We start from the raw sequence: 57,671 nt of genomic DNA, 5'->3' as shown, positions 1-57,671 counted from the left end.
GATGCACCACCAGCGCAGGCTGCCTGCTGCCCCTGGCCGGGCGCGTGGCAGGCGCACGCAGGGCATCGAGGCCGCGCAGCACCTGCTTGAGCGCATCGGCGAAATCGGCGGCAATGGTCAGGCGGGTGATGGTGCCGACCCTGTCGTCGCCCTGGTCGGTCGAGGCATCGGGCATTTGCCGGGCCTTGGCCGAGATGGTGTCGAGCCGCGCCACCCAAGGCGTGGTGTCGTCCAGCGCGCCGGGCTTCGCGGCCATTTCACCGACAAGGGCCTGCAGCTCCGAACGCACCGGAATGAGCGCCGCATTCTTCGGAGCGGCATGCGAATGCAACGCACGTGCCGCCGACAACGCCGAGAGCAGTTGTCCGATGGTGCGCCGGACCGGATGCGCGCGCGGCGCGAAGCTCGGCGCCTCGAGCCTGGCATAGGCGCGCATCTCGCCGAGCGTCTGGGTATCCGTGACCAGCTTTCGGTGCAGCGCGGACAGCGTTGCCGGGTCGCCGCCGGAGAACGCACCGCCGGCATAGGTGGCAAGATCGAGGATGCAGCGTTTCAGGCGCGAGACGATGGCGTCGCTGGCCAGTTTTGGCAGGATCAGCCGGCTGGTCAGGCCGGCGCAGACGATGCCGAGCACGATCTCGGCACAGCGCGCGACAGCGAGGTCGACGACGAGATGCGGCTGTCCGAAAGCGGGCAGGCCGATGATCATTGCGGTGTAGCCGGCCAGGGCGGCGCCATAGGCTTCCGGATTGCGCAGCAGCGACGAGACGAAGGTGCAGATGCCGATCCAGACGGCAAGCACAGTCACCAGCACCCAGGGGTTGGTGCCGAAAACGGTGGTGATGCCGATCGCGGCGATGCCGCCGACCAGCGTGCCGAGCAGCCGGTAGAAGCCCTTCGCCAGCACCATGCCGGCAACCGGCTGGGCGACGATGAACACCGTCATCATGGCCCATTGCGGATGGTCGAGCTTCAGCGCATAGGCTGCCAGCAGCGCGATCAAGCCGGCTGAAACGGTGCGCAAGGCAAAGATCCAGTCGGAGCGCGTCGGCTGCGTCAACCCGGCTAAACTCGTCTCGAAATAGCCTTTCAGCCGCGTCCTGGTCACATGCTCGTCTCCGCAACTGGAGCCTTGTTATGGACCGGCTGGCGGCTAGATATCCAGCACTTCCGTCTCGGCGAATTCGGCGCGTTCCTGGATGAACCGGAAGCGGGCCTCCGGCTTCGTGCCCATCAACGCATCGACGGCGTCCTTGGTCGCCGTCTCGGCGTCGATTACATCGATCCTGAGCAGCGTTCGCTTCCTCGGATCCATGGTGGTTTCCTTGAGCTGGGCGGCCATCATCTCGCCCAGACCCTTGAAGCGGCCCAGTTCCACCTTGCCGCGCCCGGTGAATTCGGTGCGCAGGAGCTCGTCCTTGTGGGCGTCGTCTCGGGCATAGGCGACCTTGCCGCCTTGCCTGATCGAGTAAAGCGGCGGCACGGCGAGATAGAGATGGCCGCCACGCACCAGCGCCGGCATCTCCTGGTAGAAGAAGGTGATCAGCAGCGAGGCGATATGGGCGCCGTCGACATCGGCGTCGGTCATGATGATCACGCGGTCGTAGCGCAGATCCTCATCGCGGTACTTCGAACGCGTACCGCAGCCGAGCGCCTGGATCAGGTCTGAAATCTGTTGGTTGGCCGCCAGCTTATCGTTGCCGGCGCTGGCGACGTTGAGGATTTTGCCGCGCAATGGCAGCACGGCCTGGCTGGCGCGGTCGCGCGCCTGCTTGGCCGAGCCGCCGGCCGAGTCGCCTTCGACGATGAACAGTTCTGCACCGGCCGCGGCATTCTGCGTGCAGTCGGCGAGCTTGCCCGGCAGCCGCAGCTTGCGCACCGCGCTCTTGCGCGACACTTCCTTTTCCTGGCGCCGGCGCACCCGCTCGTCGGCGCGTGCGATCACCCATTCGAGCAGCTTCGAGGCTTCCTGCGGATTGTCGGCCAGCCAATGGTCGAACGGATCGCGGATCGCGGTCTCGACAATTCGAATTGCCTCGATCGTCGCCAGCCTGTCCTTGGTCTGTCCGACGAATTCCGGCTCGCGGATGAACACCGACAGCATGCCCGCTGCCGAGATCATGACGTCTTCCGAGGTGACGATCGAGGCGCGCTTGTTGCCGACGAGGTCGGCATAGGCGCGCAGGCCTCGCGTCAGAACGTTGCGGAAGCCGGCCTCGTGGGTGCCGCCTTCGCCGGTCGGGATGGTGTTGCAGTAGGAATTGATGAAGCCGTCGCCGCCGAACCAGGTCACCGCCCATTCGAGCGAGCCGTGGCCGCCTTGTTTCTCGCTCTTGCCGGCGAAAATCTCGCGCGTCACCTGGAAGTCGTCGCCGAGCGATGCCTTGAGATAGTCCTTCAGGCCGCCGGGAAAATGGAATTCCGCCTTGGCCGGCGTCTGGTCTTTTTCCTTGATCAGCGACGGATCGCAGGTCCAGCGGATTTCGACGCCGCCGAACAGATAGGCTTTCGAGCGCGTCATACGGTAGAGCCGCGCCGGTTCGAACGCCGCGCCCTTGCCGAAAATCTGCTCGTCGGGGTGGAAGCGGATCTTTGTGCCGCGCCGGTTGTGGACCTCGCCCAACTGTTCCAGGCCGGTCACGGGAACGCCGCGCGAGAATTTTTGCCGATAGAGTTGCCGTCCCCGCGCGACCTCGACCTCGAGATGGTCCGACAGCGCATTGACCACGGACACGCCGACGCCATGCAGGCCGCCTGATGTCTCGTAAACCTTGGAGTCGAACTTGCCGCCCGAATGCAGCGTCGTCATGATCACTTCAAGCGCCGGCTTCTTGAACTTCGGGTGCGGATCGATCGGGATGCCGCGGCCATTGTCCGTCACGGCGAGATAGCCGTCGGCCGAAAGCTCGACATCGATGAAGGTGGCGTGGCCGGCAACCGCTTCGTCCATCGAATTGTCGATGACCTCGGCGAACAGATGGTGCATCGCCTTGTCGTCGGTACCGCCGATATACATGCCTGGCCGGCGGCGCACCGGCTCCAGCCCTTCCAGCACCTCGATGTCGGCGGCGCTATAGCCCTCGCTGCCGTCCTTGGTCGAGGCAGGACGCTTGGTGGCTTGCACCACCAGTGGATCCGCCGGGCGCGCAGCGGTACGCACCGGCTGCGGCTGCTTGTCCATATTGCCGAAGAGATCGTTGCTGTCGTCCATGCCTGCCATAGGTTCCGGTGCTGCGAATCACCTCGCGATACTGCCACGCTTTTCAGCGCCAAGCGACCGAGGTTCCTGTTCCGTTCGGGGATCTGGGCCCTCTTACCCCAAAACCATTCGATAACCAAGCCGGCGGAAATAGATCCGATACCAACGCCCGGGATTCCTGATTCTTTAACAATGCCGCCTAACGTGAGCCCAACTAAATAAGAAACTGCTGATATCAGGGGTTTAGGCGTGAGGGGCAAGGCCATATCGATGATCGGCATCGCCGCCGTTTTCGGCGCGATCTCGATCTTTGCCGCGGATTTCTGGGTCAAAAGCCAGGCCAAGGCCGATTCCGAAGAGAAGACGTCGTCGATTCCGGCACCTGTCGTGCCGAAGGTCGAATTCAAGACCATTGTGGTGGCGAATGCCCCGTTGCGCTACGGCATGGAGCTCGACCGCGCGCAGCTCAGCGAAATCCCGTGGTCGCAAGAGTCCGTGCCGCAGGGCGCCTTCACCACCATCAATGCGTTGCTCGCCGACGGCAGCCGCGTGGTGCTGTCGCCGATCGAGGTCAACGAACCGGTGCTGCTGACCAAGCTGTCCGGGCCAAATGGCCGCGCGACGCTCTCCAACATGATGACGCCCGGAATGCGGGCGGTGACCATCCGTACCGACGAGATCGCCGGGGTTGGCGGCTTCGTCACGCCGGGCGACCGGGTTGATGTGGTGCTGACACGCGATGCCGGCGAAATCCAGGAAGTGGCCAAGAATGCGCAAGGCGCTGCCGGTTCCACCATCACCTCCGAGATCGTTGTCGCCGATGCCAAGGTGCTGAGCGTCGGGCAGGGCGCCGACGAGCGCCAGACGACGCCGCAGATTTCCAATTCGGTGACAATCGAGGTGACGACGGACGGCGCGCAGAAAGTAGCGCTGGCCCGCACCGTCGGCACGCTCTCGCTGTCGCTTCGGTCCGCCAGCGAAGGCGCTGACGGCAAGAGCGGCGTCACCACCATCTCCTCTTTCGGCGGATCGGTCGCCTCGAATGTGCAGGCCGCCGCCGGCTCGGTGTTCGACGCCGTCACCAAGGAGCCGGAGAAACCGAAGTTCAAGACGGTCATCGTAACGCGCGGCACGAAGGCCGAGGAATACCAGGTTCCTTCGCGGGACCAGAAATAAACCAGTGGGGACTGGGTGAGGGACGGGACAATGTTCGGGCTGTTCATATATCGGGTCATGACGCGGTTGCGCGTTTTGCGTGCCGTGGCTGTCGCGTCTTCGCTGGCCGCTGCGGCGATGCTGGCCTTGGGCGCCTCGGCGGCGAGAGCTGACAACGACGTCGTCTACGTGTCGTCGACCAAGAATGCCTCGATCAAGGTTGCCAAGGGCAAGCCGAAGACGATCATCACCAGTGCTGCCTTCTACCAGATCGTCATCGGCGATCCGGAGATCGCCAACGTCAATCCGCTGACCGACAAATCCTTCTATGTGCTCGGCAACAATCTCGGCACCACCGGGATTGCGCTGTTCGATGAGAAAAAGCAGCTTGTCGGCACTGTCGACATCGAGGTGACGCTCGACACCGACCAACTGGCCAGCACCATTCGCGCCAGCGTGCCGGATGCCAGGATCAAGGTCGGATCGGCCAATGGCCGTGTCGTGCTGTCGGGCGAGGCCGACGATGCCGTCGCCGCCGAAAAGGCAAACAAGATCGCGACGCGCTTTTCCGGTGCCGAGGAGGTGATCAACTCGGTCAACATCTCATCTTCGCAGCAGGTCCAGCTCAACGTCCGCTTTGTCGAGATCAACCGCCAGGCGGGCCAGGATCTGGGTGCCAAATACGCCGCCAATTTCGCCTATGGCCTTGGCGGCCGCGACGTCTCGATCGATCCGGGCACAGTGCCGGCGGCCGGTACTGGCGAGATCATCGGTCGTCTCCTATCGAACGGCGTATCGATCGATATCGCCATCAAGGCGCTGGAAGAGCGCGGCTTGGCGCGGCGACTGGCCGAGCCGAACCTGATCGCCCGGTCCGGCCAGACGGCGAGCTTCCTCGCCGGCGGCGAGTTCCCGATCCCGGTCTCGGAGGACAACGGCAAGATCTCGGTCAGCTACAAGAAATACGGCGTCAGCCTGGATTTCACGCCGACGGTTCTGAAAGACGGGCTGGTCAGCCTTGATATCGCGCCGGAAGTCTCCTCGATCGATGCGTCGGCCTCCTACAATATCGGGACGATCTCGGTTCCTGGCTTCATCGTGCGGCGTGCCAGGACGTCAGTCGACCTGAAGAACGGCCAGAGCTTCATGATCGCTGGACTGCTGCAGTCGCAAAACGACATCACCACGTCGCGCATTCCGGGCCTCGGCAAGATGCCGGTGCTTGGGGCGCTGTTCTCGTCGAAATCCTATCAGCGGCGCGAGACCGACCTCGTCATCATCGTAACGCCCTATCTGGTCAAGCCGGTCGATCCGTCGAAGAAGCTCGTCGAGCCGACAGATGGCACGCAGCCGGCCAGCAATGCCGACTATTTTCTCAACAACACCGAGGAAGTGAAGGATTCCGATGCCGGTCGCACCGTGGCGCTGGCAGACGGCCGCGTCACTCAACCTGCAGCGGCCGCTTCGGCTGGGCATTTCCTCGACCTGCCGAAGGATTGAAGCCATGCGTCTGGTCTTTGGATCGAGCGTCGCCTTGCTGCTGGCCGGCTTTGCCGCTGGCTGCACCAGCGACGACTATGTGCGCAGCGAAGGGCCAACGGCCGGCGCCGGCAATGCGCAGGCCGCCAACACCGTCATGCAGATGGTCGATCCCTGGAAATACGGGGTCCAGAACACCAGGCTCCTGGTGCCGGCCCAACGAGGCAGTGCCGCGGCTGTCACACCCGATCAGGCGGCCGGTGCCAAGGCGTCGCAGTCGACCACAGGCAACTGATTCAACGGGCAACTGGTCAACGGGCGACCTGACAGGCTGACAGAATGGCAAACGGCATCAAGACCAGGAAGATCCTGCTCGTATCGACCGACAGGACGTTTGCGCAGGACACGCGCACCGCATTTTCCGCCTCCGAGATCATACAGCTCTCGACGGTGGAGAAGAACGTTACCGAGTTGCGCGGTGAGATCCAGGAAGCCGACTTCGGCGCCATCATCGTCGACATGGATGCGGCAAGGCTGGAGGAGGTCGAGTCGCTGCAGCGCATCATGCGCCGGCTGGAGGACAAGGTTCCGGTCGTCGTCGTCACCCAGGAGTTCAACGCGGCCGCGGTGCGTATTCTCGTGCAGCTCAAGGTCGCGGATTTCCTGGTCAAGCCGATCACCACGGCCGATCTGGTGCGCTCCGTGGTACGGGCGCTGCAAGGGCCCGGGCGCGAGGAAAACACCGAGTCGCAAATCTATACCTTCATGCCTGCGGCGGGCGGCGTCGGCACCACGACGCTGGCGCTGCAGACCGCCTTCCAGCTGCATCACTCGGTGACGCGCGGAGCCTCGACCTGCGTCGTCGATCTCAACTTCCAGCAGGGCGCCTGTGCCGAATATCTCGACCTCGAACCGCGTTTCGACATCACCGAGATCGAGAACCAGCCCGAGCGTCTCGACCGCCAACTGCTCGACGTGATGCTGTCCAAGCATGCCAGCGGGCTTTGCGTGCTGGCGGCGCCGGCGCATCCAGCCGAGATGCGCTCGTTCAAGACCGATGTCGTGGTGCGCATGCTGGATCTCGTTTCGGCCTATTTCGACAATGTCGTCATCGACATGCCCCGCACTTGGTTTCCATGGACGGAGACCGTGTTGCTCGGTTCCAACAAGCTCTACATCGTCGCGGAAATGACGGTGCCGTGCCTGCGCCACACCCAGCGGCTGATCCAGGCGGTCTACGAGACGGCCGGCAAGGAAGTGAAGCCGAACGTCATCGTCAACCGTTTCGAACAGAAGATGTTCGATAACGGCATCAAGCAGGCGGACGTCCAGGAAATCCTTGGCGAGCATTTCGTCGGCGGCATCGCCAACAACTACCGGCTGGTGCGCGAAGCAGTCGATCGCGGCGTACCGCTGCACGAGATCGATCCGAACGCCAATGTCGTCAACGATCTGAAGAAGATCATCCTGCCGGAAGAAGCGGTCCCGACCCGGGCGAAATCGCGCTCGCTGTTTGGCATGGGCCGTGGATTGCTGAAGAGGAAAGCCGGATGACCAGCCGCTTCTCCACCCTGCAGAACCGCGATGCGCGTCCGCAGCGCGCGCATGAGACGACGCCGGTCGCCCATCATGCCGTCGTCATACCAACCAACCGAAAGGCTTTGCCGGCAAAGCCGGAAGCAGCGCTGGCAAAGAATGCCAACAAGGTGCTCGATGCGCGCGTGCGTATCCACCGGCTGCTGCTCGAAGAGATCAATCTTGTCGCGCTGGAGCGTTTGCCGAAGGATGAGATGCGCCGGCAAGTGCATGACTTCGTTTCGGAAAAGACCAAGCAGGAGCGGATGGCGATCAACACCGTCGAGCTTGATGCGCTGGTCGACGACATCGTCGACGAGATGGTCGGCCTCGGTCCGCTCGAGCCGCTGCTCAAGGATCCCGACATCAACGATATCCTGATCAACGGCCATATGAACTGCTTTGTCGAAAAGAAGGGCAAGCTGCAGCCGGTCCACATTCCGTTCAAGGACGAGGCGCATCTCCTGCGCATCGTCAACAAGATCGTCGCCGCGGTCGGTCGCCGCGTCGACGAATCGCAGCCGATGGTCGATGCCCGCATGCTGGACGGCTCGCGCTTCAACGCGGCCATCCGCCCGGTTGCGGTCGACGGCCCGCTGGTGTCGATCCGCAAATTCTCCAAGAACAAGCTCGGCCTGCATAAACTGGTCGAATTCGGCGCCATCACCCAGAACATGGCCGAAGTGCTGGCGGCGGCCGTGCATGCCCGCAAGACGACGATCATTTCGGGCGGCACCGGCACCGGCAAGACGACCATGCTCAATGCACTGTCGGCCTTCATTCCGGAAGACGAGCGGCTGATCACCATCGAGGACGCGGCCGAGCTCCAGCTGCAGCAGCCGCATGTCGCGCGCATGGAAACACGTCCGGCCAACATCGAAGGCCATGGCGAGCTGAAGCAGCGCGACCTGGTCAAGAACGCACTGCGCATGCGCCCCGACCGCGTCATCCTCGGCGAGTGCCGCGGCGAGGAGGCTTTCGACATGCTGCAGGCAATGAACACCGGCCACGAAGGGTCGATGGCGACCATCCATGCCAACACGCCGCGCGACGCCATTTCGCGGCTCGAGCAGATGCTTGGCATGACCGGCATGCCGATGACGGTGCAGTCGATCCGCAGCCAGATCGCCAGCGCGCTCGACCTGATCGTCCAACTGACGCGCCTGTCCGACGGCAAGCGCAAGGTGACCAGTGTCGCCGAAGTGACCGGCATGGAAGGCGATGTCATCCAGATGCAGGAGATCTTCCGCTTCGTGCGCACCGGCATGGAGGCCGACGGCAAGATTCTGGGCCACTACGAGGCGACCGGCATCCGGCCGCGCTTCCTCGAGGACCTGCGCGCCATGGGCATCGAGTTTCCCGGACGATATTTCGAACCCGGCCGGCCGCAGGAGTAGCCAAGTGTTCGATGGAATGAGCGCGATCTATGTCGTCTATGCCGCGGCCGCGCTGACCGGCATCCTGATCGCCGAGGCCTGTTACCTGCTTTATGCCGGCCGCAGCGACAAGCGCACCGCCATCAACCGGCGCATGAAGCTGCAGGAAAACAAGATCAGCCAGGAGCAGGTGCTCGTCCAACTGCGCAAGGAGCGCGGCCTTGACGCGGGCACGCCGCTGTTTTCGGCGGACCGGTTTCGCGCGCTGCGAACCCAGTCGGGCATGATCATGCCGCTGTCGAAATTCCTCATGATCACCTGCGGCGTGGCGATGGCGATGGCCTTGGTCGCCATCTGGTACGGCTTGCCGCCGCTGATGGGGTTCGTCCTGTTCGTGGTGCTCATGCCGCTGTTGCCGGTGCTGACGCTGCGTTTCAAGCGCAAGCGCCGGCTGAAGCGGTTCGGCATGCAGTTGCCGGAGGCGCTGGAACTGATCACGCGTGGCCTGAAGGCCGGCCATCCGGTGCCGGTGGCGATCGCCATGGTGGCGCGCGAGATGCCCGACCCGATCGGCAGCGAGTTCGGCGTCATCGCCGACGAAGTGACCTACGGATCCGATCTGGTTTCGGCGTTGAACTCGCTGTTCGACCGGGTCGGCCAGGAGGATCTGCCGTTGTTCGTCACCGCCGTCTCGATCCAGACCAGTTCGGGCGGCAATCTGCGCGAGATCCTCGACGGCCTGGCGACGACGATTCGCGAGCGTGGCAAGCTGCGCCGCAAGGTGCGCGCCATTGCGACAGAAGGCCGGATGTCGGCCTACATTCTGACGGCCGTGCCGGCGTTGCTGTTTGCCGCCATCATGGCACTGATGCCGGGCTTCTACAGCGACGTCTGGGGCGAGCCGAAGACCTGGTATCTGCTTGGCGCGTCGATCACCTGGCTGATGCTGGGCAATCTGATGATGTTCAAGATGTCGAATTTCAAGTTCTGACATGCAGGGTTTCATCGAATTCCTCGCCTCGCTTGCGCCGACCTCATTGATGCCGGTGGCCATACTGCTGCTGGCGGTGGGTGCTGCCGCTGTTGCCTGGCCTGTTGTCATGGCGAAGGGCGATCGCAACGAGGTCATGCGCCGGCTCAGGGTCGACAACGGTCCCGTGGCCGCCAAACCGGAGCCGGTGCAAAAGAAGAATACCGGCATCGTGCGCGAGAAGGCGGTGAAGCGGGCGCAGGAATTCTACGCCAGGAGCGATCCGGAAAATGTCGCGCGGCTGCGCATGAAGCTTATCCAGGCGGGCTACATGGAGCCGCGCGCTGTCGGTACGTTCTTCCTGATCCGGTTCACCGCGATGATCGGCACGGCAATCGGTGTGTTTGTGCTCAACCGCTGGATGGCCAGTCCGGACGCAACGATGGCCAGCCGCTGGACATTCGTCATCCTGTCGGGCGCGGCCGGTTATTTCCTGCCCGGCCTGGTGCTGAGCCAGAAAGTGCGGGAACGCAGGCGTGAGTACCGCAACGGCTTTCCCGATTTCATGGACCTGATGATTGTCTGCTCGGATGCCGGCATGAGCATGGAGGCAGGCATAGAGCGCGTCTCCAAGGAACTCGCCAAGACTTATCCCGCGCTCAGCCAGAACCTGCAGCTGGTGTCGCTGGAGCTGAGGGCCGGGCGCAGTCTCGACGATGCGCTGAAGGCGCTCGCCGATCGCCTCAGCCTGGACGAGGTGCGTTCGTTCGCCACGCTGCTGCAGCAGTCCAAGGAACTCGGCACCAGCCTGTCGGGGGCGCTGCGCGTCTTCTCCGACGACATGCGCCATAAGCGTATGTCGTTGGCCGAGGAAAAGGCGCACGCTCTGCCTGCCAAGATGTCGGTGCCCGTGGTTGTGTGCATCCTGCCGGTGGTGCTGATGATCGCGGCCATTCCAGTCATCGTCAAAATGACGGCGCACTAGCGAGCGCTCCACAAAAGCCCTAGCAAGGGGCTGACAAACCATTGTCCTGACCGAACCCGGCTTTGCAGGTGAGAAAGTCCATGCTGCTGCGCACCCTCTTCCTTGGCCTTGCCGCGGCCAGCCTGTCGCCCGCCTGGGCCGTGGCCGGCGATTGCGGCGATGCCGCCGCCTTGGTGCAGCAGGCCTATCCCAAAGCTCGAAAGAGCGCCGACGGCACCTCGTTCACGCTCGAACCCCACACCAGCATTGCCCTGACATTCGCGTATGGCGATCCGCCAGGGCTGGTTTGCAAGATCTGGCCCGCCCATGACGACCTGCTGTTGGTCGCAGTGCCGCTGATGGACGGGTCCCAACCCAGCGACTACGCGCATGCCGGCGATATCGAGCTTTTGATTGTCGACAGGAAGAGCCGGCAGGTGCGCCAGCGCCTGCTCCAGCCCGGGCTGATGAATGATGATGCCATCGCCATCCGCCAGGTGGAACTTGATACCGGCCGCTATGCGCTGGCGCCCGATGTTACTGCCTTTGGCCTGCGCATCGAAATGGCAAACAATTCGCTGCCTAATCCGTTCAGTGAAACCGACCTGCGGCTCTATGCCGTCGATGGCGATTCCCTGAGGATGGTGCTCGATGGCCTGGTCGTGGCCGGCAATGGCGGCGAGGGTGATACCAATTGCGCCGGATCCTTCCATACCAGTCGGGTTAGTCTGGCGATGAGCCCGGCCAAACATCATGGCTACCACGACATAACGGTGGTCGAGCGAATGGATACCGACAATCCGTTGCCCGACCAGGATGGCGAGTGCCAGTCCCATCCCGGCAAGTCCGTGAGCCAAACCTACCGGCTGCGCTATGACGGCAGCCGGTATACGGCTCCTGCGGGGCTCAAAGCCCTGGAGCCGTGAGGACGCCGCTGGCTGCGACTGAAGCACCGCGGCCTGGTGGTTAATGGCTGGTGTGCCCGAAGCCGAATTTTGGCGGCGTTTCGGCACCGAAGTTTAATCGCCGCTGATATATTGTGTTTCCTGAAGAACGACCCGGCAAATCGGGCGATGAGGCAGGGGCATGCGTCACAATAATTTCCCGGCAATGGCCACGATGGCGGCCGTCTTGATGATGTCTGGCTGTTCGACGAGTGGCGTCGACACCACCAAGACCACCGCCATCCAACCGGCGGCTAAAGACACCGAAACCTCCGATCTGGCGCAAGGCAAGGCGCAGTTTCGCGACGCCAATTACGGCCTCGCCGAAAAGCACTTCCGCAAGGCCGTCGAGTTGAAGGCCGACAATGCGGAGGCCTGGATGGGGCTCGCGGCTTCCTATGATGAACTCGGCCGCTTCGACTTCGCCGATCGTGCCTACGGCCAGCTTCTGAAAGTCGCCGGTCGCAGGCCGCAGATCGTCAACAATATGGGTTATTCGCAACTGCTGCGCGGCAATCGCAAGAAGGCCAAGGCGCTGCTGCTCGAAGCGAAGGCCGGCATGGCCGATCCCACCGTCGTCAACGCCAACCTCGCTCTCCTGAACAAGGGTTGATCTCGCGTCCAATGGTCCGGTTTCGGGACACGTGCCATCGACGCTTTGTAAACCCTATCTGCAGGTTGCATCGATGGATCGCCTGAAAATCCGTATCTGGGGGCAGCCGCTGACCTAGAATGCAGCGCAACCGCCGACGCTCGAGAGGCCCTTGCCCGATATGCTGGACTTCAGTTCGCTCCTGCTCGCAGCCGCGCTGTCGGGCATATGCCTCAGCGTCACCATGTTTGCGATCTGGTTCACCGCGCCCAAGGCAGGTTTCGTGCTGACGGTGGCGTGCGGAATTCTGGTGCTCGTCGCGCATGTGATCCTGTTCTGGCGGTACACCAAGGACCCCGATCCGCTGCTTTGCCAGATCGTGCTTGCGCTGCTCAGCCTGGGGTTCCTGATCCTCTGCTTGTCGGCCATGCAATATCTCGGCGTGCCCGGCTACAGGCGCGCCGTTGCACCGGCGCTTGCCGCCATGACTATCTGTGCCGCTGTCACTTTGCTTGGCTTTGACGGCGTTGGCTTCATCATCACCTACACCACGGTGACGGCGCTGCTGTCGGCGATCGGCGCCATGTTCTGGATCAACGGCAGTCACGATCGCCGCATCCTGCTGGTGGTTTCGTTTCTGAGCGGCACCTGCGCGATGTCGTTTGCGCTTTGCGGCGTGGTTCTGCTGACCAAGGGGCAATGGACGCTCGCGGTTGCGCCCGACAATTGGGCCGAACGATTGAATTCCGTCGTGGCGGTGGCCTGCATGACCGGGCTCGGAGCATTGACGCTCTCCCTCCATCATCTGCAGGCGCAGATCGAGCTCAAGGCCGAGACCATGACCGACCCGCTGACAGGGTTGCTGAACCGCCGGGCATTGACGTCGCTTTACGGCGAGCGGAGTTTCGGTCCATTCATGTCCATCGTCATGTTCGACCTAGACCACTTCAAGCGGACGAACGATGTCTACGGTCACCCGGTTGGAGATCAGGTCTTGTGCCGTTTTGCCGCCGTCATCAAGAAATATGCCCGGCCCGGCGTCGACGCTTTTCGCCTTGGCGGCGAGGAGTTCGCAGTCGTCATGTCGCGGATGACGGACGAAAAGGCCTACGATCTCGCCAGCAAGATCGGCGTGGCTTTCGGCGCCGAAATCGTCCCCACCCAGCTCGGCAAATTGCGCAGCACGGTCAGCGGCGGCATCGGCTTTGGCGAGGCAAGCGGCAGCAGCCTCGACAACGTGCTCACCGAGGCAGACGCAGCGCTCTATGCCGCCAAACGCGCCGGACGAAATTGCGTCATCAGCCGCAAGAGGATGGGCAAGGCCGAGCCGATCAAGCCGGCCTTGCGCTCAGCGTAAATTACTCCGCGGCCCCCAGATAGTCGGACAGCGGCGGGCACGAGCAGACCAGGTTGCGGTCGCCGGCGACATTGTCGATGCGTGACACCGGAGGCCAGTACTTGGCTGCCGTGTCGGCGTCGCCGGCCGGATAGGCCGCTTCCAGGCGCGAGTAGGGATGGTTCCACTGGCCGGCCAGCGCCTCGGCGGCGGTGTGCGGCGCGTTGACCAGCGGATTGTCGGCCAAAGGCCATTCGCCCCTGGCGACTTTTGCTGCCTCTGCCGATATCGCGATCATGGCCTCGCAGAAGCGGTCGATTTCCCGCTTGGGCTCGGACTCGGTCGGCTCCACCATCAGCGTGCCGGCGACCGGGAACGACATGGTCGGCGCGTGAAAACCATAATCGATCAGCCGCTTGGCGACATCGTCGACACTGATGCCTGCACTCTCCTTGAGCACGCGGGTGTCGAGAATGCATTCATGCGCGACGCGTCCCTGCCTGCCCTTGTAGAGCACCGGGAAATGCGCACCGAGCCGTGTTGCGATGTAGTTGGCGGACAGGATCGCCGTTTCGGTCGCCTGCTTCAGGCCCGAGGCACCCATCATGCGGATATACATCCAGGTGATCGGCAGGATCGAGGCGCTGCCGAAGGGGGCGGCGGAGACGGCGTGCGCCGAGCCTTCGGTGACATGGCCGGGCAAATACGGCTTCAAATGCGCCTTGACGCCGATCGGCCCGATGCCGGGTCCGCCGCCGCCATGCGGAATGCAGAAGGTCTTGTGCAGGTTCATGTGGCAGACATCGGCGCCGATGTCGCCGGGACGGGCAAGCCCGACCAGCGCGTTGAGGTTGGCACCGTCGAAATAGACCTGGCCGCCATGCTCATGGATCAGCGCGCAGAGATCGCGTGCGCCTTCCTCGAACACGCCATGCGTCGAGGGATAGGTGAACATCAGCGCTGCGAGATTTTGCGCATGCTCAGTCGCCTTGGCCTTCATGTCGTCCATGTCGATGTTGCCGTCTTCGGTGCAGCGCACGACGACGACGTTCATGCCGGCCATCGCCGCGCTCGCGGGATTGGTGCCATGCGCCGAGGAGGGGATCAGGCAGACGGTGCGGTGGTTGTCGCCGCGCGAGCGGTGATAGCCGCGGATGGCGAGCAGTCCGGCATATTCGCCCTGGCTGCCGGCATTGGGCTGCAAGGTGACGGCGTCGAAGCCGGTGATCTCCGACAGCCAGCCCTCCAGCTCGCCGATCATGGCACGGTAGCCTGCCGAGTGCGCGGCCGGGGCGAAAGGGTGCAGATTGGCAATGCTCGGCCAGCTCACCGGCATCATCTCGGCGGCGGCGTTGAGCTTCATGGTGCAGGATCCCAGCGGGATCATGGCGCGGTCGAGCGCCAGGTCCTTGTCGGCCAGCCGGCGCAGGAAGCGCATCATCTCGGTTTCCGACTTGTTTTCGTGGAAAACAGGCTGGGTCAGGAACTCCTTGCCGCGCGGCTTGCCGGGCACCGTGCTGTCGGCGGAGGCACCAGCCTTGGCGCCGAACAGGGCCGCGATTGCGTCGAGATCGGCCTCGGTGGAGGTTTCGTCGAAGGCGATGCCGATGTGGTCGGCATCGACGGCACGCAGCAATCTGCCGCCCTTTTCAGCGGCGGCGGCGATCGAAGCTGCCTTGCCCTTCACCTCGGCCGTCACCGTGTCGAAGCGGCTTGACCCGAGCACGGAGATGTTTGCTGCTTTGAGCCCGGCGGCAAGACGATTGGCCAGCGTGTGGATGCGCCCGGCAATCGCCTGCAGCCCGGCGGGGCCGTGCCAGATGGCATAGGCGGTCGCCATATTGGCGAGCAGCGCCTGCGCGGTGCAGATGTTGGAGGTCGCCTTGTCGCGGCGGATATGCTGTTCACGCGTCTGCAAGGCAAGCCGGTATCCGGGCCGGCCCTTGCTGTCGGTGGACTGGCCGACCAGGCGGCCAGGCATCAGCCGCGTCAGCCTGTCGGAGACGGCGCAATAGGCCGCGTGCGGGCCGCCAAAGCCCATCGGCACGCCAAAGCGCTGCATCGGGCCGACGGCGATGTCGGCGCCAAGCTTGGCCGGCGCGTCGGTCAGCGTCAGGCCGAGCGGGTCGGCGATGAAGACGACGAGGGCGCCGGTCGCGTGTGCCTTGTCGATCGCTGCCTTGTGGTCGCCATAGACGCCAAATGTATCCGGCCAGGAGACAAGCAGGGCGGCGGTGTTGTCGTCGATCGTCTCGCCATCGATCTCGATGCCGAGCGGCTCGGCGCGGGTGCGCACCACGTCCAGCGTCTGCGGGTGCGGCGTGCCGGCAAGTGCTACCTTGGTGCGCTTGTCGCGGTGATGGCGCAGCGCAATGCCGACCGCCTCGGCCACGGCGGTTGCTTCATCCAGCAGCGACGCCGATGCCACCGGCAGGCCGGTCAGTTCGGTGACCAGGGTCTGGAAGTTGAACAGCATTTCCAACCGGCCCTGGCTGATCTCGGCCTGATAGGGCGTGTAGGCCGTATACCAGGCCGGGTTCTCGAACAGATTGCGCTGGATAACCGGCGGCACATGGACGCCGTGATAACCGGCGCCGATGAAGCTCTTCAGCACCGTATTCCCGGCCATGACAGCCGAAAGCTCAGCCAGCGCTTCCGCCTCGCTCGCTGGTGCCGGCAGGGCAAGCGGCCGATCGAGCCGGATCGACTTCGGGACGGACTGGCTGATCAGCGTCTCGATCGAGGGCACGCCGATGGCGGCCAGCATGGCTCTGGTATCGTTGAGGCCGGGACCGATATGGCGGGCCGAGAAGGGGTAGGGTGCTGCGGTCATCTCAATAAGTCCTGATATCAACCGATATGGGCTTTGTAGGCGGCCTCATCCATGAGACCGGCGAGCTGGCTTTCGTCGGCAAGCTTCATCTTCCACAGCCAGCCGGCCCCTGTTGCGGCCGAATTGACCAGTGACGGATCCGACGACAGCGTGCCGTTGGCCTCGGTGATCTCGCCGTCGACTGGTGCATAGACATCGGACGCCGCCTTGACGGATTCGACCAAGACGGCGGTGTCGCCCTTGGTCAATTTCTTTCCCGTCTCCGGCAGTTCGACGAAGACGAGGTCGCCGAGCTGCTCCTGCGCGTAATCAGTGATGCCGACCGTGGCGATGCCGCCCTCGACGCGGAGCCACTCGTGATCTGATGTGAAATAGGTTGTTGCCATTGAGATCATCCTTTTCGGTAGCGATGCGGTGTGAAGGGCAGGGAGCTGATATCGACTGGGATTTTCGTGCCGCGCACATCGGCGAAAACCCGAATTCCGGGCTTTGCCAGAGGTGTCGAGACATAGCCCATGGCGACCGGATGGCCGGCCGAGGGGCCGAAGCCGCCCGATGTGACATGGCCGGCCGGATTGCCGTCGGCGTCGAAGAGCGCGGCACCGCCACGCACCGGCTGGCGGCCTTCCGGCTTCAAACCGACGCGCTTTTGCGCGGGTCCTCGTTCCACCGCGGCGCGGAGCGCATCGGCGCCGATGAAAGTGCCGGAAGCGCGGATGTCCTTTGGAATTGCCCACATCAAGGCGGCGCTGGCCGGGTCGGTTTCCGGTGTGATGTCCTGGCCATGCAGGCAGAGACCGGCCTCCAGGCGCAGACTGTCGCGCGCAGCCAGGCCGATCCACAGCACGCGCTCGTCTCCGAGCAGCTTCGCGACGAGGTCGCGTGCATCGGCCTCCGGCAAGCCGATCTCGAACCCGTCCTCGCCGGTATAGCCCGACCGGCTCATGAACCAGTTCTTGCGCGGTTCGACCCCATGCATGAACAGCAGCGAGCCGGTCTCGATGCCGGCGCGGGAAAGGGCGGCCCAGGCTTCAGGACCCTGGATGGCCAGGAAGACGCGGTCGAGCGGCTCGATCCTGGCGTCGAAATCCGCGGCATGTGCACGCAAATGCTTTTCGTCGGCTACGGCGTTGCCGGCATTGGCGACCACCATGAACCTGGCATCGCCAAGCCTGGTGACGATCAGGTCGTCCAGGATGCCGCCTGCTTCGTTGAGGAAAAAGGACAGTTTGGATTGCGAGATTTCGAGCGCGCCGGCATCCAGTGGGCAAGCACGGTTGAGCAGTGCCGCCGCTTCCGGTCCGCTGACCTCGAACAGCTTCATGTGCGAGATGTCGAACAGGCCGGCCTGCTCGCGGGTGTGAAGGTGTTCCTTCATGACGCCGGCCGGATAGGTCAGCGGCATCGACCAGCCGGCAAAGGCGCCGAAGCGCGCACCGGCGGCCATATGGATATCTTCAAGGGGAAGGTGTTTTGTGTCGTCGCCCGTCATGTCGTCTCCAGAGTCGCACGCAATCGGTCGCGAATGGCGACCAGTCCGTGCCCCTCTGTCTGAAGCCTGAGAGACTCGCGCAGCCGGAACTCTGTCAGCGGCGCTTACACCTTCGGCGCGGGGGCAAGCCCCGACTTTCCAGAGTGTCTTTCCCGTCTACGGTTCTTTTGCCTGAGAGATTTCGGGCGATTTCCCCTTCGGCGACAGCTCTCGCTGTTCTCTCCCGCAAACAGGTAGGACTCAAGACCCTGAGTCCTCGACGCGCCATCCATAGCTTGCGCGCGACGGCTTGTCACCTGTCAGCAACATCTAAAGCGCGTGCATGTCGTTCTTCAAACCGCGGCACGCTGTCAGGCGACATGCGTTGGCGACAAGTCTTCACTAACCACGCCGTTTGCCGGTTTTTCAAGACACTGCTGATATGTTGGCTTGTATGACGCTATGGGGCCGGCGCTTGGCGACGGCGGACGGGGACGACAAATGGGCGAATTGATCATGAGCGCGCCGGTGGCCGGGCTGACCTCGAAAAGCCGCATCGCCGCGGAGGACGTGGCGATGTTGCGCCATGAAGTGTTCGGCGACGGCGTCGTGACGCGTGGCGAGGCCGAGGCGCTGTTCGCGCTCGATGCCACGGCGAAGGACAAATGCCAGGAATGGCCGCCCTTCTTCATTGAGGCGGTCACCGACTATATCGTCCACCAGGAAAAGCCGTCGGGCTATATCTCGCAGGACAATGCCGACTGGCTGATCCGCACGATCTCGCGCGACGGCATGGTCGACAGCCGGACCGAACTCGAATTGCTGGTGCATGTGCTGGAACAGGCGAAATCGTCGCCGGCCCAGCTTTGTGTGTACGCGCTGGAGCAGGTGGCGCATGCCGTCATTGACGGCAAGGGGCCGCTGATGCTCGGCGGCGCGCTGGCTCCGGGCCTCGTCGCGCAGGCGGAGGTCGAGCTTTTGCGCCGGATCCTCTATGCCCATGGCGGCGACGGCAACATCGCCATCACGCGCGCCGAGGCCGAGGTGCTGCTCAAGATCAACGAGCGGACTGCTCAAGGACAAAACGATCCGTCCTGGAACGAGCTGTTCGTCAAGGCGATCGCCAATTTCGTCATGTGCTCGGCCGGCTACGAAGCACCGACGCGCGACGTGGCGCTGCGCCATGACGCCTTCCTCGAACATGCCGATCCGGAAATCGGCGGCTTCTTCAGCCGCATGATCTCCGGCGGGCTTGCCGGCATCATGGAGGCCTACCGATCTCCTGGCGACATCGAAGCCGAATGGGAAGCCAAGAACAGGGCGGCCGAGGCCCTGGCCCGCCGTGCCGAGACGATCGATGCCGGCGAAGCCGGCTGGCTGATCGAACATATCGGCGTCGACAGGCCTCTTTACGAGAACGAACGCGCGCTGCTGACCCTGATCAAGCACGCCTCGCCGGAAATTCACCCGGCGCTCAGGCCGCTGCTCGACAAGGTTGCCTGACCGGCCAGGGATTGCTTAATCGGATCCGGGATGCTGGTCAGATCTGATCGACGTCGACGTAAATCCGGGCCAGGCCTTCCCGGACGGTCGACATGGCATCGGCGACACTGATGTCGATGTGGTCATGCATGAGCCTTGCGGCCGTGTCGGCATCGCGGGTTACCATGGCTCGGGCGATTTCGCTGTGTTCGGTGTAGGTCGTCGACAGTCGCCGGTGCTTCTCCACTTCGATCTTGCGAACGAAATGGATGCGCGTGTTGATGCCTTCGAGCATGCGCGCCAGTTCGGGATTGCCTGACAGCCTGGCGATGCGGATGTGAAACTCCTCGTCCCTGGCGGTCAGCTCGGCGCTGGAAAACGAGTCGGCGCGCGCCATGGTGAGCGTCCACCAGTCGACGAGCGCGGCGAGCTCTTCGTTGGTCGCGCGCTGGATCGCCAGCCTGACGGAGCGCTCCTCAAGCACCGCCCGCACGTCGGAAAGATTGACGACCTCGTCGACATCGAAGCCGCGGCAAAAGAAGCCGCGATTGGTCTGGAAGGTGATGAGTTCCTCCGTGACCAGCCGCTGGAGGGCCTCCCGGATCGGGCTGCGGCTGACATTCAGCCTCGCGGCAAGCGCCACTTCGTTGATGCGCTCGTTCGGCTTGAAGCGATAGTCCATCGCCATGCGACGGATCTCTTCATAGACGCGCGGGCCGGTCTTGATCGGCTTGGATGCCAACGCCGCATTGTCGTCCTGGTTGCTGTGCCTGGTGGGTCGGAGCATGGCGTCGGTCAAGCCTTTGCGGCGCTTGGTTCGGCGAACCGCGCCTGTGTGGGAAGGATACCGTCGAGGGCGATCGGCGCAGCCCGGCCGGCGATCAGTTCGGCGACGATGCGGGCCGATCCATGCGCCATCGTCCAGCCGATATGGCCGTGGCCGGTGTTCAGCCAGAGGTTCTTGATGTTGCGCAGGCCGAGGATCGGCAGATTGTCGGGCGTCATGGGTCTCAGGCAGGCCCGCATTTCGGCGCGATCATAGGCGATACCGCGCGGGAACAGGTCCTGCGTGACGCGCTTCATGAAGGCGAAATCCGAAGGCTTGTGGCTGCGATCATAGCCCGCGAATTCCGCGGTGGCGGTGACGCGGATGCGATCACCCATCGGCGTGATGGCAACGAGATTGTGCTCATCGATGACGGGGAGTTTTGGAGCCAGCGCCGGGTCGACGATGGGAACGGTCAGGGAATATCCCTTGACCGGATAGATCGGCAGACCAAGGCCGATCTTGCGGGCGAGGATCGGGCTTTCGGCGCCGAGACACAGAACGTAGGCGTCGGCCAGAAATTCTCCCTTGTCGGTGACGACCTGGATGATCGCGTCATTCCTGCGTTCGATCCCGACGATCCTCGTGCTTGTCAGGATCTTGCCGCCCCTCGTTTCGACGATGGCCGCCAGCGCGCGCGTGAACTTGGCGGCGTCGCCGGTTTCATCGGTTGGACACATTATGCCGCCGGCAATGCTGCCGCGCGACGAAGCCAGCGCCGGCTCGCGGTCAATGATTTCCTGTGCGTCGACAATGCGGATCTCCTGGCCGTCGGCCTCCAGCAGGCGCATGTTGGCGACGCCCTTGTCGAGCGCCTGACGGCTGCGGTGGAAGTAAAGGATGCCGGCCGAGGTCCTGTCGTACTGGATCGCTTCCTCCCTGACGACCGCCTGCAGGACCGATTGGGAATGGACCGCAAGCCGATGTTTGAGGAGGGTATTGCGACGCGCTTTGGCGGCCGTGCATTCCCTGAGGAAGCGCAGCGACCAGCTGTAGAGATGCGGGTCGGCGGAAAGTTTGAAGCGAAGCGCCTGGTCTTTCAGGAACAGCGACTTCAGCAGGATTTTTGGCGCGGCTGGCGATGACCAGACGAAGGAGTGACCGGGCGCGATCATGCCGGCATTTGCCCAGCTCGCGCCCTCGGCCACCTGCGGTGCCTGCTCAAGAACAGTGACCGCGTGGCCGTCCTTTTGCAACTGATAGGCGGTGGTGATCCCGACCACGCCGCCGCCCAAGATCAATACGCGCATTGCTGTCCCGAAGGGCTGTGTTCCTATTGTCGACAATTCAATAGGAAGACGCCGATCCCTGTCAACGGTGGATGGGTCGGCGACGGACAAGCGATCCGCGCAAGCGCAAAATTGAGGCGTTTACCGGCTCCCAGGATCTGCACAGAGCCCTTGACAGTTTCGGCAATATCGCCGTTTCTATTGTCGACAATTCTGATTGGCATCAGGAAGGGGACTGCGCCATGGACGCCCCGGTTACGCGCGCCGACGACACGCTTGTCCTCGATAAGGAACACATTCCCTTCACGACCGATGACGGTATCGGCACGCGCGCCAATCTCGGCCTGCTCGTGCTGCGGACCGACCAGACCATCGAGGATGAATTCCGCTATGCGCTGCCCGCGCGCGACATCGCGCTGTACGAGGCGCGGCTCTACAGCGATGTCGAGATCACACCGGAAAACCTGATGAAAATGTCGGCGGTAATCCCCCCGACGGTCGGGCTTTTGCCCGACGTCAAGTTCGATGTGATCGGCTTTGCCTGCACGTCGGGAGCGCTGGTCATCGGCGAGGATAAGGTTGCCGAGCGCGTTCACGAGGTGCTGCCTGGTGTGCAGGTGACCAATCCGGTGACCGCCGCACGCGCCGCGCTGAAGGCCCTGGGGGTCTCGAGGATCGCGCTGCTCACCCCTTACTTGGCGAAAATCAATCATTCGCTGCGGGCATCGCTGATGGCGCGGGGGATGGATATTCCGGTCATGGGCTCCTTCAACGAGGCGGACGACAATGTCGTCGCACGCATCACGCCGGCATCGGTCAAGCAGGCCATCTTGGAAATCGGTGCGTCGAGCGACTGTGAGGCGGTGTTCGTTTCCTGCACCAGCATGCGCGTTGCCCGCATCGTCGAGGAGGTCGAGAAGGAGTTGGGGAAACCGGTCACCTCCAGCAACCATGCACTTGCCTGGCATATGCTGCGGCTTGGCGGCATTGGCGAGCAGATTGCCGGAAAAGGCGAACTGTTCCGCCGCTCGCTAGGCTAGCATCTTCAGCGCCGGATTGCGGTGTGCAGCTCAGATCCCGCCGTACCAGTCATAGCCATTGTCTTCCCAATAGCCGCCCCTGCCACCGCCGACATCGGCAAAGCCGTCGACCAGTTCGATCTTGTAGAGATATTTCGGCATCTTGTAGCCAAGCTGGCGCTCGACGCGAACCCGCAGCGGCGCGCCGTTCTCGACCGGCAGCGGCTTGCCGTTCAGGCCGTAGGCGAGGATCGTCTGCGGGTGACGGGCATCGATGAGGTCGATGGTGCCGTAATATTTGATGTCGCCCGACAGGCTGCGGTCGATCGTGTCGAGGCAATGGAACATGACATAGCGCGCCTGCGGTTTGACCACCGCCTGGTCCAGCACCAGCGACAGCGGAGTACCGGTCCATTTGGCTATGCAGCTCCAGCCTTCGACGCAGTCATGGCGCGTTATCTGGGTGCGGCTCGGCATGTTCTGGAGCTGCTCGCGGCTGAGCGACAGCGGCTTTTCGACGAGACCCGTCACTTCCAGACGCCAGTCGGCGAAATTGTTGGCGAGCAGGCCCTTGTAGACGTCGTCATCGGGAGCGGTGACACCATTCGGCCGCTGCGGCTGGCGGATATCGGCCTCGGTGAATTCCGGCGCCAGCGCGTCGCGTCCGGCCAGCAGGCGCTGTGCGCGGTAGGTCAGGCCATTGGCGTTTTCGAGGAAACTGCGCAGGCCGCTGCCGACGCTTAGCTGGCTGTCGAAGGCGTCGCAGCCCGACAGCATGATACCGGAAGCGCCAAGGCCGGCAGCGGTCAGGAATTTGCGGCGGCTGATCTCAAACTTCGCCATATCAGGCACTCCTCTCGGCTGTATTGTCGTCCTGTGCGGGAGGATCGGTGCGGTACCAGCCGGTGATGATCGAGCGCAGCTCGTTGATCGGGCCGGCGGCCAGGATCATCAGGATATGGACGACGAAGAAGGCGACCAGCAGCACCATGACGGTGAAATGGATGGTGCGTGCCGTCTGCCGGCCACCGAGCAGATCGTTGAGGAAAGGCAGCACCGAGTTCATGCTTGGCGACATCGCCAGGCCGGTGATGATCATCAGCGGCAGCAGCACGAACAGAACCCCGCCATAGGCCATCTTCTGCAGCGTGTTGTATTCGCGCGTGTGATGGAATTTGAGCTTGGCGTGGTCGACGATGTCTTGCGGCAACCGCTTCAAATCGTCGAGGCGTGGCGCGAGATCGCGCCGCAAATGGCCGTTCACGGTGCTGGCGACAAACCAGACGATCAACGTCGTGGTCAGTATCCAGGCAAAGAAGAAATGGATGACGCGCGCAGTGCCGAGATCATAGTAGGACGGGATGGTCGCCCAGGACGGGAAGGCGCGGGACGTCTCCTGGCCGGCCGGGCCCGACCAGCCGAGCACCCCAGTGGTGTTGAAGCGTTTGCCGAAGATCTCCGTGTAGCCGCGCGGACCCGCATCGGAGTTCTCGGCGCCGATGGCGAAGATGGTGTTGTTGTAATCGAAGCCCGATTGCTTGCCGATATAGAGCTGCGGACGGGCATTGAAGATCTGCAGGCCTGAGAGCAGCATGAAGAACAGCGAGATGGCCCACAGCCAATGCGTCAGCCGCGTCCAGCGCGACTGCCGGTAAATCAGCGTTTTGTCGTTCGACGCCGAAGCGCCTGGATCGGCGGCGGATTGGCTTCTGGCAACGGATTCCATCGTGTTTCGTCTCCCGGCCTCGCGGCATGGCCTGCGCGCTCATTGTCCTCCTGATACGTCGCGATCCAAACCGATGTTTCATCCGATCACGGATTTATTACGGACCGCCCAGGCTGACGGCGAGATTGACGGCAGCGGCGACGATGACCGTGTTGAAGAAAAACGACAGGATCGAGTGGACAAGCACGACACGACGCATATGCGTCGTCGAGATGTTGGTGTCGGCGGTCTGCGCCGTCATGCCGATCACCGTCGAGAAATAGAGGAAGTCCCAACCCTCCGGCCGTTTGTCGCCCGGAAACAGCAGTCCGCCGACCGGGATTTTCTTCCTGGTCTCGGCATCCATCGCATCGCCATCCATCCAGTAGACATGAGCATAATGGAGCGCTGCCATGGCATGGATGGTGAACCAGCCGAGCGGGATCGACAGCAGCGCGAAGAAGAGCTCGATGGGATGGCTTCTGTCCTTCTGATTGATCAGCAGGAACAATGCGACAACGGCAACGCCGACGACGACAAGCGTCACGGCGAAGATGACCAGCACCGGCTGGTCGGTGGCGCGCGCATTCTTGCTCAGATACCTGCCGGTGAACTTCGGCATCTGGGCGACGACGAGAATGACATAGGCGGCAAAGAACGCGTTGGCGCCGATCGAATAGGCAAGCGGAGCGTGCAGCAGCAACGCCACCAGAAGCGCAAAGACGCCGAAGCAGGCAGACACAGCAAACAGCATGTGGCGCTGCATGGGTTTGTCTATCGGAGCTTCGGCGGCCATGGTGGTTTCAGCCCTGGATAGCGCTAATCCGGTGTGGCCGATTTCATGGCGCGCCGCAAGATGCGGTCGAGTTCGCCGAGAAACCGCGACCGGTCCTGCGGCGCGAAGCTGGCATTGTAGCCCTTGCTTTCGCCGGTCTCGCGCAGATGCTGCTTCAGGTCGCGCATCGCCACCGCCATGCCGATCGTTTCCGGCGTGAAGGGACGTCCGGTTGGCCCAAGCACATGGGCGCCGAGTGCAACCGCGCGGGCGGCCAGCGGAATGTCGGCGGTGATCACAATGTCGTTGGTGCGTGCATTGTCGACGATCCAGTCGTCGGCGGCATCAGCGCCCTTGGAGACCACGACATTGCGGACCATCGGATCGCGCGACGGCCGCAGGCCGCCATTGGAGACGTAGGTGACAAGGACGCCATGCCGGTCGGCCACTTTTTCGACCTCGGCCTTGACCGGGCAGGCATCTGCATCGACGAGAATGGCGGGGAGTTCGCTCATGTTTCTTTTCTCCTCCCATTGTGAACCACGGAGGCCGCGCGCCGGTTGGACCGCGGCCTGTGATCTTCCTCAGTAAACCACGACGCTGCGAATGCTCTCCCCGGCATGCATGAGATCGAAACCCTTGTTGATGTCCTCGAGCTTGAGCGTGTGGGTGATCATCGGGTCGATTTGGATCTTGCCGTCCATGTACCAGTCGACGATCTTCGGCACATCGGTGCGGCCGCGCGCGCCGCCGAAGGCGGTGCCCATCCAGGTGCGGCCGGTGACCAGCTGGAACGGCCTGGTCGAGATCTCCTGGCCGGCGCCGGCCACGCCGATGACCACCGACTTGCCCCAGCCGCGATGCGAGGCTTCGAGCGCCTGACGCATCACCTTGGTGCTGCCCGTGCAGTCGAATGTGTAGTCGGCGCCGCCGATCTGGTCGGCGCCACGCTTGGTCATGTTGACGAGGTAGGGCACGACATCGCCGTCGATCTCCTTCGGATTGACGAAATGCGTCATGCCGAAGCGCTCGCCCCACTCCTTCTTGTCGTTGTTCAAATCGACGCCGATGATCATGTCGGCGCCGGCAAGTTTCAGGCCCTGGATGACATTGAGGCCGATGCCGCCGAGGCCGAAGACGACCGCGGTGGCGCCGATCTCGACCTTGGCGGTGTTGATCACGGCACCGATGCCGGTGGTGACGCCGCAGCCGATGTAGCAGATCTTGTCAAAGGGCGCGTCCGGATTGACCTTGGCCAGTGCGATCTCGGGCAGCACGGTGAAGTTCGAGAAGGTCGAGCAGCCCATATAGTGAAAGATCTTGTCCTTGCCGATCGAGAAGCGCGATGAACCATCGGGCATCAGGCCCTGGCCCTGCGTGGCGCGGATCGCCGTGCAGAGGTTCGTCTTTCTCGACAGGCAGGACGGGCACTGGCGGCATTCGGGCGTATAGAGCGGGATGACGTGGTCGCCCTTCTTGAGCGAGGTGACACCCTTGCCGACATCGACGACGACGCCGGCGCCCTCATGGCCGAGGATGGCCGGAAACAGACCTTCCGGATCGGCGCCCGACAGTGTGAATTCGTCGGTGTGGCAAATGCCTGTCGCCTTGATCTCGACCAGCACTTCGCCCTCGCGCGGGCCCTCGAGGTCGACCTCCATGATCTCCAGCGGCTTTCCGGCGGCAACAGCGACAGCGGCGCGGGTTTTCATCAGGCGTCCTCCAATGCGAATTTTTTTCCAAGGTTTCAGGTTTTGCCGACACGATCAACTGGCAGCTGGCTCCCCGACTGGGCCACAGCGATGAATTGGAATCGCAAGTCGATTGAAAGGCAGTGAATTGCATGGTCGGCTTGACCCTGCAAGCACAGGCCATAAAAGGAACGGCCGACCCGAGGGATGACATTTCGCATGTTCACCAAGATCCTGATCGCCAACCGCGGCGAAATTGCCTGCCGCGTCATCAAGACGGCACGCAAGATGGGCATTGCCACGGTCGCGGTCTATTCCGATGCCGATCGCGACGCCGTGCATGTCGAGATGGCCGACGAGGCGGTGCATATCGGGCCTTCGCCAGCCGCGCTGAGCTATCTCGTCCCTGAAAAGATCATCGCCGCGTGCAAGGAGACGGGAGCCCAGGCCGTGCACCCCGGCTACGGGTTCCTGTCCGAGCGGGCGGCCTTCTGTGAGGCGCTGGAAGCGGAAGGCATCATTTTCATCGGCCCGAAGCCCAAGGCGATCAAGGCGATGGGCGACAAGATCGAATCGAAGAAGTTCGCCAACGCCGCCAAGGTTTCCACCGTGCCCGGCTGGCTCGGCGTCATCGAGAATGCCGATCATGCCGAAAAGATCGCCGGCGAAATCGGTTATCCCGTGATGATCAAGGCTTCGGCCGGCGGCGGCGGCAAGGGCATGCGCATCGCCTGGAGCGAAGCCGAAGTGCGCGATGGCTTCGACCGCGCGCGCTCGGAAGCCAAGAGTTCGTTCGGCGACGATCGTCTCTTCATCGAGAAATTCGTCGTCGATCCGCGCCACATCGAAATCCAGGTGCTGGCCGACGCGCATGGCAACGCGCTCTATCTCGGCGAGCGCGAATGCTCGATCCAGCGACGCAACCAGAAGGTCGCCGAAGAGGCGCCGTCGCCATTCCTGGACGCAGCAACACGCAAGGCCATGGGCGAGCAGTCTGTGGCGCTGGCCAAGGCCGTCGACTACCAGAGCGCCGGCACGGTCGAATTCATCGTCGACAATGACAAGAACTTCTATTTCCTTGAAATGAATACACGATTGCAGGTCGAGCACCCGGTGACGGAGCTCATCACCGGCATCGATCTGGTCGAGCAGATGATCCGCGTCGCCGCCGGCGAAAAGCTTGGCCTAAAGCAAAGCGACATCGAGCTGAACGGCTGGGCGGTGGAAAGCCGGCTCTATGCCGAAGACCCTTACCGCAATTTCCTGCCTTCGATCGGCCGGCTGACGCGCTACCGGCCGCCGGAGGAAGGACAATTCGGCGATGTCGTCATCCGCAACGACACCGGCGTCACCGAAGGCTCCGAAATCTCGATGTTCTACGATCCGATGCTCGCCAAGCTGTGCACCTGGGCGCCGACGCGTCTGGAAGCCATCGATGCCATGTCGGAAGCGCTCGACAGCTTCGTCGTCGACGGAATCGAGCACAACATTCCGTTCCTGGCTGCCTTGATGCAGCATCAGCGTTGGCGGGAAGGGCGGATATCGACCGCTTTCATATCGGAGGAATATCCCGACGGTTTCGCGCCGGTCGTGCCGAACGACGACGAGAAAGCGGTGCTGGCGTCGATCGCGACCGCAGTGGAACTGCTGCGACGTGATCGGCTTGACCGGCTGGGCGGGCGCCTGGCGCCGCATTCGGGAGCGCTGAAGCGCGACTGGGTCGTGAAGATCGATGATGACTATTTGTCGGCGTCCATCATCGAGGGCATGATTTCCATTCCGATGGAAGTCGATCTGTCGATCGCGGGCGGCAAGGCGCTGACCGTTGCATCCGACTGGCGGCCGGGCGATCTGGTCTGGCGCGGTACGGTCGGCAAGCGCAAGGTTACGGCTCAGGTCAGGCCGGTCGCCAATGGCTTTCGCATCGCCTGGAAAGGCATGTCGGTGACCGCGCGCGCCATGCTGCCGCGCACCGCCGAACTGGAAAGGCTGATGCCCGAAAAGGTGGCGCCGGACACGTCGAAGCTGCTGCTTTGCCCGATGCCCGGCCTTGTCGTGTCGATTGCCGTTGCCGAAGGCCAGGAGGTCAAGGCAGGCGAGACATTGGCGGTGGTCGAAGCGATGAAGATGGAAAACGTGCTGCGTGCCGAACGCGACCTTGTCGTCTCCAAACTCAACGCCAAGCCGGGCGACAGCCTGGCTGTCGACGCCGTGATCATGGAGTTTGCTTAGGGCTAGCCGGGCAGGCAGCCTGTGATCAGCAGTGGTTTGTGCTGGACTGGCATCGCGCGGTCCCGGACAATACATCTCCATCGACTCAAGGACCTTCACGCAGCACCATGGCCGACGAAAAACTCCCCCGCGATCCCTTGAAGCGAGAAGCGGCGATTGCTGCGGCGCGGCCGGAGGCCCCGGCGCGGCCCTTCGTCCATTTGCGCGTGCATTCGGCCTATTCGCTGCTGGAAGGCGCCTTGCAGATCGGCAAGGTGGTGGCTCATGCGGTCAAGGACGAAGCCCCGGCCATCGCCGTTACCGACACCAACAACCTGTTTGGCGCGCTCGAATTCGCGCAGAAGGCGGTGAAGGACGGCATCCAGCCGATCATCGGCTGCCAGACGGCGCTCGCCTTTTCCGGCGAAAACAGCGATGGCCAGCGCGACCGCCGACGGCAAGGTCCCGATATGCGGCCGGTCGTTCTGCTTGCCGCGACCGAGGCGGGCTATTCCAATCTGGTCAGGCTGGTCAGCCGCGTCTACCTCGAAACGCCGCCGGGCGAAGCCGTGCACCTGACCACCGAAATGATGGAAGGCTATTGTGACGGGTTGATCTGCCTCAGCGGTGGGCCGCGCGGACCGATCGGCACCGCGCTCAAGGAAGATCGCCGCGATCTGGCCGAAGCCCGGCTTTTGACTCTCAAGGATATGTTCGGCGACCGGCTCTATGTCGAGCTTGACCGGGTTTCCGGTTATGATCGCGTGATCGAAAAATCCTCGATCGATCTGGCCTATGCCCATGAACTGCCGCTGGTCGCCACCAACGAGGCGTTCTTTTCCTCTCGCGACGACTATGACGCACATGACGCGCTGATTGCCATCGCCGAGGGATCGGTCGTCGCCGCCGACAACCGCCGCCGGCTGTCGCCCGACAATTTCCTGCGCAGCCAGGCCGATATGGCAAGGCTCTTTGCCGACCTGCCGGAGGCGATCGACAACACTGTCGAGATCGCGCTGCGCTGCTCCTATTACCCGAAGAACCGCAATCCGATCCTGCCGCGCTTCACCGGCGGCGATGTCGCCGACAATGACGCTGCCGTGCAGGCGGAAGCCGACGAACTGGCCCGCCAGGCGCATGAGGGGCTCGACGCGCGCCTTGCCATGCATGGCCCGACCGCGGGCTATACGGTCGAGCAATACCGCGAGCGGTTGAACTTCGAGCTTGGCATTATCACCAAGATGAAGTTTCCCGGCTACTTCCTGATCGTTGCCGACTTCATCAAATGGGCCAAGGCGCAAGGCATTCCGGTCGGGCCTGGCCGCGGTTCGGGCGCAGGCTCGCTGGTTGCCTATTCGACCACCATCACCGACATTGATCCGCTGCGCTTCTCGCTGCTGTTCGAGCGCTTCCTCAATCCCGACCGCGTGTCGATGCCCGACTTCGACATCGACTTCTGCCAGGATCGGCGCGAGGAGGTCATCCGCTACGTCCAGCAGAAATACGGCCGCGACCAGGTCGGCCAGATCATCACCTTCGGTACGCTGCAGGCGCGCGCCGTGCTGCGCGACGTCGGCCGCGTCCTGCAAATGCCCTATGGCCAGGTCGACAAGCTCTCCAAGATGGTGCCGCAGAATCCGGCCAATCCGGTCAAGCTCGCCGACGCCATCGCCAACGAGCCGCGCTTTGCCGAAGAGGCCGAGAGGGAGCCGATCGTCCAGACGCTGCTCGACATGGCGCAGAAGCTGGAAGGCCTCTACCGCCATGCCTCGACGCATGCCGCCGGCATCGTCATCGGCGACCGGCCGCTCTCGGAGCTGGTGCCGATGTACCGCGATCCGCGCTCGGACATGCCCGTCACCCAGTTCAACATGAAATATGTCGAGCAGGCCGGACTGGTGAAGTTCGACTTCCTCGGCCTGAAGACGCTGACCGTGCTGGAGACGGCGGTGAAGCTGATCCGCCGGCGCGGCATCGAGATCGACCTGGCGACTATTCCGCTCGACGATCCCGAGACCTACGCCATGCTGTCGCGCGGCGAAGTGGTCGGCGTGTTCCAGGTGGAAAGTGCCGGCATGCGCAAGGCGCTGATCGGCATGCGGCCCGACTGCATCGAGGACATCATCGCGCTGGTCGCACTGTATCGACCCGGCCCGATGGAAAACATCCCGACTTATAACGCCCGCAAGCATGGCGAGGAGGAGATGGCCTCGATCCATCCCAAGATCGACCATCTGGTGAAGGAGACGCAAGGCGTCATCGTCTACCAGGAACAGGTGATGCAGATCGCGCAGGAGCTGTCGGGCTACTCGCTCGGCGAAGCCGATCTGCTGCGCCGCGCCATGGGCAAGAAGATTCGCGCCGAGATGGACAAGCAGCGCGAGCGCTTCGTCTCCGGCGCGGTCGAGCGTGGCGTCGGCAAGCCGCAAGCCGACTTCATTTTCGACCTGCTGGCCAAGTTCGCCGACTATGGTTTCAACAAATCGCACGCCGCCGCCTATGCGGTGGTTTCATACCAGACCGCCTATCTCAAGGCGCATTATCCGGTCGAGTTCCTGGCGGCGTCGATGACGCTCGACATGGGCAACACCGACAAGCTCGCCGATTTCCGCCAGGACGCGCTGCGCCTCGGCATCGAGGTGCTGGCGCCGTCCGTGACATCGAGCTTTCGCCCCTTCGAGGTCGGTGAGAACCGCATCTATTATTCGCTGGCAGCGCTCAAGGGCGTCGGCGACGCGGCGGTCGAGCACATCGTTGCCCAGCGTGGCGAAAAGCCGTTCAAGAGCCTCGCCGATTTCTGCGAGCGGGTCGATCCCAAGATCGTCGGCAAGCGCGTCTTCGAAAGCCTGATCATGGCCGGCGCGCTCGACTGCTTCGGCCACGACCGCGCGTCGATGATGGCGGGCGTGGAACGCATGATGGGGCTGGCGTCGCTGGCGCAGCAGAACGCGGTTTCCGGACAGCACGACATCTTCGGCGCCTCGCTCGGCGCCCAGTCGCAGGCACTCAATCTGCCGGCGACAGAGCCGTGGCTCGCCGCCGACCGGCTGCATCGTGAATTCCAGGTGGTCGGCTTCTACCTCTCGGCCCACCCGCTCGACGAGTACAAGGCGGCCCTGCAGAAGATGCGGGTGCAGACGTGGGCCGAGTTCTCGGCGGCCGTCAAACGCGGTGCCGCCGCCGGCCGTCTGGCCGGCACGGTGACATCCAAGCAGGAACGCAAGACGCGCACCGGCAACAAGATGGGCGTCATCGCCTTTTCGGATACGTCAGGCCAGTACGAAGCCGTGCTGTTTTCGGAAGGACTGGCACAGTATCGCGACCTGCTCGAGGCCGGCCGCTCCGTCGTCATCACCGTTGCGGCCGAGGACAGGCCGGAAGGCGTCAATCTGCGCATCAACTCGGTGCAGTCGCTGGAGGATGAGGCAAGTCGCATCCAGAAGGCGCTGCGTATCTTCGTGCGCAACGCCACGCCGATCAACACGCTGGCCGGCCAACTGACCGTCAGGGGCGAAGGCCAGGTCAGTTTCGTGCTGATCAAGGAAGAAGGCGAGGGTGAAATCGAGATAGAGCTGCCGAACCGCTACCGTATCTCGCCGCAGATCGCCTCGGCGATGCGCGCGGTGCCGGGCGTGGTCGAAGTGGAATTGGTGTGACCCCCGCTCTTTTCGGCGCGCGGCAATCAGCCGGGCGGTCGCTGCCGCCAACGCCGGCGCAGTCAGCATGAAGCCGGCGCAGAGGAATGGGTCGCAGGCGGTTTCAGCCTTGGCGCGGCTGCGTGACCGGCTGCGCAGGCTTTATCATGGGCGCACGCCGGCCGCTTTCCGGTTCCAACTGGTGGCCGTCGTCATCGACCTCGCCATCATCGCCTTCTTCATCGCGACGCCGGTTCTCCAGGACAAGCCGTCATTCCTCTGGCTCGACTATTCGGCGGCCGCGCTGGTTGCCGCGGACCTCGCTGCCCGCCTGCTTGCCTCCAAGAACATGCTGCGGCTGATGAAGCAGCCGACCTCGTGGGTCGATGTCTTCATCCTCTTGACGCTGCTGATGCCAACGGCGTTCGCCAATCTCGCCTTCCTGCGCATCCTGCGGCTGTGGTCGCTGTCACGCAGCGGTTCGCTCTGGCGGCATTTCGAGATGCGAGGACTGCGGCCGTGGCGAGAGGCTAGCCACGCGGTCATCAACCTTTTGACCTTCCTGTTCGTCATCACCGGCTTCGTCTACACGTTCTTCTTTCGCACTGGCGCCGGTCTGGAAAACTATATCGACGCGCTTTATTTCACTGTCGCCACGGTGACGACGACCGGCTTCGGCGACATCGTGCTGCCGGGCATGGCCGGCAAGCTGACGGCAATCGTCACCATGATCATCGGCATATCGCTGTTTGTCAGACTGGCTCAGGCGATCTTCCGGCCAGCCAAGGTGTTGTTTCCCTGTCCGCAGTGCGGCTTGCGGCGGCACGAGCCGGACGCCGTGCATTGCAAGGCCTGCGGCCATCTTCTCAACATACCCGACGAAGGGAACTGACGGCCCGCGGGACTACGACGCCGCCACTTCGGCCGGCTTTATCTGCCTGCGCTGCAGATTGAGCAGATTGCCCATCAGGATCAGCAGCGCGCCGCCGGCGGTGAAGGCGTCGATCTGCTCGCTATAGAGCAGCCAGCCGATCAGTGCCGATAGCGGCACGCGTAGAAAATCCATCGGCGAGACGATGGTCGCGTCGGCATAGCCAAGCGCTCGGGCCATACAGAAATGCGACGACATGCCGGTGAAGGCGATCAGCACGATCCATGGCCATAGCTCCAGTGGCGGGTTGCGCCACGTATAGAGCGCCGGGATGAGACCGACCACCGACTGGACAATCAGCATCCAGCAGATGATGCGTACGACGCTGTCCGTCCGGGTCAGCGACTTGACGGTGACCACCGAGATGCCGAAGCAGGCCGCGGCGCCCAGCACGACGAGATGTCCAGGATCGACCGAGCCGACACCGGGGCGCACGATGATCACCACGCCTATCAGCCCCAGCGCGATCGCTGCCAACTTGGGCCGGTTCAGCCTTTCGCCCAGAAAGATCACCGCCAGGATAGCTGTCCAGATCGGAGTGGTGAATTCGATCGAGATCAACACGGCCAGCGGAATCAAGGTGAGGGCGTAGAGCCATGCCGCCTGGCCCGTGTAATGGATGACGTTGCGGGCGATATGGGCAACCGGGCGCTGCGTGCGCATGGCTTGAAAGCCGCCACTCATCATCACCAGCGGCAGCAGGATGAAGAAACCGATCACGGAGCGCAACTCCAGCACTTGGAAGACGTTGAGCTCCGCTGTCGTGGCCCGGCCGGCGACCGTCATGCCAAGGAACGAGGCGATAGACAGCGCCATCCAGAACGCGGCCTTGGGGATCGAGGGGGTGGGTGCCATTCGCGCTATGTCGCAGGCCAGCACCTCTGCCGCAACCGCTAGCCAAGGCATTCTTCTGGGCCAGTCGCGACTGGCCCGATGTTGTAAAACAGTCATGTGGCGGGCGGAACCTGAAACGGTAGGTGGCGTTGAGTCCCGATGGTCAGCCGTGCTCGTGGACCGCCCCGCCTTTTTTCGAAAACGACAAGGAGAGCTTCGATGAGATCCTTCGCGCAATTCGCGCTTACCGGCGGTCTATTGGTTGCGGCAGGTGCAGCACATGCCGACGAGACCCAATTTCTCCAGTCGTTCAAGGGCAATTTCGCCGGCAAGGGCACTGTCCAGGTAACCACGGATGCTCCGAACGTCACCGTATCGTGCAGCTTCAAGTCGAATGCGACCTCAACCTCGCTATCGCTGGATGGAAATTGCCGCGGTCTCATTGTGGTGTCGCGGGCCATCAGCGCCAATCTGAAAGTTACAGGTGCCAAATACAGCGGCACCTATGTCGGCTCTCGCACGGGACCGGCGCAACTCAACGGCAGCCGTTCGGGCAATGCGATCAACCTGGGCATTCGCTGGGCCAAGGAGGTCAATGGCGACCGAAGGGCGCAGATGAAGGTCGAGAAACGCGGCGAGAACGGCATGCGGCTGACCGTCATCGACACCGACCCGAAAACCGGCAAGAGCGTGGTGACGAGCAGGATAGACTTGCAGCGCACCTAATCCTCGAGCGGCTCCGGCGGATGGGCATCGCGGCCCTTGCCGAATGTGTAGCCGGTTTCCACCGCCTTGCGGCCGAACTTGTCGCGCAAGGCATCGATGGCGCCTTCGGCCATGGCGCGCTTGCGCGACTGGATGTCGACCAGATCGGGCGGGTCGGCCTTGTCGTCGTCCGAGAGGTCGCTGACGCCGATGCCGAGCAGCCGATACTTCGTGCCGTCGGTTTCCTTGCGCAGAAGCTCCACCCCAGTCTGAAAGATGCGGTCGGCGAGCCGGGTCGGGTCGCCGAGCTGGCGATTGCGCGTGCGCAGCTTGAAATCCTGGCTCTTCAGTTTCAGCACCACGGTGCGCCCGGCAATGCCTGACTTTTTCAGCCGTGCCGAAACCTTTTCCGAAAGACCCCTGAGAACCGCGATCAGTTCCTCCAGCGACGCGATGTCGGTGTCGAAGGTGGTTTCGGCCGATACGCTCTTGGCGTCCTGATCGGGATCGACGCGGCGGACATCCTCGCCGCGCGAAAGGTGGTAGAGCCGGTCGCCCATCGTGCCATAGCGGCGCATGAGGTCGCCGCGATCCATCTGCTGCAGCTGGCCGATGGTGCGGATGCCGTCACGCTCCAGCGTTGCGTTGAACGCCTTGCCGACACCCCAGATCATGGTCACCGGCTGCGCCGCCAGGAAGCCGACCGCCTCGGCTTCGCCGATGACCGAGAAGCCGCGCGGTTTACGGAAGTCCGACGCTATCTTGGCGAGGAACTTGCAGTAGGACAGGCCGGCCGAAACGGTGATGCCGATCTCCTTCTCGACCGCCAGCGCAAAGCGCGCCAGCACCATAGCGGGTGGCAGGCCGTGCAGCCGTTCGGTGCCGGCGAGGTCGAGAAACGCCTCGTCGATCGACAGCGGCTCGACCAGCGGCGTCAGCGCCTGCATCATGGCGCGCACCTCGCGGCCGACGCGGACGTATTTTTCCATGTTGGGGCTGATGACCACCGCCTCCGGGCAGGCTTCGAGCGCCTTGAACATCGGCATGGCCGAGCGCACCCCCTGGATGCGGGCGATGTAGCATGCGGTGGAGACGACGCCGCGCTTGCCGCCGCCGATGATCAACGGTTTGTCCTTGAGCGCCGGATTGTCGCGCTTTTCGATTGCCGCATAGAAGGCGTCGCAATCGATATGGGCCAGATGCAGCCGGTAAAGCTCGGGATGACGCGCAAGCCGGGGGCTGCCGCAGCGCTCGCAGCGGCGCGTCTGGCTGCGCTGAAGCATCAGGCAGTCGCGGCAAAAACCGTGATCGGGATTGTTGACAGGGGCCGCCATCGCTGCGAACATAAAGAGAACAGAGGCAATGGTACGACAGTGCAAGGCCAGCGACAAGGCTGGCCTGGGGAGAACGCATGAGCACGACCATAGCGCCGCTTGCGCCCGAGCTTTGGGCTGAATTCGAGGACCTCTTCGGCAAGCAAGGTGCCTGCTACGGCTGCTGGTGCACGCATTTCCGGCTGGCGCCGGCGATGCGTCGCGAGAGCAGCCGGGAACGCAACAAGGACCACATCAAGGCGCGCATCGAGGCCGGCCCGCCGCCGGGCCTGCTGGCATTCGAGGACGGTCAGGCGGTTGGCTGGATGCAGATCGGACCGCGCGCCGACGTGCCCGAATGGAACAACCAGGGCAGGGGGTCGGCACCGGTCAATCCTGCCGACGCCACGGATCCGGCCGTCTGGGCGATCTCCTGCTTTTTCATCCGCGGCAAGGCGCGCGGCAGGGGCATCACGCATCGCCTCGTCGAAGGCGGCATCGATTTTGCCCGCCAGAACGGTGCACGGCTGCTCGAGGCTTGTCCGATAGATCTGTCTCGCGATTCGCGTTCGATCGGCCTGTTCGTCGGCTCGTCGCGGGTCTTCGAGAAGGCTGGTTTCGAGAGGCTGTTGGAACGCAAGGCCGGTCGGCCGCTGATGCGGCTGGTGCTTTGATCGAGATTGCCTGCCCGGATGCCGTTGTCGATCTCACCTTGCGGTTGCAGCGGTAATTTCATACCAGACGGACAAAGCCTTTCTTCTCGGTCAAACGGAGAATTCGCGTGAACCGTGCCCTGCCATTCGTGTTCCTTCTTGCGTTGAGTGCCCCTGCTCTCAGTCAGACCGTCGACAGTCAGGGTGCGAAGCAATTGTCCGACGACTTGTCCCGCTATGTCGGCAAGCAGGCGATCGACAAAGGCATTTTGAAGGTTTCGCTGGAAGGTGGTGCCTACAAGATCCTGTTCGATTTCAAGGCACTTGCCGCATCATTTCCGGACCAGAAACTGCTGAAGTTCGACTTCGCGCCCTATGCCCTGATGGTCAAGCCGCGCAGCGACGGATCCTGGGATGTCTCGATGGATTTCTCCCAGAGCGCCTCCTTCGAGTTCAACGGACCCGAAGGCCTGCAAAGCACTCAGTTTTCGATCAAGGACGGCAAGGGCTCGGGCGTCTACGATCCAAATCTGGCGGCCTTCACCAGCGGCACCAGTTCGATGGCCGGCATGACGATGGCGTCGAAGGATGCCAAGCAGCACATGGAGGCCAGCACCGGCGCTGGCATCGCGACCGTTGCCGCGACCAAGTCGGCGACCGGGGGCGTCGATTTCACAACCTCGCAGAAGGTGTCGAGTTTTGTCGAAGCGATCAATTTCGATGACCCCGAGAGCGGGCTGAAATTCCCGGTCACCGTCAGGTCGCCGGAATTGTCGGTCGAAGCCAGCGGCAAGGGCGTGCAGACCAAGCCATTGCTCGATCTCCTGGCATTTGCTGTGGCCAACGAGGACGAGGCGACGCTGAAGGCCAACCAGGCGCAGCTCAAATCGCTTTTGTTCGCCGCCTTACCGCTTTGGCAGCGTATCGACGGGACCTATGGTTTCAAGGATTTCGCGGTGGAAAGCCCGGTCGGCAATTTCGGCGCCACCCAGCTCAGCACCGTATTCGGCTCCGACGGCGTCGCCCAAAATGGCACGATCACCTACGGCATCAAGGCATCGGGACTGACCGTGCCGACCCAGCTTCTCCCGAGCTGGAGCGTGGGGTTGTTGCCCACCGATGTCGATTTGAACTTTGGCGGCGCCAATATCGATCTCGACAGCATGGCGAAGAAGGCGATCGAAGCCTTTGATCTCAATAAGAATCCGCCGCTGTCTGCCGAATTCGGCGAGCAGCTTAAGGCCGACTTCATGGCCAAAACGCCGAAGGTCGTGCTTGGCCACAGCACCGTGAAGAACAAGGATACGGAGATCGCCCTGGAAGGCGAGATGACATTCCCAGGCGAAAAGCCCGAAGGTAGCGTGACCGTCGATGTCGCCGGCTTCGACAAGCTTGTCGAAGGCCTGCAGGAAGCGGCAAAGTCGGAACCGGAGGTGGCCCAATACGTGCCAGTCGCTCTCATGGCGAAGGGCTTCGGCAAGACGCTGCCCGATGGCCGGCTGGAATGGATCGTCAACGCCAAGGCCGACGGTTCGGTCACCGTCAATGGCGTCATGCTGAAGCCTGCCGATCCGGCCGTGGACGACAGCGTGGACGATGGTGACGGCGACGATGACAGCGGGGACGACAGCGGCGGCGCAGGTGCGAAACTGAACCCCTGAAGGCTGGAGTTTAGAGCCTCAGCGCGCTTGCGATCTTCGGTGCGGCTTCGTGCCAGTCCTGGACGACGACCACATCGTCCGTCACCGGGGGCAGGAATGCGCGCAGCGAATTATCGGCCATCAGGTGGAACAGTTCGGCGTCGGCGACCGATTCCCGCACCGACGCCAGATTGTGCGGCTGATCGTCGACGAAGACCACCGGTCGGCCGGCCTTGCCGCGAAGCTTGGCCACTGCCGGTCCTTTGGCCATTTCAGTGGTCAGAAGCGGGTAGCTCAGTCCAAGCGCGTCGAGATGGACACGACGCACGGCACGGTGTTTGTGCGGCATGGCCGTCAGCAAGATGATTTCCGCGCGGTCGCCAAGTCCTGCCAGGGCCTCTGCTGCGCCGTCCGTAATGTTTTGCCAATCGGCTTGCGTGTCAAAGAAATCGCCCAGCAGTGCCGTGACTTCGGGCTGTTCGATCAGGCGGCCGCTGGCCGTCTCTGCGATGTTGCCGGTCAGCCGGAACGAGGCCAGCGTCAGGCCATAGCCACGCGTCTTGAGGAAATTCGGAAACGGGCGGATGAATTCGAGCACGACATCGTCGACATCGAGCACCAGCAACGGCCGGTTGTCGGCTGCCAGTTCTTCGATCTGGCGCGCTGTTTCTGGATCATCGCTCATATGGAATGCTCGTGATTGTCATCGCCCAGCGGCAGCGACCGCAGGGCCTTGCCGACAGCAGCCGGCGGGGTGCCGGTTTCCTCGGCAAAGCGCATCAGCGTCGGCTCGTGGGCGAGGATGAATTGCAGGACACCAGCCAGGAAACCCGGCTCACTGGCGGCTTTGCGGATCGAATGGACCTCTATGCCGGTGATAGCCAGAAAGCGCGGCAAAAGCTCCGGATCGGAGGCGACAAAGCCCAGGGCCTTCACGGCAATCGATTCCGCTTCTTCGCGCATTGACGCTGCGTTTGCCATCACTACCTTCGGTGTGGAATGAGTCTCTCCCGCAGTAATGGCAAGAGTTGCTTGCGGCAAGCCATTAGAGCGTGGCGCGCCCTTTGGACGCGCAGGCGACGAGGTGGAATTCGCGCTGTTTCCAGCCGCGGATTTCCGTTTCGTCAATCATATTGCCGTAAAGTGAAGCAGGGTTTGGTGCGTTCAGACATGGGCGCATGACGGTCGCCTTCGAAGCGGAAGGGCGGCCGGGACGGGATATCGATGCCGAAGAAGGTTATGATCGTCGAGGACAATGAGCTCAACATGAAGCTCTTTCGGGACCTCATCGAGGCAAGCGGTTACGAGACCGTGCGCACCCGCAACGGTCTGGAAGCGCTCGATCTGGCACGCCAGCACCGGCCGGATCTCATCTTGATGGATATCCAGTTGCCTGAGGTGTCGGGGCTTGAAGTGACCAAATGGCTGAAGGAGGACGACGAACTGCACGTCATCCCCGTCATTGCCGTGACCGCCTTCGCCATGAAAGGCGACGAGGAACGTATCCGCCAGGGTGGCTGCGAGGCTTATATTTCGAAGCCGATCTCGGTGCCGCGTTTCATCGAAACCATCAAATCCTATCTGGGCGATGCGTGATGTGCCCCTTCAGCCGAGTCGGAGCGTTATGAAATGACTGCGCGGATCCTCGTCGTCGACGATATCCCTGCCAATGTGCGGCTGCTGGAAGTGCGGCTGCTGGCCGAATATTTCGAAGTGTTGACCGCCACCAACGGGCCGGATGCGATCGAGACCTGCGAGAACGGCAAGGTCGATGTCGTGCTGCTCGATGTGATGATGCCTGATATGGACGGCTTCGAGGTCTGTCGGCGGCTGAAGAGCGATCCGGCGACATCGCACATTCCGGTGGTGATGATCACCGCGCTGGACCAGGTTTCCGACCGCGTCCGCGGGCTTGAGGCTGGCGCCGACGACTTCCTGACCAAGCCGGTCAACGACCTGCAGCTGATGACGCGCGTCAAGAGCCTAGTTCGGCTGAAGTCGCTGACCGACGAGTTGCGGCTGCGCGCCTCGACGACGCGCAATATCGGCATCGAGGAGTTGCTCAGCCGCAATTTCGCATCCGAGGACACGACGCCGAAAGTGCTTTTGATCGACGAGCGCAAAACATCCGTCGAGCGCATCCAGAAGATGCTGCGTGATCGGGCCGACCTCGACGTCACACATGATCCGCATGCCGGTTTCTTCCAGGCCGCCGAGACATCCTATGAATGCGTGATGATCTCGACCGCGTTCGCCGATTTCGATCCGCTGAGGCTCTGTTCGCAGTTGCGCTCGCTCGATCGCACCCGCTTCGTGCCGATTATCCTGCTGGCGGAGGAGGGCGAGGAGGAACGTATCATTCGCGGCCTGGAACTCGGCATCAACGACTATCTCATGCGGCCGATCGACCAGCAGGAACTGACGGCACGGCTGCGCACGCAGGTGCGCCGTAAGCGCTACAACGACCAGCTACGGGCCAGCGTCACCCAGACAATCGAAATGGCGGTGACCGACGGTCTGACCGGGCTGCACAATCGCCGCTATCTGGACAGCCATCTGCAGACGCTGTTCGATCGCGCCGTGGCACGGCGCCGGCCGCTGTCGGTGATGATCACCGACCTCGATCGCTTCAAGGCGATCAACGACGCGCACGGTCATGATGGCGGCGACGAGGTGCTGCGGGAATTCGCACGGCGGCTGCGCAAGAATGTCAGGGGTATCGACCTTGCCTGCCGCTTTGGCGGCGAGGAGTTCGTCGTGGTGATGCCGGATACCGACGGCGCGGTGGCCGAGAAGGTGGCCGAGCGCATTCGCGCCGAAATCGCCCAGGCGGCTTTCGCCATCGGCCAGGACGGCAAGGCGATCGAAGTCACGGTCAGCGTCGGCGTGTCGTCGGTGCTGAAGGGCGTGGACACGGTGGCGGCGCTGATGAAGCGTGCCGATCTCGCGCTCTACGAAGCCAAAAGCGGCGGCCGCAATCGGGTCGTCGCCAAGGCGGCGTAGTGATCCAGCCCCGATTATCCAGTCAACCCGACAGGGTTACCCGTTTACCTTAATCCAAGCGATTCGCGAGCCTTGGTTAAGAAACTGTTGATTTTCATAAGCTCTTGCGCGACTGTGCAGGCCAAGACGAAGCCGGCACGAGGATAGACCGCCGGCTCCGGTCCCTGGGAATACCCCATGATGCTCAGGTCCGCCGCATCTCCTGGGTCCGTGGGGTCGGCCGGCCGGCGCTGGCACATAGTGGCCTCCTCGTACCGCTGCCAAACGCCGACCGGCCCCCTTCTTTCCAATGAACATCAGAGCTCCGTGCCAAAGCACGGAAGACTCTGGGTTTTTACGCCTGAAAATCTGGATATCGTTACGGGAAATTGCCCCGAGCGCTTGTTCCGCGGCAACCAACAGGGGGAACAATACCGTTCCCTTCCATTTCATACATATGGCGCACAAGGGGCTTGCGGCAAGACCCGGCTCCTCCCGTAAAACCGACCCGAACCAAGGTGCGGAAAACGGGAGTGATGATAATGGTTTCAGATCATGCGGTGGTGATCGCCGGGGGTGGTCCGACGGGATTGATGCTGGCGGGCGAACTGGCGCTAGCAGGCGTCGACGTTGCCATTGTCGAAAGGCGGCCGGATCAGAAACTTGCCGGCCTGCGCGCAGGCGGCCTCCATGCACGCACCATCGAGGTGCTCGACCAGCGCGGAATTGCCGATCGGTTCCTCTCGCAGGGCCAAGTGAGCCCGGCCGTAGGTTTTCACATGATCCGCCTGGACATCAGCGATTTCCCAACCCGGCACAATTACCTGTTGGCGCTGCGGCAGAACCACATCGAGCGCATCCTGGCCGACTGGGTCGGCGAGTTGAAGGTGCCGATCTATCGTGAACACGAGGTTGCGGGGTTTATCCAGGACGACAGCGGCGTCGACGTCGAACTGTCCACCGGTCACCGCCTGAGGGCCGCATATCAGGTCGGCTGCGACGGAGGCCGCAGCACCATTCGCAAGGCGGCCGGTATCGAGTTCGCCGGATGGGATCCGACGATGAGCTGGATGATTGCCGAGGTCGAAATGTCGGAAGAACCGCCATGGGGCTTCCGCAGCAACGCCTCCGGAATTCATGCCCTGGGTAAGATCGAGGACGGCAAGAAGGTTGGCGTCGTGCTGACGGAGCCCCGCCTGGAGGCGCGCGGCGAACCGACGCTACGCGAGCTCAGCGAGGCGCTGGCTGCCATCTATGGCACCGATTTCGGGGTCCACAGCCCGACCTGGCTCTCCCGCTTCACCGACATGACGCGCCAGGCTGCCGCATATCGCGACAGACGCGTGCTCCTGGCCGGCGATGCCGCCCACGTCCATCCGCCGATGGGTGGACAGGGCCTCAACATCGGCGTGCAGGATGCGGTGAACCTTGGATGGAAGCTGGCCCAGGTCATCAAGGGGATATCGCCGGAAAGCCTTCTCGACAGCTATCATGCCGAGCGCCATCCGGTTGCCGCCCGCGTGTTGCGTAACACGATGGCGCAGGTCGCGCTTCGCCGCACGGATGACCGCAGCAAGGCCTTGGCCGACACCGTTGCCGAGTTGCTCGGCATGGATGAACCCCGCAAAAAGATCGCAGCCGAGATGTCCGGCCTGTGTGTCCACTACGACCTCGGCGAGGGGCACCCGCTGCTTGGGCGGCGAATGCCCGATCTCGATCTGACCACCGCCGGCGGACCGTTGCGGGTCTTCACCTTGCTGCACGACGCGCGGCCCGTGCTGCTCAACCTCGGTGAGCCCGGCAGACTGGACATCGCGCCCTGGGCAGAACGGGTCCGGCAGATCGACGCCGGTTACGCCGGTATCTGGGACCTGCCGGCTCTCGGGAGTGTCGTTGCGCCCGACGCGGTCTTGATCCGGCCCGATGGTTATGTGGCTTGGGCCGGGGCGGGAACCCAACGGGGCCTTGTGGACGCGCTGACCACCTGGTTCGGGCCGCCTGCTGCCGCAGGTTAGCAGACGCGATCGCGCGACCGCCTTGAGAATATTGCGTCGCTTCCTCCGACAGTGCTCCTGACAGTCGGTTGACAGGAGTTTTCAACTGTGCAGAATTGGTTGGACCATTGGACCACTCGGAGGAAATGTGGACCAGAACAGCCTGCCACCCATTCAAATCACGGCGCGCGACGACGCCGTGTTGAAAGCGTTGGTGGGATTTGTTCGCGCCGAAGCCCTGCAGCTGGGCGACAGACTCCCAACCGAACGCATTCTCGCCGAGCGGCTGAAGGTCAGCCGCAACACCGTGCGCGAGGCTCTGACACGCTGGGAAGGGCTCGGCCTCGTCGAACGCCGGCAAGGCAGCGGCACCTATCTCAAGGCGGCTGTTTCGCCTGATATGCTGCACATGCCGCTGACACTGGCCGGCGGCAATGATTTCACCAGCCTGATGCAGACGCTGGAGATCCGCCGCGCGCTGGAGGCGGAGGCAGCAGCCCTTTGCGCCGAACGCGCCAGCCAAGCCGATATTGCCGAGATCGCACGCAAGCTCGACATCATGGAACAGGCGTTCCGCACGCGCGAGGGCATGTCGTCGGAAGAGGATTGGGAGTTCCACCAGGCGATCTACCGGGTCTCGGGCAATCCGCTGTTCGAGCAGATCATCGCCGCCATGCATGAGCTGTTTCACCGCTTCTGGGAGCATCCGCTCGGCGTGCGTGACTTCGGCCACGCCAGCTTTCCCTATCACCGGACCATCTACGAACGCATTGCTGCCCGCGATCCGCAGGGCGCTCGCGCCGAGGCGCTCAAGCTGATCGCCACCGTCGAGGACGACCTCAAGCGCGGCGCGGCCAAACTCAAACTCTCGAGCCAGACATGAACGAGCATCCATCAGGTTTCGATTACGACTATCTCGCCGAAGCGGCGACGCTTTTGGCGCATGACGAACCGTTCCCCGGCGGTGCGGTGGTGCCGCCGATCTACCAGACCTCGCTGTTCACCTTCGCCAACTATGCCGAGATGGCCGAAACCTTTGCCGGCAAACGAAGGCAGCCGATCTATTCGCGCGGCGACAACCCCACGGTGATGGAGTTCGAGGCGCGCGTGGCAGCGCTCGAGGGCGCAGAAGCCGCGCGCGGCTTTTCCAGTGGTATGGCGGCGATCAGCGCCACGGTGCTTGCGTTCGTCGGTGCGGGCGAGCGCATCGTGGCGGTGCGCAATTGCTATGGCGATGCCTACCGTTTGTTCGAGCGGCTGTTGCCGCGGCTCAACATCAAGGTCGATTATGTCGACGGCTCCGACCCGGATGCGGTCGCGGCGGCACTTCCCGGCGCCAAGCTGCTTTATCTGGAAAGCCCGACCTCGATGATGTTCGAGCTGCAGGACATCGCGCATCTGACACGGTTGGCCAAGGAACAGGGCATCGTCACCACGATCGACAATTCCTGGGCGACGCCGGTGTTCCAGAAGCCGATCACGCATGGCGTCGACCTGGTGCTGCATTCGGCCTCGAAATACCTTGGCGGCCACAGCGATACGGTCGCGGGCGTCGTGGCGGGTTCGGCTGCCCACATCAAGCACATCAACGAGCAGACCTATTCCTATCTCGGCGGCAAGCTGTCACCGTTCGAGGCGTGGCTTTTGCTGCGCGGCCTGCGCACGCTGCCGCTGCGCCTGCCGCACCACATGAAGAGCGGCCTGACCATCGCCGAACGGCTGAAGGCGCATGCCGCTGTCGAGCGGGTCAACCATCCCGTCTATTCGAACCACCCGGGCAAGGCGACGCTGGCCGGCTATGCCGGGCTGTTCTCCTTCGAGGTTACGGACGAGATCGACATCCCCGTCTTCGTCGACGCGCTGAAATATTTCCGCATCGGCGTCAGTTGGGGCGGGCATGAAAGCCTGGTCGTGCCGGCCAAGGCGTCGCTGGAGCAGACGCCGGGCCTGAATTCGATGGCGCGCTTCGGCGTCAGCCCCCGAACCATCCGCTTCAATGTCGGATTGGAGAGTGTCGAAGACCTGTGGGCGGATGTCGCCCAAGCCTTCGAAAAAGCCAGAAAATAACAAGCGGGTTCAAAATGGGAGTCTTGAACATGAAAAAACTGACCGTCATGCTTGCCACCGTTGCGGGACTGGCGATTTCCGCCGGAAATGCTGTGGCCGATTCGACCCTGAAAATGGTCGAAGTCATCACCAGCCCGCCACGCACCGAATTCCTGAAGAAGCAGATCGCCGAGTTCGAAACGGCCAATCCAGGCATCAAGGTCGAGCTGATCTCGCTGCCCTGGGGGCAGGCGTTCGAGAAATTCCTGACCATGGTGCAGGCCGGCGATACGCCCGACGTGGTCGAGATGCCGGAGCGCTGGATGGGCCTCTATGCCAACAATGCCCAGCTCGAGGATCTCGGCCCGTATATGGCCAAATGGGACGACGCCAAGACGCTTGGCGACCGCGCCAAACAGTTCGGCTCGACCGTCAACAACACCCAGTTCATGATCCCCTACGGCTACTATGTGAACGCGCTGTTCTGGAACAAGAAACTGTTCAAGGAGGCAGGTCTGGACGGCCCGCCGGCCACGCTCGACGAGTTCGTCGCCGACTCCAAGAAAATCTCCGCCATTCCGGGCAAGTACGGCTACTGCCTGCGCGGCGGGCCGGGTGCCTTCAACGGCATGCACATGTTCATGAACATCGCTCAGGGCAAGGGCGGTTACTTCAACGAGGACGGCACTTCGACGATCAACGAGGAGGGCTCGGTCAAGGGCCTGCAGATGCTGGCCGATATGTACAAGGACGGCCTGGCGCCGAAGGATGCGGTGAGCTGGGGTTTCAACGAAACGGTCACCGGCTTCTATTCCGGCACCTGCGCCATGCTCAACCAGGATCCGGACGCGCTGCTCGGCATCGCCGACAAGATGAGCGCCGACGATTTCGCGGTAGCGCCATTGCCGGTCGGGCCGAGCGGCAAATCCTATCCGACACTCGGCTATGCCGGTTGGGCCATGTTCGCCAACTCGCAGCACAAGGACGACGCCTGGAAGCTGATGGCGACCCTTTTGTCGCCGAAGGACAATCTGGAATGGGCCAAGGAAGTCGGCGTCGTCCCGATCCACAACGGTGCCGACCAAGATCCCCATTTCAAGACCGAGCAGTTCAAGGGCTGGTTCACGGAGCTCAGCGACAGCTCCAAATATGAAATGGTCACCCCGCCGACGCATCTGGAGAACCTCGGCAATTTCGTCGACCAGGTGGCGATCAAGAATTTTCAGGAAGTGCTGCTTGGCCAGAAGACGGCCAAGGACGTCGCCGACCAGTGGGCTGCCTTCCTGACCAAGGAACAGCAGGACTGGCTGGCGAAGAACAAGAAGTAGTTTTTCTTCCCTTGTCGCCGTTCAAGGGGAGAAGGTGTCACGAAGTGACGGATGAGGGGCGGCGCTATGCCTCGATAGGTTCGCGCTGCCCCTCATCTGCCTGCCCGTCTTCCGCAGCAGCTGCGGAGGGTGGACCGGCATCTTCTCCCCGTGAAACGGGGAGAAGGACGCTGTCCCCGACGCCGTTCCAGGAGCGCCCCCGAGCCAATGACCTACGCCGTGTCCGAAATACGATCCGTCGGCAAGCCGCGTCGCAAGCGGCTATCCCATGCCGCTATCGAGCCATGGCTCTATCTCAGCCCGGCGATCATCCTGCTGGTCGTGGTGCTTCTGGTGCCGCTGGTCATCGGCATCAGCTACTCCTTCCGCAAGTTCTCCGCCTTCAAGTCCGAATATGTCGGGCTCGGCCAGTATCAGGCGATGCTGTCGGATCAGGTGCTGGGCCAGGCGCTGGTCAACACGTTGTGGTGGACGGTCGCCAGCCTTTTTTTCCAGTTCTTCCTCGGCCTTGGCCTGGCGCTTCTGCTCGACAAGCCGTTTCGCGGCCGCAAGGCTGTACAAGCCCTGGTGTTCCTGCCCTGGGCGGTGCCGTCCTTCCTGTCGGGCCTGACCTGGGCCTGGCTGTTCAATCCGATCATCGGCCCGCTGCCGCACTGGCTGTTTGCATTGGGGCTGAAGGCCGGGCCGACCAATGTGCTGTCCGATCCGTCAACCGCCATGTGGGGGCCGATCGTCGCCAATATCTGGTTCGGCATTCCTTTCTTTGCCATCACGCTCTTGGCGGCGCTGAAGTCGATCCCGTCGGAACTGCATGAGGCGGCGGCGATCGACGGCGCTTCGCCCTGGCAGCGCTTCACCAAGGTGACGCTGCCGTTTCTGGCGCCGACCATCGCCATCACCGTGATGTTGCGCACCATCTGGATCGCCACCTTCGCCGACCTGATCTTCGTCATGACCGAAGGCGGACCGGCCGGCTCGACCAACACGGTGCCGGTCTACATCTATGTCAGCGCCTTCAAATCGCTGGACAAAGGCTATGCCTCGGCGGTGGCCGTGCTGCTATTGGTCCTGCTCATTGCCTATGCGATTGCGCTGATCGGTATCCGCCGCACCCTGGTGAGGCACGTCTGATGATCGCAGGACGCACAGCCTCGCAGCGCTTCTTCGGCGGCATCGGCCTCTACGCGGCAATCGCGGCTTACGTGCTCTTTGCCTTGTTCCCGATCTACTGGACGCTGAAGATCTCGGTCACGCCGGAGCGGCTGCTTTATTCCGAAGGCATCACCTTCTGGCCGTCGCACATGACGCTGCAGAACTTCGTCACCGTGCTCGAGGCCACCGATTTCCCGCGCTATTTCCTCAACAGCGTCATCGTCTCGGTATCGACGGCGGCACTGGTGACAATCATCGCCACGCTTGCCGGTTATGCCATGTCGCGCTTCACCTTTCGCGGCAAGGCAGCACTGGCGCTGATGTTGCTTTTGACCCAGACCTTTCCGCTGGTGATGGTCATTCCGCCGATCTACCGCGTGATGGGTCAGATCGGACTGATCAACAGCCTGACCGGGCTGATCATCATCTACACCGCCTTCAACACGGCTTTTGCCACCTTCCTCATGCAGTCCTTTTTCGACGGCATCCCCAAGGATCTGGAGGAAGCGGCGATGATCGACGGCTGCACGCGTGCGCAGGCGATGCGCAAGGTGATTGTACCGCTGACGCTGCCCGGTATGGGCGCCACGCTCGGTTTCGTCTTCACCGCCGCCTGGAGCGAGCTTCTGTTCGCGCTAATGCTGATTTCCAGCGACGACCAGAAGACCTTCGCCGTCGGCTTGCTCACCTTCATCGGCAAGTTCGCCGTCGATTGGGGACAGATGATGGCGGCATCCATCCTGGCGCTGATCCCGGTCTGCATCTTCTTCGCCTTCCTGCAACGCTATCTCGTCACCGGCCTGACCGCCGGCGCCGTCAAAGGATAGATCGATGGCCTCTGTTACGCTCGAGAAGGTCCGCAAGGACTATGGCGCCGTCCGCGTCCTGCACGCGGTCGACCTTGAAATCGCCGATGGCGAGTTCGTCGTCCTGGTTGGGCCGTCGGGCTGCGGCAAGTCCACGCTTTTGCGCATGATCGCCGGGCTGGAGGAGGCTTCCGGCGGCGAGATCCGCATTGGCGAGCGGCTGGTCAATGACGTAGCACCCAAGGACCGCGACATCGCCATGGTGTTCCAGTCCTACGCGCTTTATCCGCATATGGACGTGTCGAAGAACATGGGCTTCAGCCTGCTCCTGAAGAAGGCGGAGAAGGCGACGATCGACGCCAGGGTGGACGGCGCCGCCAAGCGGCTCGGGCTCGACACCTTCCTGCAGCGCCTGCCGCGGCAATTGTCCGGCGGCCAGCGCCAGCGCGTCGCCATGGGCCGGGCGATCGTGCGCGACCCCAAGGTCTTCCTGTTCGACGAGCCGCTGTCGAACCTCGACGCCAAGCTGCGCGTCCATATGCGCGCCGAGATCAAGGCGCTGCACCAGCAACTGAAGACGACATCGGTCTATGTCACGCACGACCAGATCGAGGCGATGACCATGGCCGACCGGATCGTCGTCATGCATGACGGGCTGATCCAGCAGGTCGGCGCGCCGCTCGATCTCTACGACCGGCCGGCCAACATGTTCGTTGCAGGTTTCATCGGTTCGCCTGGCATGAATTTTCTGCCGGCGACGGTTCGCAAGGGCGCTACGTTGGAGGCCGTACTGGCCGACGGCCAGGCGCTGCGGCTGCCGGAAGGCTTGCCACTGACCCACGGTGACGCCATCACCGTCGGTTTGCGGCCCGAGCATATCAAGCTGGCGGACGAGGGTGCGTTGAAGGGCGAGGTGGGTGTGGTCGAGCCGCTCGGCCTTTCGACGCAGTTCTACGTCAAGCTAGCCAGCCAGCAGCTGTGCGTCTTTGCCATGGGCCGTGCCGGCGTCAAGTCCGGCGACGTGGTGCGGTTGGCGGCCGAACCGGACCAGCTGCATCTGTTCGATGCGAAAAGCGGCGAGCGCATCGGCTGAGGGGACGCAGCCGGGTCGGATGCGGGCAGCCGGATCAGGCGCCGCTATCGAGCGGGACATACACGGTAACGCTACATTTCAATTGGATAAAATAGCGGAACGTCCAAGAGACATTTCCGGAACCTAACAGGATCGCTCGGACCTTTGCGTCTAGGGCGCAAGACCTTAGTCCCGCCGTCTTCTCAAAAGAACGGAGGTCATTTCGCCGCGAACTAGGCCACCGTCGGAGTTAGTCAACACCGACGGTGGCACCTGCAATATGGGCGAGTGGGTTGTGTGCGGATATGGTGTGATCGCGGAAGGCGATTGTAGACCGCTAACCGCGAGGGGTTCTTTTGGACAGCGGCGAGCTGTCCAACGGGTTTTCAGCCGATTTGGCCGATCGCCGCTCCTTCAGCCACAGGGACTTCTTTCTCCTTGCCAGGTTCTCGTCTCGAACGCTGTCTTCGGCGGTCACTCCGCCATGCATCGCGGCAATCACGTAGTCGGCTCTGTTGGTTCGAAAGTCGCCTTTTTGTACGGACATCGTTTTCTCCCAGTGCGAGGCATTTCCCCCCTTTTTGCCTGACGCTGAAACTAACTACCTATCCGTGGTGCAAGTCTACCAATTGGCGATTGTATTAAAACGATACACTCAGATGGCGCGATCGCACGAGAGGAGCCCATCCTGGCGAGGCTTCTTCATTGACCCTGTTGTGATCCTTGCGGGGGTGCCGCGGCGGGAGGTGTCGGAGCCTGCGGTGCGGGTTCCGTGGAAGGCGTGGCGGGGCTGTCAGGCTGAGGTGCAGGCGGTGGGGCCTCTTCCTCAGTCAGAACCTGGTCAGTCCTGGCCTTGATCTCATCAGCCGTCTGCTGGCTTATCAGCCCGTTGCTGACGGCGAAGCCAGCAGCCAGAGCGACAAGGGCTGCAATGATTGCAGCTTTCAACTTCTTCGACATCCATAGGCGCCTTATTCGTGACACCCAACCCACGGCCAAGGGTGCCGCAACCATGGCTAAGGGTCAATCCTTTGGCTGAAGTCTCTGCTCGGATGCAACGAAATCAACTGTTACAAACGAAAAACGCCGCCCATTGGGCGGCGTTTCGGCATTGCGGCGGGAAACCCGGATTACTTGATCTTGGTTTCCTTGAACTCGACGTGCTTCTTGGCGACCGGGTCGTACTTGCGGAACGACAGCTTGTCGGTCTTGGTGCGGCTGTTCTTGCTGGTCACGTAGAAGAAACCGGTGTCGGCGGTCGACAGAAGCTTGATCTTGATGTTTGCGGCTTTGGCCATGATATCAGTCCGTTTGTTCGTGGGGTTTTGGCCGCTGGAGCACGGGGAAACACCCGGACGCGGGAAACTTGGCGCGACACATAAAGAACGCGCCCGGAAAGTCAAGCCCGGTAGGCCTTGTGCGACCCACCAGAGCCGGCTCGGGAGCGGAAATCATGCGGTTTCCGTCGCCGATGCCGCAACCTTCTTCCAGTCTCCGGTCGTGTTCCACCAGCGATTCGGATTGGCGCGGTCGTCCAGCCCCTTGGAACGGCTGGCGAGAATCGGCTGAATGCGGATCACCGGTTCCTGGTAGGAGTGCGCCTGGAAAATCGCCTCGACGACGCGGGCGGCCAGCGCCTGGTCGTCCGGCAGTTCGAAGGAAACCTCGACCGTGCCGGGGCGCCGCCGCAATTCGGTTTCGGCGCCGGCGGCCGCACCGTCAAGCGGCCTGTAGCGTTCGATGCCGTGCGCCGACTGATAGGCATTGCGGTCATATTTGCCCATGGCCAGCGGCGCGATCGCCACCACGGCATCCATGATGCGGTCGACGTCAGCGGCCGGAGCCTGGAAGGTCACGAGCAGAAGCAGTGTCATTCGTAGCGATGTGGTTTCAAAGCCGCTGTCGATCATGGAAGTGTCCTCAAGTGTTTTGGGACACCTTTTTAGCCCTGTGCTCCTGACACGGTTCTGTCAGCAGCCTGTCACCGTGCCGTGCCAAATGCATGGCAGGCCGCAGTCGCGCTACAGCAGGATCTTGCGAACCAACCTGACGGCGACCAAAGCGATATAGGCGGCGAAGAACAGGCCGAGCGACCAGCCGAAGCCGGACGGACCGAACGCATCCATGCCGATGCCGATCGCCTGCGGGCCGAGCACCATGCCGACGCCGTAGCACAGCACGAAGGCGGCATTGGCCGACGCCAGTTCATGGCCGGAAAGCTGCGAGCCGAGATGGGCAAGGCCGATCGTGTACATGGCAGCGACGACGCCGCCCCAGACGAACAGAAGCGCGGCCATCAAATGCCAATTCTGGGCGAAGAAGGGCATGAACACGGTGCCGATAAGACCGACCGTCGCGCAGGCAATCAGCAGGTAGCGGCGATCGCTGACGCGGTCGCTGATCATGCCGATCGGGATCTGCAACAACACATTGCCGAGGCCGATCATGGTCAGCAGAAGGGCCGCATCGGCCTCGGAATAGCCGATTCGGCTGCCGTAGATCGGGAACAGCGCAAAGCCGCCGGTTTCCACCGCGCCGAACACCAGCACGGCAGCGGTCGCCGACGGCACCAGCCAGATGTAGCGCAGGAAATTGCTGGTTTCGCCATCCGAGGCGATCGACGGGCTCTCGTTGCGTGCTGCCAGCACGGGTATGGCCGCCAGCGTCACCAACGCGATGATGACGCCGAACGGCCTGAAGCCGGAACTGCCGAGATGAGCGAACAGCCACGGTCCGGCGGCAAAGCCGAGCGACAGGACAGTGGCGTAAATGCCAAGGACAAGGCCGCGCCGGTGCGGCGGCGCCGAGGTGCTGATCCAGAATTCAGACAGGATGAACAGCACCGTCAGCGCAATGTGCAGCACGATGCGCAGTGGAAACCACATCCAGAAATCGGGTGCGAAATGGAAGCCGACAAAGGCCAGCGCGCCGGCGGCGATCATGGCGATCATGGTCCAGGCAACGCCGAAGCGCATGGCGAGCGGGGTCGCCAGCGGCGCACCGGCGATCGAGGCGAGGCCGGCGACGGCGGTGTTGAGGCCGATCATCGAAGCCGAGTGGCCGCGTGTTTCGAGGATGACGCTGAGCAGCGGCATGCCGAGGCCGATGGCGATGCCGACGACGCTGATCGACGAGATCGCCGCCACCATCGGCAGCCAGTGTACGCGCTCGTCGCCCTTTGGTTGGGTATCGACCGTCATGGATGCTGAATACTCTGTCTGTTTGATCTTACGCAATTCGGACGGAAAACCGCGTCACACTTTCCTGGAATTGCTCTAGAGAAGTTCGCGGATGAAGCGGCTGCGGACAAGCCGGTAGAAGGGCACGGGACCGCCTGGACGCAACAGTGGATCATGGGCGAGGCGCTTTTCCAACTCGTCCAGGATCATTCGGGTGATGTCGGGTATGTCGGCTTCCCTGGCCTTGGCAAGCGGCAGCCAGACCAGCTCTTCCAGTTCGTTGGTCGGACCGCCACCGGGCAGTTCGACCGCGACGTCGTCACGCCAGGCGCTGAAGAAGCGGGTGTCGAAGCGGCGCACCCGGTTGGGTGGCGTGATGGCGCGCGCGACGAAGCGCAGCATGTCGAGAGAGGGTTGCACGCCGTGTTCGGCAAAGCCTTGCCAGTCGGATCTGGGGGTTGCGAAAGCACCCTTGCGGCCGATCAGCAGCCCGGCTTCCTCATAGGTCTCTCGGATGGCCGACAGGGCGATGGCGCGGGCTCGTGCGGCGCTTGTGCGCCCCGGCCCGGCGATCAGCTTGGCTTCCTGCTCCGGGTGCAGGGCGGCGACGACCGGTATGCGGCTATCGGCCGGATCGGTGCGGCCGCCGGGAAAGACGAACTTGCCCGGCATGAAGGCGTGGCCGGCATGGCGGCGACCCATCAGAACCAGTACGTCGTCGTCCTTGCGGTCGAGCAGGATGAGAGTTGCCGCGTCGCGCGGGCGAATTGGCCGGTCGCTATGAGCGATCATGCTCCGCTCGATCCTGTCGACTTCCGCCTTGGTCATACCGTCCATGCGCAGGACCTAGCGGAAACTTCTGGCAAGCGAAAGTGGCCTTTCACGGTCGGTATGTTGCGCCAGGCAGCATTCTTGGCTGCGGCCTAGGCTCCGGGATGCGGCTCGATCACGTCGTGCTCGCCGCCGAAGCCGTGCATATAGAAGGCCCATTGCAGTCCGATGACGGCACCCTTGACCGGCTGCAGCAGCGCAACCGACAAAAGGATGGTCAGCGGCACCCAGATGGCGATGTGCTGCCATATGGACAAAGTCGACGTCGCCTCCACGCCCATGAAAGCGCCCAGCACGATGTGGCCGACAATGACGATGACGAGGTAGGCCGGCAGGTCGTCGGCCCGGTGGTGATGCAATTCCTCGCCGCAGACGCCGCATGTGTCGACGGTCTTGGTAAAAGCGCGAAACAGCTTGCCTTCGCCGCAATGCGGGCAGCGGCCGAGCAGGCCGCGCTTCATCGCCGTCCACAGCGGGCGTGCGGCCCGGCCCGAGTGATGTTCTCCGCCGAAAACCTGTTCTTCCATGGCTGTTGTCATCATCGTCTCCTGCCGCGCGAACCCGGTCGCGATTGCGACGCGCGGGCGCGGCCCTTGGCCTTGTGAAACGACCGCTTGGAGCCCGGCAGAGGCTTTGGGTCGGTCAACATCTCAAAGCGCATTGCGCCGGCCATCGGCGCCACCTCGATAAGCCGGACCTCGACGCGGTCCGCGAGTTGGTAGCCTTTGCCAGAGCGTTCTCCGAACAGGGAGCGAGCCGTTTCATCGTATATATAGTAATCGCCGCCCAGAGTTGACACCGGGATGAAACCATCCGCGCCGTACTGCGGCAATTGGACAAATAGTCCTGATTTGGTGACGCCGGAGATGCGGGCATCGAAGCGGTCATCGACGCGTTCGGCGAGATAGGCGGCGATCAGACGGTCGACCGTGTCCCGCTCGGCCGCCATTGCGCGGCGTTCCGTGCCGGAGATCAGCACCGCGACATCTTCGAGCCGTGCCGCTTCGTCCTGCGTCAGCCCACCCGGACCCAGTCCGAGTGCGGCAATAAGTCCGCGATGCACGATCAAATCGGCATAGCGGCGGATCGGCGAGGTGAAATGGGCGTAGCGGCGGAGGTTGAGACCGAAATGGCCGATGTTCTTTGGCGAGTATTCGGCCTGGCTCTGCGAGCGCAGCACCACTTCGTTGACGAGGCCTTCATTGTCGGCGCCGCGCACGCGCTCCAAAATGCCGTTGAACTGGCTTGGCTGCATCTGCGCGCCGCGCGCCAGTGACAGGCCCAATGTCTGCAGGAACTCGCGCAGCGATTCCTGCTTGGCGAGCGACGGCGCGTCGTGGACGCGATAGACCAGCTCCTGCTTCTTCGCCTCCAGCGTCTCGGCCGCGGCGACATTGGCCTGGATCATGAATTCTTCGATGAGCTTGTGGGCATCGAGCCGCTCCGGCACGATGACGCGGTCGACGGTGCCGTCCGGCTTGAGTACGATCTTGCGCTCCGGCAGATCGAGTTCGAGCGGCTGGCGGCCATCGCGGCCGCGCTTCAGGATCGCATAGGCGTCCCACAGTGGCTTCAGCACGGTTTCGAGGATCGGGCCTGTCTTGTCGTCCGGCGCGCCGTCGATCGCCGCCTGAGCCTGTTGGTAGGCGAGCTTTGCCGCCGACTTCATCATGACGCGATGGAAGGTGTGCCTGAGCTTGCGGCCCTCGGCCGAAAAGATCATGCGCACCGCCAATGCCGGCCGGTCCTGGCCCTCGCGCAGCGAGCAGAGATCGTTGGAGATGCGCTCGGGCAGCATCGGCACGACACGATCCGGGAAATAGACCGAGTTGCCGCGCTTCAGCGCTTCGCGGTCGAGTGCAGTGCCATAGCGCACATAGGCGGCGACGTCGGCGATCGCCACGGTGGCAACCACGCCGCCGGGGTTCTTCTCGTCGAGATCCGGCGTGGCGAAGACGGCGTCGTCATGGTCCTTGGCGTCGGCCGGATCGATGGTGACCAGCGGCAGGTCGCGCCAATCCTCGCGATGGTCAAGCGTCGCCGGTTTGACGGCTTCGGATTCTGCGATGACGTCGGCCGGGAAGATATGCGGAATGTCGTGCGCATGGATGGCGATCATAGAGACCGCCTTTTCGCTGGTCAGAGAGCCCAGCACGTTGAGCACCTTGGCTCTCGGCAAGCCGAAACGGGAGGCTCGCGCCGGCTCGACCTCGACCAGGTCGCCATTCTTGGCGCCGTTCTGGAATTCCTTGTCGACGATCAGTTCGGGCTGGCGCCGTTCCACCGGTTCGATGCGGAAGGTGCCGTCCTGCAGGATGCGAAAGATACCGAGCACGGCATCGGTACGTTTTTCGAAAATCTTCACCACCCGCCCGGTGTAGGCGGGGCCGCCCAGGGCGACGTTCGTGTCGTCGGCCGGAAAGGTCTTGGCCAGCACGCGGTCGCCAATGCCGGGCGCCGGTCCACTGCCACTGCGCGACAGGCGGATGGAAACGATCGGCGGCGGCCCATTGGCTGTGTGTTCGGTTGGGCGCGCCAAGAGCACGCCATCGGCATCGCGGTCGAAAATATCGAGGACCGTGACATGGGGCAGGGCACCGACGCGGGCCAGCCCCTTGCGCTCCTTGGTGAGGACGCCTTCGTCCTGCAGGTCGCGCAAAATATCCTTCAGCCAGATGCGGTCGTCGCCGCGCAGCGCGAACGCCTTGGCGATGTCGCGCTTGCCGGCGCGATCAGGATTTTCGGCAATGTAGCGCAGGATTTCGTCACGCGACGGCCGATAGTCGTCCTTGACCTTGGCCCTGGTGTCGGCGGTGCGCGGATCGCCGTGGGTTCTGCCGGTGATCTTGCGCGCCACGCTGTCCTACCCTTTTTTCTTCGCGGCCGGCTTCTTAGCAGCCGGCTTCTTGGCGGCTACTTTCTTGGTTGCCGGAGCTTTGGCCGCGGCCGCCTTGCGGAACGGCTTTTTGCCGCCGCCGCCCTTGGCTTCCTTCTCGGCAATCAGCGCCAGCGCATCCTCCATCGTCACCGACTGGGGATCCTTGCCCTTGGGCAGCGTAGCATTGACCTTGCCGAAATTCACGTAAGGCCCGTATTTGCCGTCGCGCACGACGATCTTGCCGCCGCCATCGGGGTGGTCGCCGAGCTCCTTGAGCGCAGCGGCCGTGCCGCCATTGCGGCCACCCTTGCCCTTCAGCTGCTTCTCGGCGATCACCGACACGGCGCGGTTGAGGCCGATCGAGAACACGTCCTCGATGCTTTCGAGATTGGCATAGGTGCCGTCATGCAGCACGAACGGACCGTAACGGCCGAGCCCGGCCGAGATCATCTTGGCCGTTTCCGGATGCTGGCCGACATCGCGCGGCAGCGACAGCAGCGCCAGCGCCTTTTCGTGGTCGATCGACTCTGCCGTCCAGCCCTTGGGCAGGCTGGAGCGCTTGGCTTCCTTGCCGTCGCCGCGTTGCAGATAGGGGCCGAAGCGGCCGCTGCGCAGCGTGATTTCCTCTGACGTATAGGGGTCCTTGCCGATGACCTTGGTGCCGTCTTCGCCGCCGCCATTCTCGCCATTGGGGTTGGCGGCATCGCCGAGCTGGCGGGTGAAGGAGCATTCGGGATAGTTGGAGCAGCCGACAAAGGCGCCGAACTTGCCGAGCTTCAGCGACAGATTGCCGGTGCCGCATTTCGGGCAGATGCGTGGATTCGAACCGTCTTCGCGCGCGGGGAACACCAGCGGCGCCA

The 57,671-nt window shown here is 63.0% G+C and carries 51 protein-coding genes and 1 riboswitch (2 of these 52 cut by a window edge); of the genes, 27 read left to right on the top strand and 24 right to left on the bottom strand.

Annotated elements, in window-relative coordinates:
* Positions 1-1,108: the 5' portion of an FUSC family protein gene (locus A9K65_RS23265; protein ID WP_064995331.1), read on the bottom strand. 959 nt of this gene lie to the left of the window's left edge; the window shows 1,108 of its 2,067 coding nt (coding positions 1-1,108); it begins with the start codon at positions 1,106-1,108; its stop codon lies beyond the left edge, outside the window.
* Between the two features lie 45 nt (positions 1,109-1,153).
* Positions 1,154-3,211: a DNA topoisomerase IV subunit B gene (gene parE / locus A9K65_RS23260; RefSeq protein ID WP_013531965.1), complete on the bottom strand. Its 2,058-nt coding sequence runs from the start codon at positions 3,209-3,211 to the stop codon at positions 1,154-1,156.
* Between the two features lie 237 nt (positions 3,212-3,448).
* On the opposite strand from parE, the gene cpaB reads away from it, so the two are divergent.
* The 10 genes from cpaB to A9K65_RS23210 all read left to right on the top strand — a co-directional run bounded on the left by cpaB (position 3,449) and on the right by A9K65_RS23210 (position 13,611).
* Positions 3,449-4,375, top strand: a complete 927-nt coding sequence (cpaB, locus tag A9K65_RS23255) for a Flp pilus assembly protein CpaB (protein ID WP_245268555.1) — start codon at positions 3,449-3,451, stop codon at positions 4,373-4,375.
* 30 nt (positions 4,376-4,405) lie between these two features.
* Positions 4,406-5,854, top strand: coding sequence for a type II and III secretion system protein family protein (locus A9K65_RS23250; protein ID WP_064995330.1), 1,449 nt, complete (start codon positions 4,406-4,408; stop codon positions 5,852-5,854).
* 4 nt (positions 5,855-5,858) lie between these two features.
* Positions 5,859-6,128 (top strand): hypothetical protein, encoded by a 270-nt coding sequence (locus A9K65_RS23245; protein WP_013531962.1) that lies wholly within the window; start codon positions 5,859-5,861, stop codon positions 6,126-6,128.
* A gap of 44 nt (positions 6,129-6,172) precedes the next feature.
* Positions 6,173-7,387 carry a CpaE family protein gene (locus tag A9K65_RS23240; RefSeq protein WP_013531961.1) on the top strand — a complete coding sequence of 405 codons (1,215 nt, stop codon included), beginning with the start codon at positions 6,173-6,175 and terminating at the stop codon, positions 7,385-7,387.
* On the top strand, positions 7,384-8,805 hold the full coding sequence (locus tag A9K65_RS23235; protein WP_064995329.1) for a CpaF family protein: 1,422 nt from the start codon (positions 7,384-7,386) through the stop codon (positions 8,803-8,805). The genes A9K65_RS23240 and A9K65_RS23235 overlap by 4 nt, the downstream gene beginning before the upstream one ends.
* Positions 8,806-8,809: 4 nt before the next feature.
* Entirely contained in the window at positions 8,810-9,775 is a 966-nt protein-coding gene (locus A9K65_RS23230) for a type II secretion system F family protein (protein ID WP_013531959.1), read from the top strand.
* A 1-nt stretch (position 9,776) separates the two neighbouring features.
* A complete protein-coding gene (locus A9K65_RS23225) occupies positions 9,777-10,739 on the top strand; it encodes a type II secretion system F family protein (protein ID WP_013531958.1) in 963 nt (320 codons plus the stop codon).
* Between the two features lie 80 nt (positions 10,740-10,819).
* The gene (locus A9K65_RS23220) at positions 10,820-11,644 is read left to right on the top strand and encodes a hypothetical protein (RefSeq protein ID WP_064995328.1); all 825 of its coding nucleotides are present in this window, start codon (positions 10,820-10,822) and stop codon (positions 11,642-11,644) included.
* A 160-nt stretch (positions 11,645-11,804) separates the two neighbouring features.
* Complete coding sequence (locus A9K65_RS23215) at positions 11,805-12,275, top strand: hypothetical protein (RefSeq protein ID WP_013531956.1); 471 nt, start codon at positions 11,805-11,807, stop codon at positions 12,273-12,275.
* Between the two features lie 160 nt (positions 12,276-12,435).
* Positions 12,436-13,611, top strand: a complete 1,176-nt coding sequence (locus A9K65_RS23210) for a GGDEF domain-containing protein (protein ID WP_064995327.1) — start codon at positions 12,436-12,438, stop codon at positions 13,609-13,611.
* Between the two features lies 1 nt (position 13,612).
* Here the strand turns inward: A9K65_RS23210 and gcvP are convergent, their stop codons facing one another.
* The 3 genes from gcvP to gcvT are packed head-to-tail and all read right to left on the bottom strand — an operon-like array spanning position 13,613 to position 17,915.
* A complete protein-coding gene (gcvP, locus tag A9K65_RS23205; RefSeq protein WP_063167887.1) occupies positions 13,613-16,423 on the bottom strand; it encodes an aminomethyl-transferring glycine dehydrogenase in 2,811 nt (936 codons plus the stop codon).
* 17 nt (positions 16,424-16,440) lie between these two features.
* Positions 16,441-16,809: a glycine cleavage system protein GcvH gene (gene gcvH, locus A9K65_RS23200; protein WP_064995481.1), complete on the bottom strand. Its 369-nt coding sequence runs from the start codon at positions 16,807-16,809 to the stop codon at positions 16,441-16,443.
* A gap of 5 nt (positions 16,810-16,814) precedes the next feature.
* Positions 16,815-17,915, bottom strand: a complete 1,101-nt coding sequence (gene gcvT, locus A9K65_RS23195) for a glycine cleavage system aminomethyltransferase GcvT (RefSeq protein ID WP_064995326.1) — start codon at positions 17,913-17,915, stop codon at positions 16,815-16,817.
* Between the two features lie 149 nt (positions 17,916-18,064).
* Positions 18,065-18,151, bottom strand: a riboswitch (glycine riboswitch).
* A 244-nt stretch (positions 18,152-18,395) separates the two neighbouring features.
* On the opposite strand from gcvT, the gene A9K65_RS23190 reads away from it, so the two are divergent.
* The gene (locus tag A9K65_RS23190) at positions 18,396-19,397 is read left to right on the top strand and encodes a hypothetical protein (protein ID WP_064995325.1); all 1,002 of its coding nucleotides are present in this window, start codon (positions 18,396-18,398) and stop codon (positions 19,395-19,397) included.
* 37 nt (positions 19,398-19,434) lie between these two features.
* Here A9K65_RS23190 and A9K65_RS23185 read toward each other — a convergent pair whose 3' ends face one another.
* On the bottom strand, positions 19,435-20,163 hold the full coding sequence (locus A9K65_RS23185; RefSeq protein ID WP_064995480.1) for a GntR family transcriptional regulator: 729 nt from the start codon (positions 20,161-20,163) through the stop codon (positions 19,435-19,437).
* Positions 20,164-20,171: 8 nt separating this feature from the next.
* Complete coding sequence (locus A9K65_RS23180) at positions 20,172-21,452, bottom strand: D-amino acid dehydrogenase (protein ID WP_064995324.1); 1,281 nt, start codon at positions 21,450-21,452, stop codon at positions 20,172-20,174.
* 221 nt (positions 21,453-21,673) lie between these two features.
* On the opposite strand from A9K65_RS23180, the gene A9K65_RS23175 reads away from it, so the two are divergent.
* On the top strand, positions 21,674-22,471 hold the full coding sequence (locus tag A9K65_RS23175) for an aspartate/glutamate racemase family protein (RefSeq protein ID WP_064995479.1): 798 nt from the start codon (positions 21,674-21,676) through the stop codon (positions 22,469-22,471).
* 30 nt (positions 22,472-22,501) lie between these two features.
* On the opposite strand, the gene A9K65_RS23170 is transcribed toward A9K65_RS23175, so the two are convergent.
* The 5 genes from A9K65_RS23170 to A9K65_RS23150 all read right to left on the bottom strand — a co-directional run bounded on the left by A9K65_RS23170 (position 22,502) and on the right by A9K65_RS23150 (position 26,642).
* Positions 22,502-23,293, bottom strand: coding sequence for a molybdopterin-binding protein (locus A9K65_RS23170; RefSeq protein WP_024505336.1), 792 nt, complete (start codon positions 23,291-23,293; stop codon positions 22,502-22,504).
* Position 23,294: 1 nt separating this feature from the next.
* Entirely contained in the window at positions 23,295-24,176 is an 882-nt protein-coding gene (locus A9K65_RS23165) for a cytochrome b/b6 domain-containing protein (RefSeq protein WP_064995323.1), read from the bottom strand.
* Between the two features lie 97 nt (positions 24,177-24,273).
* Complete coding sequence (locus tag A9K65_RS23160) at positions 24,274-24,951, bottom strand: DUF1345 domain-containing protein (protein WP_013531945.1); 678 nt, start codon at positions 24,949-24,951, stop codon at positions 24,274-24,276.
* 23 nt (positions 24,952-24,974) lie between these two features.
* Positions 24,975-25,445, bottom strand: coding sequence for a YaiI/YqxD family protein (locus A9K65_RS23155; protein ID WP_024505334.1), 471 nt, complete (start codon positions 25,443-25,445; stop codon positions 24,975-24,977).
* 69 nt (positions 25,446-25,514) lie between these two features.
* Positions 25,515-26,642: an S-(hydroxymethyl)glutathione dehydrogenase/class III alcohol dehydrogenase gene (locus A9K65_RS23150; RefSeq protein WP_013529900.1), complete on the bottom strand. Its 1,128-nt coding sequence runs from the start codon at positions 26,640-26,642 to the stop codon at positions 25,515-25,517.
* Between the two features lie 198 nt (positions 26,643-26,840).
* Here A9K65_RS23150 and A9K65_RS23145 point away from each other — a divergent pair, with 198 nt between their 5' ends.
* The 3 genes from A9K65_RS23145 to A9K65_RS23135 all read left to right on the top strand — a co-directional run bounded on the left by A9K65_RS23145 (position 26,841) and on the right by A9K65_RS23135 (position 33,359).
* Complete coding sequence (locus tag A9K65_RS23145) at positions 26,841-28,853, top strand: acetyl/propionyl/methylcrotonyl-CoA carboxylase subunit alpha (RefSeq protein WP_063172039.1); 2,013 nt, start codon at positions 26,841-26,843, stop codon at positions 28,851-28,853.
* Between the two features lie 107 nt (positions 28,854-28,960).
* The gene (gene dnaE, locus A9K65_RS23140; RefSeq protein ID WP_064995794.1) at positions 28,961-32,488 is read left to right on the top strand and encodes a DNA polymerase III subunit alpha; all 3,528 of its coding nucleotides are present in this window, start codon (positions 28,961-28,963) and stop codon (positions 32,486-32,488) included.
* A gap of 67 nt (positions 32,489-32,555) precedes the next feature.
* A complete protein-coding gene (locus A9K65_RS23135) occupies positions 32,556-33,359 on the top strand; it encodes a potassium channel family protein (RefSeq protein WP_063167892.1) in 804 nt (267 codons plus the stop codon).
* A gap of 12 nt (positions 33,360-33,371) precedes the next feature.
* On the opposite strand, the gene A9K65_RS23130 is transcribed toward A9K65_RS23135, so the two are convergent.
* Complete coding sequence (locus tag A9K65_RS23130) at positions 33,372-34,253, bottom strand: DMT family transporter (RefSeq protein WP_013531939.1); 882 nt, start codon at positions 34,251-34,253, stop codon at positions 33,372-33,374.
* 198 nt (positions 34,254-34,451) lie between these two features.
* On the opposite strand from A9K65_RS23130, the gene A9K65_RS23125 reads away from it, so the two are divergent.
* The gene (locus A9K65_RS23125; protein ID WP_013531938.1) at positions 34,452-34,958 is read left to right on the top strand and encodes a hypothetical protein; all 507 of its coding nucleotides are present in this window, start codon (positions 34,452-34,454) and stop codon (positions 34,956-34,958) included.
* Here the strand turns inward: A9K65_RS23125 and A9K65_RS23120 are convergent.
* Positions 34,955-36,283 (bottom strand): DNA polymerase IV, encoded by a 1,329-nt coding sequence (locus A9K65_RS23120; RefSeq protein WP_064995795.1) that lies wholly within the window; start codon positions 36,281-36,283, stop codon positions 34,955-34,957. The genes A9K65_RS23125 and A9K65_RS23120 overlap by 4 nt on opposite strands.
* A gap of 65 nt (positions 36,284-36,348) precedes the next feature.
* Here A9K65_RS23120 and A9K65_RS23115 point away from each other — a divergent pair, with 65 nt between their 5' ends.
* Together A9K65_RS23115 and A9K65_RS23110 are read left to right on the top strand one after the other, a co-directional pair.
* Positions 36,349-36,924: a GNAT family N-acetyltransferase gene (locus tag A9K65_RS23115; protein WP_064995796.1), complete on the top strand. Its 576-nt coding sequence runs from the start codon at positions 36,349-36,351 to the stop codon at positions 36,922-36,924.
* A 107-nt stretch (positions 36,925-37,031) separates the two neighbouring features.
* Positions 37,032-38,564, top strand: a complete 1,533-nt coding sequence (locus A9K65_RS23110; RefSeq protein ID WP_064995797.1) for a hypothetical protein — start codon at positions 37,032-37,034, stop codon at positions 38,562-38,564.
* Between the two features lie 10 nt (positions 38,565-38,574).
* Here the strand turns inward: A9K65_RS23110 and A9K65_RS23105 are convergent, their stop codons facing one another.
* Together A9K65_RS23105 and A9K65_RS23100 are read right to left on the bottom strand one after the other, a co-directional pair.
* Entirely contained in the window at positions 38,575-39,228 is a 654-nt protein-coding gene (locus tag A9K65_RS23105) for a hypothetical protein (protein WP_064995798.1), read from the bottom strand.
* On the bottom strand, positions 39,225-39,524 hold the full coding sequence (locus A9K65_RS23100) for a DUF3572 domain-containing protein (RefSeq protein WP_024503583.1): 300 nt from the start codon (positions 39,522-39,524) through the stop codon (positions 39,225-39,227). Before A9K65_RS23100 ends, A9K65_RS23105 begins: the two co-directional genes overlap by 4 nt.
* 243 nt (positions 39,525-39,767) lie before the next feature.
* Here A9K65_RS23100 and A9K65_RS23095 point away from each other — a divergent pair, with 243 nt between their 5' ends.
* The 9 genes from A9K65_RS23095 to ugpC all read left to right on the top strand — a co-directional run bounded on the left by A9K65_RS23095 (position 39,768) and on the right by ugpC (position 49,944).
* The gene (locus A9K65_RS23095) at positions 39,768-40,139 is read left to right on the top strand and encodes a response regulator (RefSeq protein ID WP_013531932.1); all 372 of its coding nucleotides are present in this window, start codon (positions 39,768-39,770) and stop codon (positions 40,137-40,139) included.
* Between the two features lie 33 nt (positions 40,140-40,172).
* Positions 40,173-41,546, top strand: a complete 1,374-nt coding sequence (locus A9K65_RS23090) for a PleD family two-component system response regulator (RefSeq protein WP_064995799.1) — start codon at positions 40,173-40,175, stop codon at positions 41,544-41,546.
* A 521-nt stretch (positions 41,547-42,067) separates the two neighbouring features.
* Complete coding sequence (locus A9K65_RS23080; RefSeq protein ID WP_064995800.1) at positions 42,068-43,540, top strand: FAD-dependent monooxygenase; 1,473 nt, start codon at positions 42,068-42,070, stop codon at positions 43,538-43,540.
* A 127-nt stretch (positions 43,541-43,667) separates the two neighbouring features.
* Entirely contained in the window at positions 43,668-44,402 is a 735-nt protein-coding gene (locus A9K65_RS23075) for a FadR/GntR family transcriptional regulator (protein WP_013531928.1), read from the top strand.
* Complete coding sequence (locus A9K65_RS23070; RefSeq protein ID WP_024503580.1) at positions 44,399-45,586, top strand: PLP-dependent transferase; 1,188 nt, start codon at positions 44,399-44,401, stop codon at positions 45,584-45,586. The genes A9K65_RS23075 and A9K65_RS23070 overlap by 4 nt, the downstream gene beginning before the upstream one ends.
* Positions 45,587-45,615: 29 nt before the next feature.
* Positions 45,616-46,893: a sugar ABC transporter substrate-binding protein gene (locus A9K65_RS23065; RefSeq protein WP_064995883.1), complete on the top strand. Its 1,278-nt coding sequence runs from the start codon at positions 45,616-45,618 to the stop codon at positions 46,891-46,893.
* 207 nt (positions 46,894-47,100) lie between these two features.
* Positions 47,101-48,024, top strand: a complete 924-nt coding sequence (locus tag A9K65_RS23060; protein ID WP_064995801.1) for a sugar ABC transporter permease — start codon at positions 47,101-47,103, stop codon at positions 48,022-48,024.
* Positions 48,024-48,872: a carbohydrate ABC transporter permease gene (locus tag A9K65_RS23055; protein WP_013531924.1), complete on the top strand. Its 849-nt coding sequence runs from the start codon at positions 48,024-48,026 to the stop codon at positions 48,870-48,872. The genes A9K65_RS23060 and A9K65_RS23055 overlap by 1 nt, the downstream gene beginning before the upstream one ends.
* A 4-nt stretch (positions 48,873-48,876) precedes the next feature.
* On the top strand, positions 48,877-49,944 hold the full coding sequence (gene ugpC, locus A9K65_RS23050; protein WP_024503579.1) for a sn-glycerol-3-phosphate ABC transporter ATP-binding protein UgpC: 1,068 nt from the start codon (positions 48,877-48,879) through the stop codon (positions 49,942-49,944).
* Positions 49,945-50,260: 316 nt separating this feature from the next.
* Here the strand turns inward: ugpC and A9K65_RS23045 are convergent, their stop codons facing one another.
* The 8 genes from A9K65_RS23045 to topA form a co-directional block, all read right to left on the bottom strand.
* Complete coding sequence (locus tag A9K65_RS23045; protein ID WP_084016335.1) at positions 50,261-50,470, bottom strand: hypothetical protein; 210 nt, start codon at positions 50,468-50,470, stop codon at positions 50,261-50,263.
* Positions 50,471-51,053: 583 nt separating this feature from the next.
* Positions 51,054-51,221: a 50S ribosomal protein L33 gene (rpmG, locus tag A9K65_RS23035; protein ID WP_006201775.1), complete on the bottom strand. Its 168-nt coding sequence runs from the start codon at positions 51,219-51,221 to the stop codon at positions 51,054-51,056.
* 153 nt (positions 51,222-51,374) lie between these two features.
* Positions 51,375-51,833 (bottom strand): hypothetical protein, encoded by a 459-nt coding sequence (locus tag A9K65_RS23030; protein ID WP_024503577.1) that lies wholly within the window; start codon positions 51,831-51,833, stop codon positions 51,375-51,377.
* A 111-nt stretch (positions 51,834-51,944) separates the two neighbouring features.
* Positions 51,945-53,123 carry an MFS transporter gene (locus A9K65_RS23025; RefSeq protein WP_024503576.1) on the bottom strand — a complete coding sequence of 393 codons (1,179 nt, stop codon included), beginning with the start codon at positions 53,121-53,123 and terminating at the stop codon, positions 51,945-51,947.
* A gap of 75 nt (positions 53,124-53,198) precedes the next feature.
* Complete coding sequence (locus A9K65_RS23020) at positions 53,199-53,939, bottom strand: NUDIX domain-containing protein (RefSeq protein ID WP_027161472.1); 741 nt, start codon at positions 53,937-53,939, stop codon at positions 53,199-53,201.
* Between the two features lie 86 nt (positions 53,940-54,025).
* Positions 54,026-54,460, bottom strand: coding sequence for a DUF983 domain-containing protein (locus A9K65_RS23015; protein ID WP_024503574.1), 435 nt, complete (start codon positions 54,458-54,460; stop codon positions 54,026-54,028).
* Between the two features lie 11 nt (positions 54,461-54,471).
* Positions 54,472-56,790, bottom strand: a complete 2,319-nt coding sequence (gene rnr / locus A9K65_RS23010; RefSeq protein WP_064995802.1) for a ribonuclease R — start codon at positions 56,788-56,790, stop codon at positions 54,472-54,474.
* A gap of 6 nt (positions 56,791-56,796) precedes the next feature.
* Positions 56,797-57,671 carry the 3' portion of a type I DNA topoisomerase gene (gene topA, locus A9K65_RS23005; RefSeq protein ID WP_064995803.1) on the bottom strand. It continues 1,762 nt past the right edge of the window, so the window shows 875 of its 2,637 coding nt (coding positions 1,763-2,637); its start codon lies off the right edge, out of view; its stop codon occupies positions 56,797-56,799.

The organism is Mesorhizobium sp. WSM1497, assembly GCF_001672455.2.
Lineage (GTDB): Bacteria > Pseudomonadota > Alphaproteobacteria > Rhizobiales > Rhizobiaceae > Mesorhizobium > Mesorhizobium ciceri.
This window is presented reverse-complemented; position numbering and strand designations above follow the sequence as displayed.

Bases quoted from the DNA above. Each gene is read 5' to 3' on its own strand.
- A9K65_RS23120 (WP_064995795.1), bottom strand. From the start codon at position 36,283: ATGTTCGCAGCGATGGCGGCCCCTGTCAACAATCCCGATCACGGTTTT.
- A9K65_RS23150 (WP_013529900.1), bottom strand. From the start codon at position 26,642: ATGAAAACCCGCGCCGCTGTCGCTGTTGCCGCCGGAAAGCCGCTGGAG.
- A9K65_RS23165 (WP_064995323.1), bottom strand. From the start codon at position 24,176: ATGGAATCCGTTGCCAGAAGCCAATCCGCCGCCGATCCAGGCGCTTCG.
- parE (WP_013531965.1), bottom strand. From the start codon at position 3,211: ATGGACGACAGCAACGATCTCTTCGGCAATATGGACAAGCAGCCGCAG.
- A9K65_RS23190 (WP_064995325.1), top strand. From the start codon at position 18,396: ATGGGCGAATTGATCATGAGCGCGCCGGTGGCCGGGCTGACCTCGAAA.
- A9K65_RS23245 (WP_013531962.1), top strand. From the start codon at position 5,859: ATGCGTCTGGTCTTTGGATCGAGCGTCGCCTTGCTGCTGGCCGGCTTT.
- A9K65_RS23240 (WP_013531961.1), top strand. From the start codon at position 6,173: ATGGCAAACGGCATCAAGACCAGGAAGATCCTGCTCGTATCGACCGAC.
- A9K65_RS23025 (WP_024503576.1), bottom strand. From the start codon at position 53,123: ATGACGGTCGATACCCAACCAAAGGGCGACGAGCGCGTACACTGGCTG.
- A9K65_RS23125 (WP_013531938.1), top strand. From the start codon at position 34,452: ATGAGATCCTTCGCGCAATTCGCGCTTACCGGCGGTCTATTGGTTGCG.
- A9K65_RS23105 (WP_064995798.1), bottom strand. From the start codon at position 39,228: ATGAGCGATGATCCAGAAACAGCGCGCCAGATCGAAGAACTGGCAGCC.
- A9K65_RS23030 (WP_024503577.1), bottom strand. From the start codon at position 51,833: ATGATCGACAGCGGCTTTGAAACCACATCGCTACGAATGACACTGCTT.
- A9K65_RS23115 (WP_064995796.1), top strand. From the start codon at position 36,349: ATGAGCACGACCATAGCGCCGCTTGCGCCCGAGCTTTGGGCTGAATTC.
- A9K65_RS23090 (WP_064995799.1), top strand. From the start codon at position 40,173: ATGACTGCGCGGATCCTCGTCGTCGACGATATCCCTGCCAATGTGCGG.
- A9K65_RS23185 (WP_064995480.1), bottom strand. From the start codon at position 20,163: ATGCTCCGACCCACCAGGCACAGCAACCAGGACGACAATGCGGCGTTG.
- A9K65_RS23065 (WP_064995883.1), top strand. From the start codon at position 45,616: ATGAAAAAACTGACCGTCATGCTTGCCACCGTTGCGGGACTGGCGATT.
- A9K65_RS23020 (WP_027161472.1), bottom strand. From the start codon at position 53,939: ATGGACGGTATGACCAAGGCGGAAGTCGACAGGATCGAGCGGAGCATG.
- A9K65_RS23070 (WP_024503580.1), top strand. From the start codon at position 44,399: ATGAACGAGCATCCATCAGGTTTCGATTACGACTATCTCGCCGAAGCG.
- A9K65_RS23060 (WP_064995801.1), top strand. From the start codon at position 47,101: ATGACCTACGCCGTGTCCGAAATACGATCCGTCGGCAAGCCGCGTCGC.
- dnaE (WP_064995794.1), top strand. From the start codon at position 28,961: ATGGCCGACGAAAAACTCCCCCGCGATCCCTTGAAGCGAGAAGCGGCG.
- A9K65_RS23015 (WP_024503574.1), bottom strand. From the start codon at position 54,460: ATGGAAGAACAGGTTTTCGGCGGAGAACATCACTCGGGCCGGGCCGCA.
- A9K65_RS23100 (WP_024503583.1), bottom strand. From the start codon at position 39,524: ATGGCAAACGCAGCGTCAATGCGCGAAGAAGCGGAATCGATTGCCGTG.
- gcvH (WP_064995481.1), bottom strand. From the start codon at position 16,809: ATGGCAACAACCTATTTCACATCAGATCACGAGTGGCTCCGCGTCGAG.
- A9K65_RS23145 (WP_063172039.1), top strand. From the start codon at position 26,841: ATGTTCACCAAGATCCTGATCGCCAACCGCGGCGAAATTGCCTGCCGC.
- A9K65_RS23220 (WP_064995328.1), top strand. From the start codon at position 10,820: ATGCTGCTGCGCACCCTCTTCCTTGGCCTTGCCGCGGCCAGCCTGTCG.
- A9K65_RS23160 (WP_013531945.1), bottom strand. From the start codon at position 24,951: ATGGCCGCCGAAGCTCCGATAGACAAACCCATGCAGCGCCACATGCTG.
- rpmG (WP_006201775.1), bottom strand. From the start codon at position 51,221: ATGGCCAAAGCCGCAAACATCAAGATCAAGCTTCTGTCGACCGCCGAC.
- A9K65_RS23135 (WP_063167892.1), top strand. From the start codon at position 32,556: ATGAAGCCGGCGCAGAGGAATGGGTCGCAGGCGGTTTCAGCCTTGGCG.
- A9K65_RS23095 (WP_013531932.1), top strand. From the start codon at position 39,768: ATGCCGAAGAAGGTTATGATCGTCGAGGACAATGAGCTCAACATGAAG.
- A9K65_RS23130 (WP_013531939.1), bottom strand. From the start codon at position 34,253: ATGGCACCCACCCCCTCGATCCCCAAGGCCGCGTTCTGGATGGCGCTG.
- A9K65_RS23250 (WP_064995330.1), top strand. From the start codon at position 4,406: ATGTTCGGGCTGTTCATATATCGGGTCATGACGCGGTTGCGCGTTTTG.
- gcvP (WP_063167887.1), bottom strand. From the start codon at position 16,423: ATGACCGCAGCACCCTACCCCTTCTCGGCCCGCCATATCGGTCCCGGC.
- A9K65_RS23180 (WP_064995324.1), bottom strand. From the start codon at position 21,452: ATGCGCGTATTGATCTTGGGCGGCGGCGTGGTCGGGATCACCACCGCC.
- A9K65_RS23235 (WP_064995329.1), top strand. From the start codon at position 7,384: ATGACCAGCCGCTTCTCCACCCTGCAGAACCGCGATGCGCGTCCGCAG.
- A9K65_RS23155 (WP_024505334.1), bottom strand. From the start codon at position 25,445: ATGAGCGAACTCCCCGCCATTCTCGTCGATGCAGATGCCTGCCCGGTC.
- A9K65_RS23215 (WP_013531956.1), top strand. From the start codon at position 11,805: ATGCGTCACAATAATTTCCCGGCAATGGCCACGATGGCGGCCGTCTTG.
- ugpC (WP_024503579.1), top strand. From the start codon at position 48,877: ATGGCCTCTGTTACGCTCGAGAAGGTCCGCAAGGACTATGGCGCCGTC.
- A9K65_RS23055 (WP_013531924.1), top strand. From the start codon at position 48,024: ATGATCGCAGGACGCACAGCCTCGCAGCGCTTCTTCGGCGGCATCGGC.
- A9K65_RS23080 (WP_064995800.1), top strand. From the start codon at position 42,068: ATGGTTTCAGATCATGCGGTGGTGATCGCCGGGGGTGGTCCGACGGGA.
- A9K65_RS23175 (WP_064995479.1), top strand. From the start codon at position 21,674: ATGGACGCCCCGGTTACGCGCGCCGACGACACGCTTGTCCTCGATAAG.
- gcvT (WP_064995326.1), bottom strand. From the start codon at position 17,915: ATGACGGGCGACGACACAAAACACCTTCCCCTTGAAGATATCCATATG.
- A9K65_RS23210 (WP_064995327.1), top strand. From the start codon at position 12,436: ATGCTGGACTTCAGTTCGCTCCTGCTCGCAGCCGCGCTGTCGGGCATA.
- A9K65_RS23225 (WP_013531958.1), top strand. From the start codon at position 9,777: ATGCAGGGTTTCATCGAATTCCTCGCCTCGCTTGCGCCGACCTCATTG.
- A9K65_RS23045 (WP_084016335.1), bottom strand. From the start codon at position 50,470: ATGTCCGTACAAAAAGGCGACTTTCGAACCAACAGAGCCGACTACGTG.
- A9K65_RS23170 (WP_024505336.1), bottom strand. From the start codon at position 23,293: ATGGCGAAGTTTGAGATCAGCCGCCGCAAATTCCTGACCGCTGCCGGC.